Source organism: uncultured Flavobacterium sp. (genome assembly GCF_963974175.1).
Classification (GTDB): Bacteria; Bacteroidota; Bacteroidia; order Flavobacteriales; family Flavobacteriaceae; genus Flavobacterium.
Map to the genome: position 1 here is coordinate 461,372 of NZ_CAXBBR010000002.1, position 57,671 is coordinate 519,042.

Sequence of the window (57,671 nt, forward strand, 5' to 3'; positions counted from 1 at the left end):
TTCTGAAGTTAACTCAAACCTTTTTGACAAAGGATTTCCTTCGCAGCGCACGATACCATTCGGATCGAAGATAATACAATGAGGTATTCCGTCTATTTCTAATGATTTATATGATTTACTTCTAGTGCGAATTGCGCTATAGTATTCAATTTTAGGATCTGTGAATTTATCGATTTTTCTTTGAGTTTCAAAGCTTATTCCAATTATGATTAAGTCGTTTATAAACTGGTATAATTGTTTTGCAAGCAGGACACCAAGTAGCCCAAAAATCAATTAATATAAACTTTCGTTTTGTTTCGGGCTGTTCTGAAAGCCATTTTTCTACAACTAGGTTAGGGGCTTTTTAATTGATAAATGATTTCGCCCATATTTTTTTTCTTGAGGAAAAGTACTTACAACAAATAAAAAGCCAATCAATAACATTATTTTTCTCATTATTTATTTTTTAGTCTTTCAAATACATAATTTTTTTAAATTAATGTACTTTAAATCGGACTGCATTAAGTTGGTTAAAAAATTTTGCTAATTAGCGATGAAAAGTTTTTTACGTTATAAAAACGAAAAATGCAGTGGGAATTAGGTGCTGGATGTTCTAATAACTGCAATTGATGTGTTGCCTATGAAAAAATAATTTTCTTGTATAATTTATTGTTGTTATAATCGAGTTCTAAAATATAGATGCCAGAAGCAGCCTTATTTTGAAGTTGAAAGCTATAGTTAGTACCGTTAATTCTAGCAATAGTGTTATAGATTAAAGTGCCTTGAATGCTGTATATTTTAATATTTACAACCGTATTGGTAGCGTCTTTTAGCGTAATATTAATAGTGTTTTCTGTAATAGGGTTAGGATATACATTTAAAAAATCCTTAGGTCCTATTGGAGTAGTATCTAAAGATGAGTTTTTAAATATGGGTATTTTAGTAAAAGTGCCGCCTAAAACTTCTGTAGTTTGTGATTCGCTCATGCCTAGCCAATCCTGCATAATCGATAAGTAAATTTGTCTAAAATCGAACTGCATAGCTACTTGGTCTGAAACGGTGGGATTTAAAGGTAAGTTTGGCGAACTCCCTATCATTCCAGAAACAGGATTTTGGGTTGTTACGGCACTTGGACCGGTATTCAATGCCGCTCCAAAGAAAATTACTGGTGCAGCAGCTCCGTGGTCGGTTCCTAAGCTTCCGTTACTTTTTATTCTTCGGCCAAATTCACTAAAGGTCATTCCGGTGACTAAATTCGACTTCCCCATTAATTCTAAATCTTGCTGGAAGGCGTTTATTGCTTTAGATAAAATGCTTAAGTTATTGGCGTGGGCACCTTGGGTTTTGTCCGTAGTGTCTACTTGACCGCTGTGTAAGTCAGAAGAGTTGGGATGATTGACAATATATATTGGAGTTTGCAATCCGCCGTTGATCAGTTTGGCAACAATTTTTAATTGGTCACCAAGCTTATTCGAACTTGGGTAAGTAGCTGTTTGTGATTGTGTGCTGTTATATGCATTTTGAATCGCGCTTCGATATACATTGCTTTGATCTTTCATCAAACGTAAAAAAGTTAACTCGGTTCCATAATCAGAATTAGGTGCTGGATCTGTAATTTGGTTAATTACATTCAGTAGGGAAGTAGGATCAGGAGCATTATATCCCATATTGATATTTGGACCTTGCAAAGAAAATGGCAAAGTTGAGCCTATTTGAATCGCCAAAGGGTCAGGCATGGAACTATTAGGAAAACCAACAGGAAAACCTGGGTATATTTTATCAAGCGATCGACCTATCCAGCCGCTATTCAAATCTTGATTACTATTAGAAGCTGTAAACCAAATATCAGTCGCTCTAAAATGACTGTAACTAGGATTGGGGTATGAAACTCCTTGTATAATCATTAGTTTCCCATCGTCATGTAGATTTTTCATTTCTGACATGGCAGGGTGAAGGCCCGTTGTACTATTATTATCCAATGACAAAACAGCGTTTTGATTCATTAAAATGTTTGATCGTGCATTGTTTAAATTAGTCCATTTGTCCAAAGGAAAAACAGTGTTTAAGCCATCGTTTCCACCATTCATTTGAATAATTACCAATATTTTCCCACCATTCACGGCAGCGTTTGCAAGAATGTCTAAGGCATTACTGTCAATGGATGAGGACGCCATAACAGGAATTCCATTTAATGCTAAAGGGATTGTGGCTATTGCGCTAGTTTTTATAAAACTTCTTCTTTTCATTTCAATGGTTACATTAATTGGTATTCTGCAAGTTGAGTAAGGGTTACAAGCAATGATTTTAGCCTTGTTTTTACGCTGTTTTTGTTAGTAGTATTCGAAGTGTCATTAAGGTAAAGTGTCCAAGCGGAAGTCCAATAATTATTAGTTGTTTGATTAGAAAGCAAGGACTGCGTTTTTATCTGACCTTTTTGTGTTGTGCTGAGGTCGATTGGTAATAAAAACTTTATACATTCTGCGACTAATAAATCAGGGTCGGAACAAGTAGCAGGGTCAAATTGTTGAATGAAAGCAATGGAGTCAACTTCAATACGTGTTGTCAATAAGTTATAAGTAAGGTTGTATCCGTTAAATACTCTGTTTAAGAAATCGAATCTTTTTTGTGTCGTGCTTGAATTGATCCAGTATTCGTGAAAAGAAGGATTTTGATAAAAAGCAACCCAGCCAGAAACATTAGGAATTTTACCCATTGATTGTTCTAGTCCACCTAAAATAGTATTGTTGTAATAGTTCCAAACTTTATATTGTGCTTCAAAATTAGTTTGATCAGCAACAGTATAATTCAAGTTGAAAGTTCGTAAAGTACCGATGACCAAATCGAAAGGAGATTTGATGTAAACACCTCGATTGGCCATATCGTAAAAATGTTGACTTTTGAAAAGTTGGTCTAATACCGGTGCTATCTCCCAGTTGTTAGTAACAAATGTTTGTGCCATTGGCGTAATTATCGTTGATTCTATTGTAGCGTCGATGTCATAATATACAAAATAACGGTACAAACGGCGACAAATATATTCAGAAACCACCTGAGTTTTTGAGAAAATCATAGTGATAAAATCATCTAATTCTGATGCGCCCGCATTGTTGATTACTGTATTGTTAAAGAACGAAGAGAATTGTTTGTTGCTCGTTTCGTGATAGCTGTTGTCAAATTGTGTGATAGGTGTTGCAGTGTTCAAATTTATAACTCGCCATCCTGTTAAAACTTTGGCGGCTTGTTCAACATCTACTTCAGTATATTGGCTCAAAGGATCTTTTCCTAGTGTAAAAAGCTCCATTACTTCTCTAGCAAAGTTCTCATCTGGAGATGTTTTTGTATTAGCTTGATTATTCAGGTAATACATCATAGCAGGTTGAGTAGCCATGTTTCGAATGAGTGTTTTGTAGTTGCCCAGCGGGTTGTCTCGAAACATCTTCATGTAAGAATATAATATTCGGCAGGAGTTTGTTGATGCATTTGAGAATGGAGATACGCGAACAGTATCAAAATCTACTGGAATGAAATGGTACCAAAACCAAGTCATTTTCTCTTTAATACTAATGTCTTGGTTACACGCCAATCCAAAATTCCATTGAGACAACGAGTCAATCCTTCTAGAATTAGTTGTGCTAGTTCCTGAAGGCAATGGGTCATTAGTCCAATCAGCGCCGTAGGGCAAATTTTTTTCGTCCGGCGAATAGTTATTATATGAATTTACGGGAGCTGAAGGCGGAGTCTTATCTACATTTAATATTTTATCGACGGCATTAGTCATGCTCATGGCCTGTAGTACATCTACATCTGTTTTTTTGTAGCCAAATCCAGTTCTTCTTAGTAGATGTAGTATTTCTGCTTTTCCCCATGCTCCATTGTAGGAACTGAGTCCACTACTTACAGGGGCAACTCGATCTGCGAAATCTGATTTTTTTGAAGTTAAATTACTTTGATATCTCCTTCCAATGAAGCTTTTACGGGAATATTTGTTAAATAATGGATCTCCAGGATCTTGATTTATAGTAAATTTATTAAGTATCAACTTAAATAAATTTCGCCGATTTATAGTTTTATTCATATAAGAAATACTTAATTTACTAGTGTCAATTTGGTTCAGAGGTAGCGCTACATTTTTGTTATAATCTTTCTTTTTTTTATTAGAAATGACTTTGTATCATTTTTTGATAATTGAAATATATTTAGGTTATAAATGTATATAATATTTTTACAGTTTTTAATTTATTTTTAGGGTTGAAAATTTCGATAGTAAATCCACGAACAATTTTAATCCCTCGTTATTTTACCCGAAATTTGCAGTCAACCATTTAAATATTCTCACATGGAATTCGGAAAAATAATTATTTCAGAAACCGCTGCAACTAGCGAAAACCCTCAAGACGTTATCAACTCTAATATTTCGGTAATCAATTTAATGCGCGAAGAAAAAATTGACGACGACTTGATTCATGAAGATGCGTTGATGAGTTATTATTTAGATTATTATACTTCCCAATATACCGAAGGTAATTTTGCACAGTTTGTGTACAATTCACAATGGAATTTAGAACTAAACGAATTAATTGAAGAAGGTTTGCAATTGTTGGGAGCCGAAAAGCATTTAGAATTATTCCAACAACAATGCAAGAAAGTCAAATTGATGAGCTCTGTAAAACGTGATAAATTCTTCAAAGGAAAACTGGAAGGTGTCAACCCAGTTAGAGATTTAATGAACAGTGATACTTTTTTCGAAATAGAAGAAAATTTAGTTAACCTAAATGCTGAATTTTTAAAATCCCACCCTGATCTGGAAGTACTTTCTGTAGATGATATGTTTGCTACACTAGAGGAATTTGTAGGACACGAAATAAAGAGAGCTTAGTTATTTGAAGGCGATGTGCTATAAAAAACGGAACACCTTAGCGGTTTTTGGAACATCAATAGTCCTTTCAGTTAGGACTTATTTGTATCATATTAATCAAATAAAACAATTGGTTTTTTAATTTGGTTATCCACGATAATGTATATTTGTAGTATATATAATGTATTTAATTTTGAAACGCTTATGAATTTATTATCTGATGCAACAAGGGAAAAATTTAAAAAAGTTAGCACACCTACGATAGCGAGCTGTCTTTTTAAAAGAGGACTCAAAAATCAATTTATTCAAAATGTTAAACCATTAAGATTAGGAAAACCAACAATGGTTGGGGAAGCATTTACGTTGCGATACATTCCTGCAAGAGAAGATTTGAATCCTATGGAAGTATTTAGGGATCCAAAACATCCGCAAAGAGTAGCTATTGAAGAGTGCCCTAAAGGAGCAGTTTTAGTTATTGATAGTCGTAAAGATGCTAGAGCAGCTTCTGCTGGAGATATTCTGGTAACTAGATTGATGATGCGTGGTGGAGCGGGTATTGTAACTGATGGCGGATTTAGAGATTCTACAGGAATTGCTAATTTAGAGATGCCAGCTTATCATCAAAGGCCTTCAGCACCTACTAATCTTACGTTGCATCAAGCTATAGACATAAATGTTCCTATAGGATGTGGTGATGTAGCCGTTTTTCCTGGTGATGTAATTGTAGGTGATGATGACGGTGTGATGGTAATTCCAAGGGAGATTGCCGATGAAGTTGCTGATGAATGTATTAAAATGACACTCTATGAAGACTTTGTTTTGGAGCAAGTTGCTAATGGAAAGTCCATAATAGGTTTGTACCCTGCGACGGATGAAAGTAATCTAGTGCTATTTGAAGCTTGGAAAAAAGACAAAAAACACTCATAATCACTACGTTTTATAAAGAACTTGATATAATAGTAAAAGGCACAAGCTGTAAACGAACCGTTTAAAGCTTGTGCCTTTTTCAATTTAAGAGGTGCTCTATTTTGTGAACTCTCCGTTTAATAATCTCCAAATGGTTAATGGATTCCCTTTTTTTAATGCTTCTGGCAAAAGGAAATCAGGATAATCCTGAAAGCAAATAGGTCTTGCAAATCGTTTTATAGCATTTGTTCCAACAGAGGTTGATTGTGCAGCTGTAGTCGCCGGATATGGACCGCCATGTACCATAGAATGACAAACTTCTACACCCGTAGGATAGCCGTTTAGGATTAGACGCCCCACTTTTTTTTCTAAAATTTCGAAAAGTTCACTGTATTCGGCAAAATCTTTATCAGTGCCAAAAATGGTAGCTGTAAGATGTCCTTTGAGAGTTTTAGCTGCTTCAAGAACTTCGATTTTTGTTTGTGCTTCAACAATGATATTAGAAGGACCAAAATTTTCTTCTTCAAAACCGGAATTTTCTAAGAAAGCGCTTGCAGTTGTTTTTAATATTCGTGCAATAGCCGTAGTTGGTTCGGTGCTTGGTTGTCCTTTTCCTATTTCTAGAATTGTATTTGAGACAAGCGTGGTCTCTATTTTAGTATTGTAAGCTTGGCTGATTTCAGATGTCAACATAGTTGTTGCAGGAATACCACTTATTTTATCGATTAAGAATGAATTGAAAGCATTCGAATTTTCTGATTTCTCAATAAAAGTAAGCCCTGGTGCAGTACAAAATTGGCCGCCATTTAGTGTAATTGAACCCGCTAAACCGGTGGCTATCGTTTCAGATTTTTCTTCTAGAATTCGGGGTAATATAAAGACAGGATTTGTACTTCCCATTTCTGCAAAAACAGGTATGGGTTCTGGTCTTGTATTAGCAATATCAAACAAAGCTTTTCCTCCCTTGAAAGAGCCGGTAAAACCTACGGCCTTAATATCGGGATGTTTTACTAACAATTCTCCCACTTCATTTGTATTTCCTTGTACTAAGGAGAATATTCCTTCAGGCATTTTACAAACTTGAATTGCTTTTTCTATGGCAGTAGCCACCATTTGCGAAGTCCCTGGATGAGCGGGATGTGCCTTTACAACTACCGGACAACCACCAGCTAAAGCAGAAACAGTATCTCCTCCTGCCACCGAAAAGGCTAACGGAAAATTACTGGCTCCAAAAACAGCAACCGGCCCTAGCGGTATAAGCATGTGTCTAATGTCTGGTTTAGGTGCGGGGATTCGGTCTGGAATTGCCGTGTCGATTCTGGCATCAATCCATGATCCTTCGCGTACCACAGTAGCAAATAGTTTCAATTGATTTACTGTTCGCCCTCTTTCTCCTTGTAATCTGGCAAGTGGTAGAGCCGTTTCTGAATGACATTTTTCTAATAGTGCGTCTCCTAGATTTACGATTTCAATTGCAATCTGTTCTAAGAAATCAGCTATAGAATTTGAATCTTTTTTTCGATAATCATCAAATGCGTTTATTGCTTTTTGCACCGCTTGATTCACTTCTTCTACTGACGCATTGGTAAACACATCATCTATTGGTTCGTTACTTGCTGGATTGATTGCATAAAAGGTTTTACTGGTACTCATTATTTTGATGTTTTATTATTTTATATTTAGCACATGACTCTTTCCTTTTGCATTAACGTAAAAGAAAACAGGAATAAATTGTGGATTGTTTTTTATTATCTTAAAAAATAGATATATTTGGCAAACCAAATTGGTAAACCAAATATAGAATTAAAAATAACGAAAAGCAAACGTAAAATATTTCGGTTACTATTATGAGGTTGTGACATTACGAGTAATAGGAAGTTCAAACAAAAAAGCACAAGAGATTTTGAGCTGAAATAATACTCTTTTTTCAACGAAATAATACTTTGTCTTTAAAAGGAATAGCAACGGATGGTTCAGATTTGGGATTAATTTTAAAAAAATAGGGATGAATTGCATTAAAAATAATTGGTTAAAAGTAACCGCTTTAGGATTGCTGTTCTTGGTGTTTCAAAATGGAATAGCGCAAGGGCATCCAAGCTTAGTATTAACTAAAAAAGGAGTTCAGGAAATAAAATCTAAATTAGGAAAAGTACCTCTTTTTGACGCATCGGTTGCTGAGGTTAAAAAAGAAGTAGATGCTGAAATGGCTTTAGGAATTGATGTGCCGTTACCCAAAGATTTTTCTGGTGGATATACACATGAGCGCCATAAAAAGAACTGGTTGATGATGCAAAGAGCCGGTGTTTTATACCAAATTCTTGGCGACAAAAAATATGCAATTTATGTCAAAGATATGTTGATGGCTTATACCAAATTATATCCTACTTTACCATTACATCCTCAAGAGCGTTCTTATGCTCGTGGAAAACTATTTTGGCAGGCATTAAATGATTCTAACTGGTTAGTATATGCGAGTCAGGCTTATGACTGTGTGTATGATTTTATTGGCGCTAAAGATCGAGCGCTTATTGAGAAGGATTTATTCAAACCTTTTGCTGATTTTATTTCGACTGGTTCTCCTCAATTTTTTAATCGAGTGCACAATCACAGTACTTGGGGGAATGTTGCGGTTGGGATGATTGCTTTAGTTATGGATGACGCTGAATTACTCGATAGAGCCTTGCATGGATTGAAGGAGGATGGGTTGCCTCCTGGAATGAAAGACAATGATGGTGGATTGATTAAAAAAGAGGGTCAAAAAACAGGGTTTTTAGCAAATGTAGATGAGCCTTTTTCACCTGATGGATATTACAATGAAGGACCCTATTATCAACGTTATGCTATGTACCCTTTTATGGTTTTTGCAGAGGCATTACAAAATACTAAACCGAATTTAAAGATTTTTGAATTTAAGAATGGAATTCTGATTAAGTCTGTTTATGCATTGTTGAATTTGACTAATTCAGATGGAGAGTTTTTTCCTTTGAATGACGGTCAAAAAGGAATGTCTTATTATTCAAGAGAATTAGTCTCGGCGGTAGATATTGCTTATTTATATGGTGGTAGAGATGCTTCTTTGCTGTCTATTGCTGAAAAGCAAGGACGTGTACAGTTAGATAATTCAGGAATGGCAGTGGCTTTGGGAGTTAAAAATAAATTAGCGAAGCCGTTTGTAAAAAAATCAATTGACTTATCAGACGGTTCGGACGGGGAGCAAGGTGGTGTGGCTATTATTCGAAATAAAGCCAAAGATGATGAATTTACATTGGTAATGAAATATGCTGCTCAAGGATCGAGTCATGGACATTTTGATAAATTGTCATTTTCATATTACCAGAATAGTGATGAGGTATTACAAGATTATGGATTGGCACGATTTGTTAATATTGAACAAAAAGGCGGTGGAAACTATTTAAAGGAGAATTCTACTTGGGCAAAACAAACCGTTGCGCATAATACGATTATTCAAAATGAAACTTCCCATTTTGAGGGTGATTTTGAAAAAGGGAACTTGTTTTCATCTAAAAAATATTTATATGATGTAAGCAATCCAAAAGTTCAAATTATCAGTGCGACCGAAGATAATGCGTATCCTGGAACTGCAATGCATCGTACAATGGTGTTGCTGGAGACAGAAGGATATGAGAAGCCATTGCTGCTAGATATTTTTCAAGTCGATTCTAAAACTGCTAATCAGTACGATTTACCGTTTTATTATTTAGGGCAAATGATGTCATCTAATTTTAAATATGAAACACCAAAGACTTTAGAACCTTTAGGGAAATCATATGGATACGAACATTTATGGAAAGAAGTAGTAGGAAAAGCTGCTGCTGGAAATACTAAGTTCTCCTGGTTGCATGAAGGAAGTTTTTACACTTTGACTTCGGCAACTCGCCCTGACGATGAGTTGTTGTTAGTTCGGTTGGGAGCTAATGATCCAAGTTTTAATTTGCGAAGAGATGCAGGAATTATTATTCGTAAAAAAAACACTCAAAAAGCAACTTTTGTCAATGTTATAGAAGCACATGGAAGTTATAGTCCCGTAACAGAGAATGCATTAAATGCTTCTAGCTCGATTGCTAACGTTGAGCTAGTTTATGAAGATAAAAGTTATGTAGCAGTAACTATCGAAAATAAGAATGGAAATGTTTCTTTGTTTATTTTAGCAACAGCAAATAATTCTGCGGATAGAAAACACACATTAGAAATTAAAGGAAAAACCCATTCATGGGTTGGAGCACATTATAGTTTAACAATTAAATAAATTAGTATGCAAAGTTTTGGAGCAAGTTCAGCGTTTTTAATAGGAGAAGAGATAGAGTGGGAAGTAGTAGGTGAAGGAGTTAAGCGCAAGATCATGGGTTATGATGATAGCATCATGCTAGTGAATGTGGATTTTAAAAAAGGAAGTATTGGGCCTTTGCACGAGCATTACCATGCACAAGTAACCTATGTAGTTAGTGGTGAATTTGAAGTCACTATTGGCGATGATAAAAAATTGCTAAAAGGGGGTGATTGTTTTTACATTAAACCTCATGTATTGCATGGTGCTTTATGTTTGGCTGATGGTGTTTTGATTGATGTTTTCAGTCCAATACGCGAAGATTTTATGAAAAAAGAACATTATTAGTTTATAATAATTAATTATTTGGTTGAAGGTAAACCGCAAGGCATTCATTAGAATGTTTTGCGGTTATTTTTTTTGTAAATTTTTTTCGAAATTTAAAAAGTCACTATTCACGGGGTATTTAAAGCACAATTTAGTATTGACTTCAAGGTAGGTAGTACCTCTGGCATATGGTTCGTAACAATGCTATTAATTTTTAATATGCTGAAAATTAAAAAATTAACGCTATTTTAAAGGTTTATATAAATAAAAGAGACTTTTATTTTTTTTAATTGAAATTAGTTTCTATATTTGGTTCTCCAAATTGGTTTACCAAACTGGTAAATTGTTAAATGAGGGTTTCATGAACCAAGTAAATTTTAAATAAAATTATCAAAATGAATTTACAATTTTTAAAAATTACACTTTTTACATCCTTGGCTATAGCTACTGTTAGTTATGCACAGGATAAAAAGGAGAAGAAGACCAAGGCAAATATTGATTTGTCACATTGGACTGTGACAACACCGGCAGAAGATCCTAATAAACCTGGTAAAACCTTAGATTTAGATTATCCAGAAATATTAGACTTTGCCTCCAATGACGCCATTAAAAAATATATGTATGAAGATCCAAAAGATAAATCTATTGTTTTTTATGCTTATCCATCAGGGACTTCAACAGCCAACAGTCATTTTTCAAGATCAGAATTAAGGGAAACAATGGTAACTGGCGATAAAGATGTGAACTGGACTTTTGCTCAAGGAGGAAGAATGAAAGGGACTTATGCGATTGATAAAGTTTCTAAAGAGAATGATGGGAAGTACAGTCGTGTTATTATCGCTCAAATTCATGGTAGGCTAACAGATGAGCAACGGGATTTAATAGGTCAAAAAGACAATAATGCGGCCCCAATTTTGAAAATCTACTGGGACCAAGGAAAGATTAGAGTGAAAACTAAAGTCCTAAAGAACCGTAACGCATCTTTAAAAGAATTGCTTCCTGCTGATGCATGGGCTGATGATGAAGGGGTCAATTTTAAAGAAAAAGTAGATTTCAACAGGTTTACTTTAGAAATTAAAGTTTCTGACGGTAGATTAGAAGTGATTCTAAATGGTTCAGAATCCTTAGTTTATAATGATATTAACATTAAAAAATGGGGTGTTTTTGAGAACTATTTTAAGGCTGGAAACTATTTTCAATCGAAGAATGAAGGCTCATTTGCGAAAGTAAAGATTTATTCTTTAGAAGTATCTCATTAGGAATGTATTAACTCGGATTTTTAAAAAAGGTTCTTTTTGATTTGTATATTGTTTTTTTTTATAAATTTACCAACCAATCTGGTTAACCAGAGTTTTTAATTAAATTTAGAATGTATGAAGTTAGAAGTAATTGCCAGAAAAGATAATAAGGAATCCTTAAATGAGATTATTGCAAAGATTAGAGATTATATAAATTATAAAAATTTAGAACCACAGGATAAACTTCCATCTGAGCGCATGTTGTCAGAAAAGTTTGGAGCGAGTAGAAGTAGTGTTCGTGATGCTATCCAGAAATTGGAATTTTACGGTATACTAAAATCAATTCCTCAAAGTGGAACCTTTGTTGCTAACATTGGTAAAATAGCAATCAATGGTATAATAGATGACATTTTGAGATTAGGAACATCTGATTTTAAATCATTGGTAGAAACGAGGATTTTAATTGAATTAAAAACTGTACGCCTAGCGGCCACTAGGAGAACAGAGGAAGATTTAGTAAACATCAAAGCCGCTTTAGATGCTTATGCAGATAAAGTAGTTACTGGTGAAGATGCGGTGCAAGAAGATTTAATATTTCATTTAGCCATTGCCAAAGCGAGTGGAAACAGTACGATTAATAGTTTAATGTTAATCATTACTCCTGAAATTTTGACCAACTTCGAAAAATATCATGTTTGTGATAAAAATGAGAGTGATGGTATTGAAAGGATAAAGGAACATACCGAGGTTTATGATGCTATTGTTGCTCAGAACCCACAGTTAGCAAAACAAAAAATGAAGGAACATTTCAAAGCATTATATGAATATTGTTATAATGTAAAAGAATAATAAATGACATTAGTAGCGAAGAATGTACTCAGGAGCCACAGTACATTTAGAACTTAAAAACAACTCTTTTTTTAGATTTTAATACAAATTTTACCTTATTGAAAAATACAGGTACAGGTGAATTTTGGCTTTTTTTTAAAGCTAAAATAAGCTAAAATAAATGGTAATACTATGAAAGTAAAAGGATTAAGATGGTGGATTATAACATTGATATGTTTAGCTACAGTAATTAATTATATTGACAGAACAGCATTTGGAATCATGTGGCCAGAGATGGGTAAAGATTTAGGAATGGATGAAGCGGACTACGCCATTATGCTAAATATCTTTATGATAACGTATGCGGCCGGAAAGTTTTTATCTGGAAAATTGTACGATATGATTGGAACTCGTTTGGGTTTTACAGTATCAATTATATTGTGGTCTGTAGCGTCGATCTTTCATGCCTTCGCCAGAGGATTATTTTCATTAACTCTTTTTAGAGGGCTTTTAGGATTAGGTGAAGCGGGTAACTGGCCTGGTGCTGTAAAGAGTAATGGAGAGTGGTTTCCGGTTAAACAACGTGCCATTGCGCAAGGTATTTTTAATGCAGGAGCTTCATTAGGTAGTGTTATCGCTCCCGTTCTTATTGCCTTTTTATACGGGGCATATGGTTGGAGAATGACTTATATAATAATTGGAGCAATTGGAGTTCTATGGGTTATTCCATGGTTGTTTATTAATAAATCCACTCCAGAGAAACATCCTTGGATTACTGAAGAAGAATTAAATCTTATTGTGGATAGCAGTAAAGCGGATGGTGGTACTGCTTCAAATGTAAAAGGCTTAAGTGTAGTGAGTATTTTGCAACATAAAGAAGCTTGGGGGGTATTAGTAGCTAGTTTTTTCATAGAACCTATTTGGTGGTTATTTGTAGGCTGGATGCCATTGTACCTTCATTCTGCATATGGTTTTAGTATTGTTGAAATTGGTTCTACTATTTGGATATCTTACTTAGGAGGAATGGCAGGAAGTCTTTTAGGAGGTTGGTATTGCGGGAAATTAATTGAAACAAAATCAGTAGATGCCGCAAGAAAGATTACGATTGGGATTGGTTGTGCATTGATTTTAATGGGATTGTTGGGGATTATCTTTTTAGTAGATGGAGAAAGCGCTATGTCGTTTATATACATTGTGGCTTTGGTGCTTTTTGGATTTCAATTCGCTATTGGAAACTTGCAAACCTTATCAAGTGATTTGTTCAAAGGACCATCTGTAGGAACCTTAGCTGGTTTAGCCGGAAGTGTGGGAGCAGTATCAGTAATTATTATGAACTGGTTGATACCAAAAATCACAACAGTTTCTTATACGCCAGCATTTATTATCATCGCAGTATTAGCTCCGTTGACTATAGGGTCAATACTATTTTTAATAAAAAAGATACAACCGGTAGCATAGAAATAAGTAGCATAAAAAATAGAGTAAAAAATAAGGATTTTAAATAATTAAAATAGAGTAAAATGGGTAAAGTAGAAGGAAAAGTTGCAGTTATAACTGGTGCAACTGGAGGAATTGGTTTCACAGTAGCAAAAAGATTAGGTAAAGATGGATATACTGTGATTTTGAACGGTATAGAAGATAAAGTTGGTGCTGAGAAAGTTGCAGAACTTACTGCTGCTGGAATTAAAGCTGAATATTACGGATTTGACATGACAAATGACGAAGAAGTAACTGCTAATATCACTCAAATTGGTGAAAAATATGGGAAAATTGATGTTCTTGTAAATAACACTGGTGGTATTGGTGTTAGAGCTAGATTTGAAGAAATGACAACTAAAGAATACAAATTCGTTATGGCTTTGAATCTTGATTCTGTATTTTATGCTTCAAGAGCTGCTATTCCTTTCCTTAAAAAAGGTGAAAATGCTTCAATTATTAACTATACTTCAAATGCTGCATGGAATGGTGCAGGACCTGGAGCTGGTATTTATGCAGTTTCTAAAGGAGGAGTACAATCAATCACTAGAGCGTTAGCAAAAGATTTAGCTGAGTACGGAATTAGAGTAAATGCAGTATCTCCAGGTACAATTGATACTCCGTTTCACGCTCAAATTAAAGCGACTAAACCTGAAGTTTTTGCTTCTTGGAAAAGTAGTGTTTTATTAGGAAGACTTGGTGAGCCAGAAGAAGTAGCTAATGTAGTTGCTTTCTTAGCGAGTACTGATGCTTCTTTCATAACAGCAGAAACAATCCAAATTGGTGGAGGTCAAGCTTTAGGGATATAATTAAGTTTTTATAAAATAAGGAACTTTAGGGATTTGAGTAAATGCTTTGAATCTAGGTATGACGGCAAATCGTTTTCACGATAATTAACAAAAGATCATCGGATAAATAGTGCAGTTGGAATACCTTTAAGAAGAGAAGGAAATACCTCTGAAGTAGCAGATTTAGCTCTTGATGAATCGTCCTTCTTAACTAGAAAGGAATGATATCAATGGAGATTTGGGTTCTAGCTAAAAATAAATTAAGTTACAACCTAAAAACACGGTTATTTATAAACCGGTTTAAGATAAAAAGCAAAGTGTTACTTTGCTTTTTGTCTTTGTAATTAATTATTTTTTAATAAATTTTGAATTTAATAAAGATGAAAAAAGTTATCACTTTCGGTGAAATTTTACTCCGTTTATCGACCGATAGACATTTGAGATTCTCTCAAGCAGAATCTTTCAAGGCTACTTATGGTGGGGGTGAATTTAATGTGGCAGTTTCATTAGCCAATTATGGTATGACTGCAGATTATGTGACTAAGATACCTAATAATGAATTAGGAATTAGTGCCTTAAAAGAAATGCGTAAGCTTAATGTAGGCTGCGATAATGTTTTGTTTGGTGGAGACCGACTAGGAATTTATTTTTTAGAAACAGGAACTAGCACACGAGCCAGTAACGTGATCTACGATAGAGCAAATAGTTCTATGGCTGATTTGCAAAAAGGAGAAATTAACTGGAGAGAAATCCTGAAAGGAGCGACTTGGTTTCATTGGAGTGGTATTACACCAGCTTTGTCTCAAAATGCAGCCGAAGCTTGTTTAGAAGCAATCGAAATTGCTCACGAAATGGGCTTAACTATTTCTACCGATTTGAATTACCGCGCAAAACTGTGGACTTATGGCAAACAACCCAAAGACGTAATGCCAGAAATGTTGAAGTACAGTAATGTAATCCTTGGCGATATTGATACGGCTTATTTTATGTTAGGTTTAGATAAGGTGGATCCGGATTATACAAAAGGCGAGACATTACCAGCTTTGTATAATAAAATTTTCGAACTATGTCCTGAAATGAAATACGTAGCTACAACGTTGCGTTATTCTGTAAGTGCCTCTCACCAAAGAATTGGTGGTGTCATGTATGATGGTGAAAAAATCTATAATGCCGCTGTCCAGGAAGTAACGCCTGTGGTAGATAGAGTAGGAAGTGGTGATGCTTTTATGGGTGGTTTGATTTACGGATTAAACGAAGAGCCTTTAGATAAACAGAGAGCTTTGAATTTTGCTGTTGCGGCTTGCTGTTTGAAGCATACTATTTCAGGAGATTATAATTTAGTAACTAAAGGAGAAATTGAAAAATTGCTGTCAGGGGATTTTTCAGGTAAAGTTTCAAGATAAATATTTAAAAACTATGGCTCAATTTACAAGAATAGAAGTAGCACAAGTAATGAAACAAACAGGAATTGTTCCTTTGTTTTATCATAAAGATATAGAAGTAAGTAAACAAGTGTTGAAAGCATGTTATGACGGAGGTGCTCGTTTGCTAGAATTTACTAGTAGAGGAGATTTTGCTCATGAAATTTTCGCAGCTTTAAATAAATATGCCATTGCCGAATTGCCTGGAATGATTCTAGGAGTTGGTTCTGTAACAGATGCGGCTGCGGCTTCATTATACATGCAATTAGGAGCTAATTTCATCGTGACGCCAGTTTTAAGGGAAGATATCGCAATTGCTTGTAATCGTCGTAAAGTGTTATGGTCTCCGGGTTGTGGAACGCTTACAGAAATTGCAAGAGCAGAGGAATTAGGCTGCGAAATCGTGAAGTTATTCCCTGGGGATATCTATGGTCCACAATTTGTAAATGGTATCAAAGGGCCTCAGCCCTGGACTTCTATCATGCCTACAGGAGGAGTTTCTCCAACAGCTGAGAACTTGAAATCTTGGTTTGATGCAGGAGTTACTTGCGTAGGATTAGGTTCAAAATTGATCAAAGCAGATAATCAAGGAAACTTTGATTATGAAAAGATAGAATCTTTAACTAGAATGTGTATTGACATTATCAAAGGTTTTAGAAAATAAGACACACAATAACAATTAGCAGAGAAGTTAATTTATCAAGTATCCCAACATGCAATTATTTGTTTGTTGGGATTTTTTGTATCTGTTTTTATGCTAGTTAACTTTTGTTAAAGAAGTAGGCAGTAAATATGATGCATAAAAAAACACCCAATAACATCTTGTCGAGGAAACAAGGGTCATTGAGTGTTACAAAAAACAAAAATCTAATACTAACTTCTATTTTAATTTTAATAAAACTATATATTTTTAGTAGCCAGCATTCTGAGTAATTGTAGTTTTAGTATTTGTTACAATTTCAACATTTGGAATTGGTGATAAATCAAATTTTGGATCATCTACTTTGGCTTGTAATTGGGCGGTGGTCGATGGAGCATCAAACTGGTTGTAGTAAGGAGCCATAACTAAAAAGTGATTTTTCATCACTTCTTTTGCGTTAACAGTTGGCATTGTGGTTTTGAAACGCAACAAGTCAAACCATCTTTGGTTTTCCATTGCAAACTCCCATCTTCTTTCATTTGCAACAGCTTTCTCATACAATGCCTGTGTGCTAACATTTGCAACAGTTACAGCAGTTGTTATTGATCTAGTATGTACTTGGTTTAGATATCCTAAAGTGGTTGTATTATAGACTCCAGCAGCTTCACAATACATTAATAACACATCGCTATATCTTAGTACCGGCCAATCTAATTCAGAGTCATTTTGAACAGAAACTGCGATATTATGTTTTCCTGACCAAAATAATTGACTTGTAGCAGGAGTAGCTGATTTTGTTTTTATATTAAAATCTCTTCTTTTATCAGTAGTTGCATATGAGCTGTATAATTCTGGAGTTGGATTATTGTAACCTCCTCTTGTTCCTGTTGGATAAACCAATCCAGATATTTTTTGATCTGTGGTACTTGAAAATAAATTAGACAAAGAACTTCCGTAACCTAATGCTCCCGATTTAAAACGAATAGCAAAAAGAATTTCTTGATTTAATTCGTTTGTAGAAGAGAATACATCAGCATAAGGAGTTGTACCTGCTGTAACAAGTGAGTGTCCGCTAGCAGAAATAATATCTGTTAGTAAAGGTAAAGCATTCGCTTTTTGATTTAAAGTAAGATATACTTTAGCTAATAGAGCCTCTGCAGCCCATTTTGTTGCAGCTCCACCAGTTCCCGCTGTAGCTGAATATTTTGCAGTTGTACAATTATTCTTAGCATTTATTAAATCAGCAATGATGAATTTATAAATATCAGCAACACTTGATCTAGGAATTAGCAAAGCTTCATCTGGTGTAACGATTTTATCTATTAAAAATACTCCGCCATAGGTTCTTACTAAATTAAAATAATGATAGGCTCTCATAAATGAAGCTTCACCTGAAATTCTCTTTCTTTCAGAAGCTGACAACGGTAGAGGAGTAACTGGAGTATCGTAATCAATTGTTCCAGATGCAGCATTGTATGAGTTTCCTAAAGCTTTAGATAAAACATTTATACTGCGTATACTTGTATAGGTTGTTGCCCAATATTGTTCTATAAACAGATCAAAAGAAGGTGCCTCAAATTTATCATTACTAATAATTTGTAAGTTTTGTGGATTAGTAGTCCCATAGTTATTAAGGTATGTATTGTCTGAACGTACTTCAGACAACATCCATTCATAAGCAATTGGTGCTCTTAACGTACTATAACACCCATTTAATCCAACACTAAAATCAGTTGCGGATACATAAAAATCAGCCTGATTGGGTTTGTTTATATTTTCAATATCTAGGTTGTCTGAGCAACTTACTAAGGAAATTATAGAAAATAAAATAAACAGTGTATTTATTTTGATACAATTTTTCATATTTATATTTTTTTAAAAGTTTTAAAGACTGCCTCAAAAGGAATATTTAAATGAGGCAGTTTTCATCAATTGTTTTATTAAAAGCCAATTTCTATACCAAACAGAATTGTTTTTTGTATTGGAAATCCACCTCTTTGATAACCATCAATCAATGCACTTGTTTGTGATGTTCTAGCTTCAATATTTATACCTCTATACTCATTATTTGTTACGAATAACAAATTCTGACCAGTTAAAGAAAGTCTTAAATTCGATAATTTAAGGTCTTTTGCGTTAAAGTTGTATCCTAAAGAAACCTCTCTTAAAGTGAAATAGGTGGCGTCTTCGATTGCGTTATCAGTAAAAAGCGGATTAACTCCATTTGTAAGATAAGGCGTGTTACCATCACCTGGATTACTTGGACTTACCCATCTATCTCCCATGTAATTTGTAACTCTTTCTTTAATTTCGTTATAATTAATATCACCGTTTATTAAATCACCACCAATTACTCCTTGTAGAGTGAAATTTAAATCTAAATTTTTATATTTAAAATAATTAGTAAAGCCCCAAGTGAAATCTGGATATGGATTACCTAAAATAACACGATCTTTAGTATCAATTACTTTATCCCCGTTTACATCGACAATTCTTAATCCTCCTTCTACAAGGTCTCCTGTTAAAGTTGATGTTAAGCCATTTGCTTTAGCAGCGTTAATATCAGCAGTACTATTCCATACTCCGTCTGTTTTATACCCAAAATAACTGATTAATGGTTGTCCTACAATAGCGTAGTTGTTTAATCCATTTCTACCATCGATTGTTGGGGAAATTAGAGAAGTTTTATCTCCTAATTCAGTGATTTTATTTTTGGCTTGTGACAAATTAAAATCAGTAGTCCAAGTAAAATCTTTTGTTTTAATATTTACTGTAGATAGCTCAATTTCAAATCCTTTGTTTTCTAAACTACCTGCATTAGTAATTACTGAGCTTGATCCTGTTATTAATAGCGCAGAATTTTCAAGTAATAATTTTTCGGTATTCGATTGAAATACATCTATATTTAGGTTTACCCTACTTTTAAACATAGACAAATCAAATCCTAAATTAGTTTGAAAAGTTCTTTCCCATGTAATGTTTTTATTACTATAGACACTAGCTAGATTTGCTAGTCCTGTACTAACTGTACCATTACCTACACCACTCACATAATTTGAGCTATTCAAAGTTTCTTGGTATAAAAACGGTGTAATAGCATTGTTTCCTGTTGCTCCGTAACTAGCTCTAAAGGCTAATCTATTTATTACTTCTACGTCAGCCAAGAAGTTTTCTTTTGATACTACCCAACCTAAAGATACAGCTGGAAAACCTCCCCATTTGTTTCCTACATCAAATAACGAACTTCCATCCGTACGGTAACTAGCACTTAACAAATACTTGTTTTTATATGCATAATTCAATCTTCCTAGAAACGAAGTTAAACCTACTGTGATGTCAGATTGAACTGGTTGTAAAATAACCGTAGCATAATTTAAGTTTCTAATCGTTTCACTTGAAAAAGTAGTACCTGCAGTAACTAAGGACTTTGTATTTGTTGACTGGTAAGTAAATCCAGCTAAGGCTGTAAAATCGTGGTCACCAATCGTTTTATTGTAATTTAAAGTGTTTTCTGTTAAGAAGTCGAAGTAAGTTGAATTAGTATATGTTGCATAATTTGGATTCCCAAAACGTGCGGCATTTGTTTCACCTGTTTGTTTTCTTGCAGAATTTCTAAAATAGATACTTTGAGTCGTTTTGAAATCTAAACCTTTCATGATTTCAAAGTTCAAACCAGCATTTCCTTGAAAACGAAATTGATTTGTATTATCATCTTGTTCTGTTAAATTACGAATTGGATTTGTATTCGAAGTGTTGAAAGGCCTATTTGATGTACTGTTAGATACAGTATAAGGATTACCTTGAGGATCTATACTTGAATAGGATATCCCAGAAAAATCGTCATCTTCTGAATAATCTCCTACCTTTATATTTCTACTAGGATCTTGTGCATTAATATAATCCGCGGTAGCTTGAGTATGATATAGAGGCATGAAGCTAGGGAATCTAGCAAAGTCTATAAAATTGGCAGCAGGTTTTTCCGTTTTTGTATTTGAAGGATTCAAATTAACATTTAATTTAATTTTATCTGTTAGTTCGGTATCAAATTTAAACCTGAAATTTAATTTTTGGAAATTACTTTTTAACATTAAACCTTCGTCGTTTTGATATCCTGTTGAGATGTAAAATTTACTTTTTTTAGATCCTCCAGAGACATTAAACTGTATATCTTGGTAAAACGCATCTCTTAAGGCTGTGTCTTGCCAATCTGTACCTTTACCACCTAATAACTCTTTTTCGATTGCATATTGACTTTGAAATTTACCTAAAGAACCAATTGTACCTGCAAGAGTTTTAGAGCCTGTCCATAATGGATCTGCTACTCTTAAAGCCGATTCAGCATACAGTCTCTCTACATAGTCCATTGTACTCATAACATCGTATGTTTCGTAAGCGCTTTTAACACCGGACATGTTACTGAATTTAAACTTCGTTTTACCCTCTTTACCCTTTTTTGTGGTAATTAAGATAACACCACCTGCACCTCTAGAACCATAGATAGCAGCAGAAGCGGCATCTTTTAATACTTCAACTGATTCTACGTCGGCATTGTTTACGGACGACATACCATCTGGCATTGGTTGACCATCTACAACGATTAGTGGACCTGATCCTGCATTAACAGAGCTAATACCTCTTATGTTTATTTGTGTATCAGAACCTGCTTCTGATGATATGTTTTGTACTCTAACACCCGCAATTTTCCCTTGAATCGCTTGATCTAAGCGGGATACTGGAGCGTTCTCGATTTTATCACTCTTCAACTTAGCAACAGATCCTGTTACGCTTGAACGTTTTTGAGTTCCGTAACCAACAACTACTATCTCGTTAAGTTGATTATTTGCTTCCAATAGTGAAACATTAATTACTGTGCTCTTACCCACAACAACTGATTTTGTATCAAATCCTAAGTAAGTAAACTTTAGAGTTGACTTTGCACTATTTGCTACTACTGAATATTTCCCATCCAAATCAGTTACGATACTATTGCCATCAACAGAAACAGTGGCATTGGGAATAGCTTGACCAGTATTATCAACAACTTTTCCTGATATTTTAATTTTATCAGTCTGAGCGCTCATAATAGATGAGAAAACTAGGAGAAACATTAAAATCGTTTTTTTCATAATTTAATCCTTTTTGTTAGTTTTTTTTGTTTGAAATAGCCTTTCAATTTTTATTGCTACATCGATTAAGTCTGTTTAAAATATTGAGCCTTTTGTTAAATCAAAACTAAACAACCAAACTGGTTAACCAATCAACAAAGCAAACTTAACTTTTTTTTAACCAATAAAAAATAGGAAAGGATATAAAAATTAAAAAAAAGGGAATAAAAAACACAATTCTCTATTATTGTTGAATTTAAATAAATAAAATTAGTATAAATTAAGTTTTTGTTGTTTTTAATTCATGTTTTGCATGATTTATTTTATCGCTATCAGGTCTACAAAGTCATTTTATATAAGAAATAGACTATGAATAAAAATGATTTTCGAAAAAAAAGATAAAATATTAGAATCTGGTAAACCAGTTTAAAAAAATAATTTTAAATCAGCCTCAGCTTCGAACTAAAAAACATCGTTGAAACTTTTATAATGTTTAGCTGAACTACTGCCAATGCTTATATCATAGAATGTTATTTTTTTTACATATTAAATAATTTTTGATGAGTTTTTTTTATTTTTTTGGTGTTTTTAGAAGTTTTTATTGCATAAAATGCATAAAAGTTTTTTTTTACAAAAAAATAATACATATATTTGGTGAACCAGATTGGTAAACCAGATTGGCGCATCAGTTTTTTGCTGAAATACTATTTAATTACTAACCAATAAAACATTACATATAAATGAAATGCAAAATTTAATTTAAAAGGATTCTTTAATCCTTTAATTAACTAATTTAATCACTAACAAATTGACCATGAATTTAAAAATTAAACTAACATTAATGCTACTATTGATATTCAATATATCATTATATGCACAAGACGGATATAAGTTATCTGGTAAAGTATCAGATGAAGGAAAATTGCCCATTCCTGGAGCCAATGTAAGTATAGCCAAAACGACAAACGGTGTGGTAACGGATTTCGACGGAAATTTCCAATTGGAAGTTAAACGTGGAGATGTACTCCAGTTTTCGTATTTAGGTTATGTAAAGAAATCTATTACTATAACAAATCAAAAGACACTTAACGTAGTTATGGTTGAGAATGAAAGTCAACTTGACGAGGTTGTAGTTGTTGGTTATGGTTCTCGAAAAAAGAGTGACATCACTGGAGCTGTATCTTCGATTAAGGCCGAAGAAATAAATGCATTTCCTTTAGCAGACGCAGCTCAAGCCCTTCAAGGACGTGCGGCGGGTGTAGTGGTTCAGTCTAATAATGGTGGTGAACCAGGAGCGCCTATCGCTATAAAAATTAGAGGTAACACTTCTATTGGTGCTAGCAGTTCTCCTCTTATTGTGGTAGATGGTTTTGTAGGAGCGACTATGCCACAGGCTAGTGATATTCAATCTATCGAGGTTTTAAAAGATGCCTCAGCAACTGCTATTTATGGATCTAGAGGTTCTAATGGGGTAGTTATGGTTACTACTAAAAAAGGTAGAAATGGAAAATTAACTGTTGAAATGAATAGTACTTATGCTACTCAAAATACTGCAAACAGAATAGATTTATTAAATGCGGATGATTTTGCAACTTATCAAAACAGGATAATTACGAATGGTGGCGGTGGTACACCATATATTCAAGGGTCTGCAAATACAGATTGGCAAGACTTAATTTATAGATCTGGAAGTACAGCTAATCATCAACTTTCTTTTTCTGGAGGTTCTGATAAAATGAATTTTTATGCTTCGGGTAATTATTTTAAACAAGATGGGATTATTATTAATTCTGATTTTGAAAAAGCAACATTCTTAACAAACATAGATGCGCAAGTGACTGATAAATTAAAATTAGGGCTTAATCTTTTTGGAAGTAGATCAATTAAAAATGGAGTTGCTACCCAATCAAATGGGTCAGTTTCTGGAGGTGGAGATGATGTGATTACATTAGCAATGAGAATGGCGCCAGATCAGCCAATAAGAGTAGCCGATGGAAGTTTTTCAACAAATGATAAAATAGGGGATGAAGTTGATAACCCGTATGCTGTTGCAACTGAAAGGTTAGACAATACTAAAACGGATAACTTTAGAGCAAATTTTTATGCCAACTATGATATTATAGAAGGGCTAGCTTTTAAAACTACTTTTGGTTTAAGTAATGAAAATAGAACTAGAGGGATTTTTCTGCCGTCAACATTAATAAAATCTGGTTCAGGTGGAGGAAGGGCTACAATCGAAAATTATCGAAATTCAAATATATTGAGTGAAAATTATTTGACTTATAAAAAAGAAATAGGTAAAGGAGATTTAACTCTATTGGCCGGATATTCGTATCAAAAAAATGTTACAGAAAGATTCTCTGCTGGGGCTACTGGTTTTCTTTCCGATAGTTTTTCTTTTTATAATCTAGGAAATGGAGCAACTTATTTACAACCAAGTTCTTCTTTAAGTGAATGGGAAATCTTATCGCAATTTGGTAGAGCAAATTATGATTATGATGATAAATATTTAGTAACTGCTACGGTAAGAAGAGATGGAGCTTCAAATTTTGCAGCCAATAATAAATATGCTATTTTTCCGTCAGGTGCTATAGGCTGGAAAGTTTCAAAAGAAGACTTTTTGAAAGATAGTGAAACTATTTCGAACTTAAAATTAAGAGCAAGTTATGGTGTTACAGGTAATCCATCGATTGCTCCTTACCAATCATTAGCAAGTTATTCAAGTATTTATGCCTCTAGTAATGGGCAAACTGTAAATACTATTACGCCATACCAACCGGCCAACCCAGACTTGAAATGGGAATCTTCATACCAAACAAATTTTGGTGTAGATTTAGGATTGTTAAGTAACAAGGTAACGCTTTCGTTAGACTACTATAATATTGATACTAAGGACTTAATTTTAGAAAACACGGGTTTACCTCAAACATTAGGCTACCTTAATGATAAAATTTTAGCAAATCTAGGACAGATTAACAATAGAGGATTTGAAATTACTTTGAACACTAGAAATATTACTAATACTAATTTTAGTTGGACTACCGATTTTAATTTATCGACCAATAAAAATAAAGTAGTGAAGTTAGTAAAGGATATTGATTTGTTTGATAATGCCGCTCCCAGTTATATGTCCGGTACTATTAGCAACACTTCTATTTTAAGAGTAGGTGAAGAAGTTGGGCTTTTTTGGGGATATGAATATAAAGGGGTTTATCAAGGAGGTGCTTTACCTACAGGAACACTTACTTTGCCAGGTGGTGTAGCCGGGGATCCATTATTTGCAGATACTGACGGTAACACTAAACTTGAAGCAGCGGATAAAACAATAATTGGTAATCCTAATGCAGATTATACTTTTGGTATAACTAACAATTTTAGCTATAAAAATTTTGATTTGAACATCTTTTTCCAAGGCTCTCAAGGTGGAGATATTTTTAATATGACTAATGTACAGTTGTTTAATGGTGATTCAAATACGACTCAAGACTTTTTTAATAGTGCTTGGACCCCTACCAATACCGATACAAACACACCTCGTGTTGGAAATAATAGTAATAGAGAGATTTCTTCTCGTTTTGTAGAAGATGGTAGCTATATTAGATTGAAAAATATAGCAATAGGGTATAATTTTCCATCGAAAGTGATTGAAAGTTTAGGTGTAGAGAACCTTAGGTTGACCGTAAGTGCACAAAACTTATTGACTTTTACAAAGTATTCTGGTTTAGATCCTGAAGTGAACTATTTTGGAAGAAGCGGTGATAATAGCAGATCGGCCAATACTGTTCAAGGGTTTGATTTTGGAAATTATCCAACAGTTAGATCTGTAAACATCAGTCTTAATTTGAAATTTTAATCAAATAATTAAAAATACAAAATATGAAAACATATAAATATTTAATCCTAGCTTTAGTAGGTTTATCAATAGCTGGATGCTCAAATTTAGAAGAAGAGCCTGTAGGTTTGTTGTCCCCGGAAGGTTTTTTTAGCACTCCTAAAGATATACAAACAGCAGTGAACGCTACTTATGGACACATGATTAATGAACAGTTTTGGGGAAGAAAACAAACCATAGCATTAATGTTACGTTCTGATATGGTGGATCTTGCATCTACAGAAACAGAAAGAATGGAGATGAATAATCTTACTACTTTGACTGATAATAAAATGATTGACAACTTTTGGCCAAGATCATTTCAAGCAATTGCTGCGTGTAACGAGGCAATTGCAGGTGCTGAGCATGTAAATGTAGCTGATGCGGTTAAAAATCCAATTACGGCACAAGCTCACTTTATTAGAGCATTCATGTATTTTCATCTAGTAAGACAATTTGGAGCTGTTCCTTACATGGATAGTCCGGCAATACCAGCATCGGCAACTATCAGTAGAGCGCCAGCGGCACAAGTATATGATAAAATTATCGCTGATTTGGAATATGCAGTAACTTGGTTGCCTAATACAACGACATCAAGAGCAATACCTTCAAAAGCAGCAGCACATTCTTATTTGGCTTTAGTATATTTAACAATGTCTGGGAATACAGATAATGCTGTGCTTTTAGCAAAAGCATTTAGCGAAGCTAAACATGTTATTGATAATAAAGGACTTTATAATTTAGATTTAGATGGAGATTTTCAAAATTTATTTAATGCCAATAAAATTGATGCTTCTAAAGAGCCAATATTTGCATTAGATTATAATAATTTTGAAGGTGCTGACAATGGTTATGATCAATTAGCTCCAATGACGGGTATTAGAGGAGATGATAGAAATCAAGGTGGAGGTTGGTCTGTTGCCGTTCCAGCTCTTAAAGTATATACGACTTGGGATGCAAACGATTATAGAAGAGCAGTAAGTATGTCTGATGGAGCATCAATTAATGGGACATTAGTGCCTTATACTAATTTCACGATTAGTGGGCATAAGTTTGCTAAAAACCGACCTTATATCGCAAAGTATGATCGTTATCCAGGAGCTTTTGCTCGTATAAATGCTAGAGCAACAAGTCATAATTATTCTATGATTCGCTATGCAGAGGTGTTACTAATTGCTGCCGAAGCATCTATCACAACTAATAATGCATTAGCACGTACTTATATCAATGAAGTGAGAGCGAGAGCTAGAAAAGGTGGCGCAACTCAGAAAGGTGGTATTGCAGTTACAGTTGGTGCAAATGCTCTACCTGCAGACCTTACCGGAACAGTTACTGTTGCAGATGTACTAGAAGAGCGTAGATTAGAGCTTGCTTTTGAAGGTATAAGATGGTATGATATTGTTAGAAGAAAAATGGGCGGTGCTCCATATAATGTATTTGGTGCTTCTGGACTAGAAGGTGCGAAAGCAGGTTTTACCGCAGATGATTATTTATTACCAATACTTGCAAATGAGATAACAAGGAATCCTAACTTATTACCTCAGAATCCTGGTTACTAAGTGTAAAGTAAGTTTTTAATAAACAAATAGTTCTTCAAGAGGAACTAGGACAGATTAGCGGATTGTCAAAAATGATCCCTAAAAATAGAATTAGTTGATTAGTTTTGTTTTTATTAGATATACCGACATGAATTTCATGTCGGTATATTTTTTTAGAATCCATTAGGAGAAGGTTTGAGAAGGAGACTTCTAAGCAGTTAAAGTAGCCATGACGACTATCTAGTACTAGATTTTGTTAAATCAATACTGTAACTCATTTTAAGTTGAGTTCTATCGGCACTATGAAACTGGAGAAGCTTGAAATTATATAACTCCGTAAAATTAAGTCTACAAGCACGAACATTTGGGCCTAATATTGGCAAATTCCTTTTTGAATGGGATTGTTGAAAAATGCTAAAATTAAAAGAACAGAGTTTATAAATTGTATGTTATAAAATTAGAAAAATAATAGCCACTAATTGTCTCGGATGTGAGGTCATTAGTGGCTATTTTATAGTAAACCGTCAAAGGAGCTAAAATGGTTTGTTGCTATTTAACATCATATTCTATTGAATCTCCTGGCTTAAGCAACGCTTTTTTAGTTGTTTTTTTATTTGTAAAAGCCATTTGCAATTCGTTTTTACTTAACGATTGAATTGTCAATTTGTTTTTGTCAAGCTTTATAAAGACATCTCCTTCTTCAGAAAAACTAATTTGAATACCGTTCAATTGTAGTTTTTTAACTGAGAAAAACACCGTTAGATTTTCTTTAGACAATGAATTTACTGGAGCTCCTTCAACAGTCCATTTCGAACTATTTACTTTCCATCCTTTTAATTGTGGATTCGTTTTGTCTTCATCTATTCGGTCTTCAAATTTCTTAAAAGGAACAATTGCTGTAATAAAACTGTAAGCCGAGTTCTTGTTCTTAGAAACCACAGCCCATTCTTTACCTCTCGTTCCTGAAGTTACCACTGAATCTGTGGCTGTCAATTGGTAAATATCGCTGCCGGAACCATCGCTAAAAGAGGAGCGAAGTAATTTAGGTGCTAATTCTGTGCTATAATGACCTTGCCAAACTTGTTTGTATGTATGTGGTTTGTCTGCTTTGAAATTGTCCTTAACAATCCAAAAATCATCTTTTAAATAAATAACTTGTCTCGAATAATTGACTCCAATGTTTTCAAAACCATCATGACTTCCTATAAAAAGATCTAAATCTTTGTTGGTTTTCCAAGCAATCGTTTTGGGGTGTGGTAAGGTTTTAAATTTGCCAAAACCACTTCCTCCTTGATTGCCTCCATAATCTTTTCCTTGTAGTTCATTATCAACCAAAGCCACGTTTTTAACCATTGAATTTTTGAAAAACTCATAATCTTTAAGGGAATAGCGTACTTGATAGTTGGGTAAAATAACCTGACCATTTGCCATAGCTTGAATTCCTAGCATATCACCATGTTGATGATCTGGTTTATCAGGGTCTAATCCGTTAGAAATAGCCATCATTTTATCGTCTTTATTCCAGCCTTGGCGCATAATGTAATAGCCAGTTTCGGGAAAATCTACAGAGGTAAATTGAGGGGTTTTCTTTTCGAGATTGCTTAGCATTTTTAATTGCGCATCATTCAAAAACCAAAACATATCCGATTCGACATAATTATTAGCAAAATAACCCATTTCAGGATCTGAGAAGAGTAAATAACCCAATGTTAATGCTCCTGATATGTCATTTTTTTCTGCCCAAGGTTCGTTTGTGTCATCAGAAAATACGGGTGCTGATTTATCAGGAAATCCAATTTTAGTTAAGGTGGTAAACAGCGATTTTAGTTTGTTTTCCCAAACTTCGCCTACTTTTATATTGCTGTTTTTTGCTAATTGGTACACATAATAATAGGTGTCAATATCGCTAATGTGATAATGGACCGTGCGCTCAAACTGAAATCCGTCTGCATTGATTTCTTTAGATAAGTGCTGTTCTAGAATAGTCATAGCACGTTCATTCCATTTATCAGAATCTTTAAAGTCTCTAAATAAAATGGAAAGCATTGCTAAGGCAGACATACCTCGTGTTTGATGATTTCCTGGAACAAAGTCGGCATTGCTTTCATAAAGATTTGAAGCATGCTGTAATAATGTTGCAATGGTCGTTAATTGATCTTCGTCAGAATACTCTTTTTCTCCCAAAAACATATTGTGAATCTCTAACCAGTTTAGTATTCGATAACCAGATCGAAAGGCTTCATAGGTTCCATTACCATCTTCTATGGTTTCATATTTATGGACTTCTAAAGCGGTATTCAGCGATTTTAACTGGTTTTTAAAGTAGTTTAAATACTCCGGGTTTTTATTTTGATAATTGTAGTACAATGCAACATCAACCATTTTATGTTGGCGTGCTAAGTGGCGCATTGCATAGGCATTTACTGCCTCGCCATTCTGGTAAGTATAGGGCAATTTCCATTGGGCAACTGCAGGATACTTAACCATATGGTCTAAGGCGCGTTCTGTATGACCGTCTTTTGCGTCAGGATAAGAAGCTTCGTAGGTTTTGAAACGGGCATCATTATTTTTCCAATTATAAAAATAACGTTCCGAAAATTGGTCTCTAAAATACTGTGCTAATTTAGCATTAGTTATCGCATTTACGCCACCAAGTACTTGTTCTACTTCGGGTTTTAAATAGTCAGCTAATTTGTTGTTTACAATGACTTTTTCGGCAGCGATATCCTGAGCATAAGCGTTTATAGAAATAGCACAGCTCAAGGCTATGAGACTAAATTTTAAGTATTTCATAGCTAGAATTATTAGTACATCAACTTCATTTCTAGGTTTTGAACAATCTCAAATTTCCCTGAATTGGTAATCGTATTGTTTAGCGGTTCTTGTCCTTTTTCTCCCCATAAAACAGCAATTGTTTTTACTGGGTTATTTGTAAATGTATTGTTTGAAATTTCCACAAATACAATCCCTCTATTTTTAATTAAAATATGTTCTGGTTGTGATTTTCCGCAATTTGTAAAGGTGTTTCCTTGAAGTTTTAGGTTTCCACCAATGGTTGACTCGTCATAACCACCACGGTAATAATCCAAAACTAATCCTTGAATATTGTCAAATTTAGAGTTGATAAAAGTTACAAATTCGGCATTGTAATCTCCACCGTCATTGGTTTCTTTATTTAATAGAAAACCATTTTCGCAGTCTTTAATTACTGAGTTTTTAACCAAAATAGTATCTGAAAACGATCCTTTTGATATTTCTAAAACATTTTTAAAGTTAGAAATGGCTGTGTTTTCGATATGTAAATCATACCCTTTACTCATGTTTTTGTCTAAAGTTGTAAAGGCATTTTGCGCCTTATTCCCCATAAGGATAATGTCTTTTAAGATTAAATTTCCTTTAGGAAGCATTTCAAAAGCTGTTTTAGCAGAAGTAAATACTAGTTTAGATCTCTTTTTAGCATCGCTAGAAGTAATGGTAATTTCTTTGTCAATAAGTAGCGCTTCGTTAACTTTAAAAGTGCCGCTTTTCAATACAATAATATCTCCAGAAACTGCTTTTTTAAGTTGGTTTACAAGTTCTGTTGAACTAGAAACGGTTATCTTGTTTGCTGCTGCTTTAGGTTTTTCAACCAAAAACCAGTTGGTACCAAATCTGCTTTTGTCTACTAAAATAGGGTTTGCTTTAATTGGATTTACAATTGCACCAACACTATTGTTAGCTGCAGTTCTATCATTTCCAAAGAAATCTTTAGTAATGGTTTCAAAGTCAAATCCAGCATATACATTAACATTGTTTTCTTTCAATACAAATAAATCGGTTGCTGCTTTAGTAACTGAAAAAGCGGTAGTGATTAATCCTTCTGGTTTAACTTCACTTTTATTTTCGTTGTTAATAAAGTTATTTTTAAAATTAACACCATCAACTTTATCGTAATTTACAATAGGGTTTGTATCTGGAATTTCATTGTAAATTAAATTATTTGCTATGACTACGCGCTCAGGACGTGCAGAACGAATTTCAGACTTAGGCAATACTTCTTTTTGACTTACATTAGAACCTACGCTAAACTGCCAAGGTGATTTGCAATCAATAAATGAATTGTAAGCAACGACAACATCGGTAACTTGGTTGTAGCGATTTAAGGATGATTTTGGAATACCATTCATAACTGCAATAGCACTTCTGAAAGAATTTCCATTTATTTTGTAGAAATAGTTATTTGTTATCCAATGTCCCGTATTTACGACGCGAATACCTCCCATTTGTTCAGAAATATCATTTCCTATGAAAACGTTTCCGTCAATTTTAGCGTAATTTCCGTGTCTTAAAACTAAAGACCCTTCACTTTCAAAAAATACATTATTTTTGAATTCGTTAAAGTTAGATTTGCTCGAAATAATTTCTACTTCACCATTGCAACGGTCAAATAAGTTGTTGTAAACATTCGTGTATGACGGTGTCATTGAAGTTTCACTATCGCCTATTTGAATCGTTTCTCCATGTGGTCCTCCTTTACGGGGTCTTGGCCCAAAGTGGTTGTTTATTATTTGATGGTAATTATTAACATGTTCGTTACCATCAAGGAATACTCTTACAGTTGGTCCAAAATTAGATTTCCCAGTAATATAATTATTGCTTAGCTCATTATGTCTACCCCAGAATTCCACCCAATGGTCGCTTACATCTCTGTCTGGCTGCGTGAATTCTTCAATAACACATTGTGTAATTTTGCAATTGTTAGCAATAGAGTCATTGTTGATTTTAAATTGAATCACGGCATTAGAAGGCGTATATCCATTTTTGAAATATAAATCTCTTACTTCTAAATAGCTACCTGCTAATTTTAAGTTAGAAACTCCTTCGATGAAAACTTTTCCTGCAGTTTCGGCTCTCAAAACAATTGGGTTTTCTTTAGTTCCTTTTCCGTAAAATTTAATTTCTGCATCTTTCCATATACCATTAGCTAAAATGATATTATCGCCTGGAGTGCTGTTTTTTATAGCATTCCGAAGCTCGGTTAGGGTCGTTACTTTGATATTGTTTTTCGGTTTCAAGTTATTTGCTAGAGCTATTTCTTTGCAGGAAATAAGTATAATTAGCATACTTAAAATGGATACGATTCTTTTCATTATCAATTAATTTGTAAAATTAGTTTTAGTTTTTATTTTAACTTTTAGTCTTCTTTCCATAGTTTTTGTACGCTCTTTAAATCTCTTTTCATCGCATCAAAAACTACTTTTTTATCTACTGTAATGGTTTGTTTCCCTTGTTCTGCAACTCCCAAGTCATATTCAATATGCAAGGACACTGGCGGTTTGTTCTAAAAATGACTACTAAAGTTGCTTAACTATTGTAAAAATTAAAATAATGCAAAAAGCCTATTAATGCAGATAATCGCAACGGCTTTTTGCAAAATAAAAATAAAACTAAAACCAAAACCAACTATTCAACTTTTATTTTTCATAGCATTCGCTTTTTAAGTGCTGGAATATTTAAAGAGTTCTATGTTAATCTCTTTGCAATTAAACCTTCGTCCGTATAAACCACAAACATATATGATGTTTACGCATGCGCGATGCTCTTTTTTTTATTTTTCTCGCCTGAGCAAGGGCGACAACTTCTCATTTCATTGAGAGTTTGTCTAAACAAGTCAACTTAAATTTTACTGCTAGAGCAAAATCAAACAATCTTATTTTTAGTAGCGCAACATTTGTAATGCCCTACTGGCTTAAACATCAATTACTTCAATTTGATTAAAACTGGTGAACCAATTTGGTTTTCCAAATATATGTATATATTTTAATTAAACAAATCAATTATAGAGAAATTATAAAAAAAGCCTTTATTAAGACATAAAAAGCTAAAGTTCGATTTAGATTCAGTTGAAAGCATTAGAATGCAAAACGTAAAAGATAGGTTGGGTTTAAGAATTAAATTAGAAATTTAAGGCTTTGCTAAATAATTATTATTAGAATATTCCACAGAGTTCCGCAAATAAAAAAAAGCAGAGCTACGAAAAAGAGGTTTAAAACTTTACGAATCTTCAAGTACCCTTTGTGTTTCTTTGCGAAACAACTATTTTTTAAACCATATAAATAGTTATTTCCCCAAAACTTTGTCTGATAAGTCTCAAACATTTCCTTAAATTTGCTTTCTTTATAGATATAAAAACCCAAGAGTTATAAAATTCAAGCTATGTTACAAATTGCATTTATTAGAGAGAATCAAGAGAAAGTAATCCAGGCTTTGGCAAAAAGAAATATGGATGCCAAAAGTGTTGTGGAAGATGTCGTGAAACTAGACGAACAACGTCGTGCTACACAAGTAGAGTTAGACGGAATTTTAGCTGAATCTAATAAATTGTCCAAAGACATTGGCGAATTGATGAAAAACGGCGAGAAATCGAAAGCCGCTATCCTAAAAGAAAAAACGGTTTTAAATAAGGAGAAAAGCAAGAAGTTAGCCGAAACAGCGGACGCACTTGCTGCTGAACTTACCGAGAAACTATATACATTACCCAACCTTCCGGCAGATATTGTACCGGTAGGGAAAACGCCAGAGGAAAATCTAAACGTTTTTGAAGCGGGTGAAGTTCCTGTTTTGCACGAAGGCGCGCAACCACATTGGGAATTAGTAAAAAAATACGACATTATTGATTTCGAGCTAGGAAATAAAATAGCCGGAGCAGGATTTCCGGTTTATAAAGGAAAAGGAGCGCGATTACAACGTGCTTTAATCAATTATTTCTTAGATAAAAATACAGCCGCGGGTTATAATGAAGTGCAAGTGCCTCATATGGTAAATGAAGCTTCTGCATACGGAACGGGACAATTGCCAGACAAAGAAGGTCAAATGTACCATGACGCTACAGATAATTTATATTTAATTCCTACGGCTGAAGTTCCCGTAACAAATATGTTTAGAGATGTAATCTTAAACGAAAATGAGTTACCCGTTCTTACTACAGCCTACACGCCATGTTTCCGTCGTGAAGCAGGTTCTTATGGAGCGCATGTACGTGGATTAAATCGTTTGCATCAATTTGATAAAGTAGAAATCGTACGTGTTGAACATCCTGATAAATCATACGAAGCTTTAGACGGAATGGTCGAACATATAAAAGACATCCTTAACGAATTGAAATTACCATATAGAATCTTACGCCTTTGTGGTGGAGATATGGGATTCACATCGGCATTGACTTATGATTTTGAAGTGTTCTCTACTGCGCAAGACCGTTGGTTAGAAATAAGTTCAGTTTCTAATTTTGAAACTTTTCAGGCCAATCGTTTGAAATTGCGTTTCAAAGATAAAGACGGAAAAAACCAATTAGCACACACACTTAATGGAAGTTCATTGGCTCTGCCAAGAGTTCTTGCAGGAATCCTTGAAAATTACCAAACAGCAGAAGGAATCGTAATACCTGAAGTTTTACGTCCGTACTGCGGGTTTGATATTATAGACTAATTATTTTAGTCATCAGTCTCCGTTTTCAGTCTGCAAAGTTGCGAATGAAAACGGAGAACTGAGACTGAAAACCTGAAAATTGCGATTCATGAAAAAGCTCTTTCTATTTATCACTTTGTCATTCTCGCTGTTTGCATTTGCTCAAAACGAGCAATTAGCGCAGTACTACTATGATAAAGGAGATTTTGAAAAAGCTAAAATGGGGTATGAGGAATTATTGCTCAGCGTCCCACAAAACATGCAGTATTTTTTAAGGACTGTTGATTGTTACCAACAATTACAGCAATTTGACATTGCGGAGAAAGCAATCCAAATGCGACTAGACAAATACAATCAGGGAAACCTTTTAGTAGAACTGGGTTATAATACTCAGCTACAAAAGAATCAGGCTAAAGCCAAAAGTTACTACGACCAAGCGATAGACCGAATCAAGAAAAATCCGAATGAAGTCTATGGTATAGCCAATTCATTCGAGAAAAAAGTGTTGTTAGAATATGCTCTAAAAGCGTATCAAACTGCTTCAGAAGTAGAACCCAAATATAATTTCAATTATCAGAAAGGATTGCTTTACGGGCAATTAGGTAATACAGAAATGATGATTTCTACTTTTTTGGATGAATCGTATGCGACTCCGCAAAATTCGATAATGATTCAAAATCAATTGTCTCGTTTCATGACAGATGACAGTGATGCTAACTTTAGTGAAATGCTCAGAAAAGGATTGATTGTGCGGGGACAAAAAAGCCAAGATTTGTTTTGGAACCGTTATTTAAGCTGGTTTTACGTGCAACAAAAAGAATTTTCTAAAGCCTTTATTCAAGAAAAAGCCATCTATAAACGCAATCCGGAATCCCTGTCTAATATAGTCAATTTAGCGCATCTTGCCGTTGAAGAAGACGATCAGGAAATGGCAGTTGAAATTTTAGGATTTGTATTGGAAAACACTAAGGATCTTGAATTACTTGTTCAGGCAAATACCTATTTGATCAGCATAAAAATAGAAAAGGCAAAGGAAAAAGATTTTGCAAATATCAATGCAGAAATAGAAGCTTTGTTGACAGAATATGAAATCAGCCCTTTTACCTTATCTTTGCAATTAATTCAGGCGCATTTTGTGGCGTTTAATTTAAAAAATCCGGAGCAAGGAAGAGCAATTATTAAAAAAGCGCTTGATTTACGATTGGATGATTATAAAGTCGCGCAGGCCAAAATGGAATTAGCGGATATTTTACTTTTTGAAGAAAAATTCAATCAGGCATTAATCTATTATTCTCAGATTGAGATGGATTTGAAAAATGATGTGGTAGCGCATGAAGCCAGTTTGAAAGCAGCTAAAACGAGTTATTTTAAAACTGATTTTGTGTGGGCATTGAAACAGTTCAAGGAACTAAAATCAGCCAATACCCAACTCATAGCAAATGATGCACTAGAATATTTTCTATTGATAAATGATAATACGGCGGCTGATTCGACACAAACAGCCTTAAAGGAATTTGCAAAAGGAGACTATCTTTTATATCAGAATAGAAATCAGGAAGCGATAGCTCAGTTTCAATCGATCTTGAAAAATTACAAGGGACAGGAAATAGAATCGGTTACCTTATTGCGTTTAGGAAAGATTTATGAGAAAACAGCCGACTATAATTTGGCTTTAAGCCAATATCAAGAAATTATTGACCATCATAGCGACGGTATTTACATTGATGAGGCTTTGTTTTTTTCGGCTGAGATTTATAATAAAAAGTTGAAAGAAGTAGAAAAGGCCAGGCCGTTATATGAAAAGATAATTTTTAATCACGAAGACAGTATTTATTTTGTAGAAGCCAGAAAAAATTTCAGGCAATTACGGGGAGATACTAATTTATAGTTTAATGGCTTAGCCGATCAAACAAATCAACATTTAAAAAGTAAGAAATGATTATATACAACGTTACCACAAACATACATGAAAGCGTTCATGACCAATGGATGATATGGATGCAGCATAAACACATTCCTGAAATTTTGGCTACGGGAAAATTTACTGCCGCCAGATTAGTTCGCGTATTAATAGAAGAAGAAATGGGCGGTGTGACGTATTCGGCGCAGTACACAACAGATAGTAAGGAGACACTGGAAAAATATTATCAGGAAGATGCACCAAGATTTCGTGAAGAAGGAACAAAGTTGTTTGGAGAAAAAATGCTTGCATTTAGAACAGAATTGGAAGTGATTTCTGAACACTAAATTCAGTATTCAGTTTTAAGCGTTCTGGCAATAGTCGGGAACCTGCTTTTGCATAGTTGCTAAAAGTAAGTTACAATCAAAATTACACTTAGTGCATTTGTGCCTTTGTGGAAAAACAAAAGAAAATGGAAAAAGTAAAAGCCAAAAAACACCTCGGACAACACTTCTTAAAGGATGAAAGCATCGCTAAGGATATTGCCGACACGTTGAACTTGGAAGGGTATGATGATATATTGGAAATAGGGCCTGGGATGGGTGTTTTAACTAAGTATTTGTTAGAAAAACCGGTTACTACTTATGTAATTGAAATCGATACGGAATCCGTAACCTACTTGGATGAGAATTATCCAAAATTGAAAGATAAGATTATCTCAAAAGATTTTTTGAGATATAATATAAATGAAATCTTTGAAGGGAAGCAGTTCGCTATTATCGGGAATTTCCCCTATAATATTTCGACGCAAATTGTCTTTCGAACATTAGAATACCGCGATCAGATTCCTGAATTTGCAGGAATGTTCCAAAAAGAAGTGGCACAACGTATTTGTGAAAAGAAAGGAACTAAAGCATACGGGATTCTGTCTGTTTTAGTGCAAGCTTTTTATGATGCAGAATATTTGTTTACAGTCGATGAAAATGTTTTTATTCCGCCACCAAAAGTAAAATCGGGTGTTTTACGTTTGCGAAGAAAGAAAGATTATAGTTTGCCTTGCGGGGAGAAGTTGTTTTTCACCGTAGTTAAAACGGCTTTTCAACAACGTCGTAAAACCATGCGAAACAGTTTGAAAACAATGAATCTATCTGATAGCTTAAGAGAAGACCCAATCTTTGACCTTCGTCCAGAACAGTTAGACGTTGCGCAATTTATTGAACTTACCCAAAAAATAGAAGCGGATGGAATTTAAAATCAGCAAAAACTTAATACTCGAATTAGAGCAACACATTGTCAATAAAAACGATAGGGAACTTGAAGCCTTATTGAATGACATGCACCATGCCGATATTGCTGAGATTTTGGATGAGCTTGATTTTGATGAGGCAACCTATATTTTTAAAGTATTAGACAGTGATAAAACCGCAGAAATTCTTCTTGAACTAGAAGATGATTTGCGTGAAAATATATTAAGTCGCCTGTCGGCAAAAGAGATCGCGGAAGAATTAGATGAGCTGGATACGAATGATGCGGCCGATATTATCGCCGAGCTTTCTCAGGATCTAAAGGCTGAAGTAATCTCTGAATTGAATGATGTTGAGCATGCAAAAGACATTGTTGATTTATTGCGTTATGACGAGAACTCCGCAGGGGGATTGATGGGGAAAGAGTTAGTGAAAGTAAATGAAAACTGGAACGTGTTGACTTGCGTCAAAGAAATGCGCATCCAGGCTGAAAACGTTTCTCGTGTACATTCTATCTATGTGGTTGATGATGAAAACAGATTGAAAGGAAGACTTTCATTAAAAGACTTGTTAACTACATCAACAAAAACAAATATCACTGATATTTATATTCGGAAATTAAACTCCGTTAACGTAGATACTGAAGATGTTGAGGTGGCCCGAATCATGCAGAAATATGATTTGGAAGCTATTCCTGTCATTGATGAGATGGGTCGTTTAGTAGGGAGAATTACCATTGATGACATTATTGATGTCATCAGGGACGAAGCAGATCAGGATTACCAGTTAGCTGCGGGTATCTCGAAGGATGTAGAAGCGGATGATAGTATTTTAGAGCATACAAAAGCACGATTACCTTGGTTAGTTTTAGCGCTACTAGGAGGTTTTATCTCCGTAAAAGTGTTGGGTTTATTTGAAGGCGCTATGTTAAAACATGGAGAATTGTTCTTTTTTACCCCTCTAATTGCTGCAATGGCAGGAAATGTAGGAGTACAATCATCGGCAATTATTGTGCAAGGTTTGGCAAACAATACCTTGACAGGATCTTTGTTTAGTCGATTGATGAAAGAAGTATCTCTTAGTTTGCTTAATGGGTTAATTCTCGCAGTAATACTATTCGTAGGAAGTCATTTTCTTTTGGATGTCGAAATTGTTATCGGTTTAATTGTTACTACGGCATTAATGTCAGTAATTATAATTGCGTCGCTTATAGGAACGTTTGTGCCGTTATTGTTGGATAAATTTGGTATTGACCCTGCACTAGCAACAGGACCGTTTATCACGACCAGTAATGATATCTGTGGGATTCTTATTTACTTCTCAATTGCAAGAATTATTTTAGGCTTTTAATTTCAGAGTTCTGATTTTTAGTATAATCACAACTTGTTACTGATTGCTAACTTATTGATTAAAAAAACAAAAAAAGTAGAAATGAAAGTACATATAATAGGAGGGGGAAACCTTGGAACTTCAATCGCAATAGGAATATCTAAATTTTCGAAAAATAATCAAGTTACTGTAACTAGAAGAAATACGGCCAGTATTGCTTATCTAGAAAAGGCAGGAATAACTGTTTCGTCAGACAATACACATAATATTGAAGATGCGGACGTAATTATCCTTACTATAAAGCCATATCAAGTGGATGTCGTTTTGGCTGATATACTTCCAAAAATAACAAACAAAACAATTGCTTCTGCAGTAAGTGGCTTGTCAATCGAAGCGCTTCAAAGTAAGATAGGAGACAAAAACCAGGCTATGAGGATCATGCCTAATATTGCAGCACAATTTGGAGAGTCTGCAACTTGTATTTCATTCAACGAAAATAATCAATCGCAAGCTCAGGCTGTTATTGCTTTGTTTCAGGACTTAGGTACTGCTCCTGTTATAGATGAAAAATTAATGGATGCCGCTACTGTTTTGGCTGCGAGTGGAACTGCTTTTGCCTTGCGTTACATTAGAGCATCAATGCAGGCGGGTATCGAAATAGGATTTGATTGGAAGACGGCGTTGGCCATTTCGGCACAAACTGTGAAAGGGGCAGCTGAAATGCTCATGGAAGAACAAGTGCATCCAGAACAATTAATTGATAGAGTGACGACTCCTAAAGGCTGTACGATTGCGGGACTTAACGAAATGGAAATGCATGGATTTAGTTCCTCATTGATTAGAGGAATCAAGACTTCTTTAAATCAAATAAAAGGTTAATTTTAAAAGGTTGTAGTGTGAGATTTAAATAAATAATTTTTGAAAGTGCTTATTGTTAAGTTGTTATGTCTGCTGTGCTTTGTAAGACAAAAGTGTAATAACATGTAGTTCGTCGGATTATATTACCATACATCGAAAAACAGTCTAAGTGTTTTATTTAAATTGTATTTTAATGTAAATTTGTAATAGCCCTATTAATCTACTCTTACTTTTCTATCTAGTGGTATAATTGAAAACTAACAATTAATATACATTATGATGAAAAATTTACTTTACAGTTTTTACGAAAGAATTTCTAATTTTTTATTTGGAGGAGAAAAAGTTTCGCCATTTTAAAGAATTGAACCAGGTGTTTTAATAGAACTTACTGATAATAGTATTCAATATGAATAGTATTAGGTGGAAAACCATTTCTAAATTTAAATAATTTGGAAATGGTTTTTTTGTTTTTCAGCTTGTCGCAATTCGAATGTATTTAGCTCTTAAAACTATAAACCGTGTTTTTTTTCATTAATTTTGATTTCTAACTTAGAAATCATTTTCATGGATATTAAAATTCTTCATATTGATAGCAACAATGCCATTTTAATGAGGCAATTGCAAGAACTGGGTTTTGAAAATCACGAAGATTTTACTTCTTCGAAAGAGGAAATCGAGGCCAAAATACAATCATACCAAGGAATAGTAATTCGGAGTCGTTTCAAAATCGACAAAATATTTTTGGATAAAGCCACTAATTTACAGTTTATTGCCCGTGTAGGCGCCGGCCTTGAAAGTATTGATTGCGACTATGCGATTGCAAAAAATATAACGCTGATTGCTGCTCCCGAAGGGAATAGAAATGCGGTTGCTGAACATACTTTAGGAATGATTCTGTCACTTTTCAATAATTTGAATAAAGCAGATAGGGAAATTCGATCAGGACATTGGAACAGAGAAAGCAATAGAGGTCATGAGTTAGACGGCAAAACCGTTGGTATTATAGGTTATGGTAATATGGGAAAATCCTTTGCTAAAAAACTTCGCGGTTTTGAAGTGGACGTATTGTGCTATGATATTCTGGAGAATGTTGGTGATGCCAATGCAAAACAGGTTTCTCTAGAAGAATTACAGCAGAAGGCAGATGTGTTGAGTTTGCATATTCCATGGACACCTGAAACCAATAAAATGGTCGATGCTGGTTTTATCAATGCTTTTGCGAAGTCTTTCTGGATTTTTAATACTTCTAGGGGCAAGAATATCGTAACAGCAGACTTAGTGGCTGCAATGGCCGCAGGGCAAGTTCTGGGAGCGGGACTGGACGTATTGGAGTATGAAAAATTGTCTTTTGAAACCCTTTTCCAAGAAGATAAAACTCCTGAAGCATTCCAATATTTATTAGAGGCTAAAAATGTGATATTATCACCGCATGTCGCTGGATGGACTTTCGAGAGTCACGAACGTCTAGCGCAAGTTATTGTAGATAAGATTAAAGTAAAGTATTTCGGTGAAGATAAAATTGCGGTCGATGAAAAACGAGTTACTGGAATAGGTGGATTGTTTTTTAAGTCAAAAAATTCTAAAGAATTGGTTGCTTGGTATTGCAAACACTTAGGATTAAAAACAGACGACTATGGTTCTACCTTTTGGTGGAAAGATAATAAGGGTAATAATTGTTCTACGCAATGGTCTCCATTTGCAGAGGACACGACTTATTTTGCACCTAGTGAAAAACAATTTATGCAGAATTTTAGAGTACATAACTTAGAAGAGTTGCTGCTGCAATTGAAAGAGGAAGGTGTCACTATTGTTGGAGAAATGGAGAGCTATGATTACGGTAAATTTGGTTGGATAATGGACCCTGAAGGAAACAAAATTGAACTTTGGGAGCCAATTGATTACATTTTTAAATAAATTTTAATATATTTATTCTTCAAATGTTGATCAACTAATCAATTACTATGGAAAACTCAAAACATGAAGCGTGGAATAGCCCACAACCAGTTCATGAAGACAATAAAAAAATAGCTGCCGGTTTATTGGCGATTCTTCTGGCGCCATTCGGGATTCATAAATTCCTTTTAGGATATACGACAGAAGGAATAATCTGGCTAGCCATTAGCCTTTGTACTTGTGGTACAGTTACTGCCTTGCTTGGGCTTATAGAAGGAATAGTCTACTTGACAAAGTCAGACCAGGAATTTTATCAAACCTATCAGGTTAATAAAAAAGGATGGTTTTAAACATAAAAAAGTCTCGACATTGTCGAGACTTTTTGGTTTTATTATCGAAAGAAAACTTTAATCCTCTTTTTCGGCTAATTTTCTTTCCAGTTCTGCCTGAAATTCTTCCATAACAGGTTTCATTGTGCTTTCTGGAATATCTGCAATCCTTATGTACATCAATCCATCAACAGCATTGTTGAACAATGGATCAACATTAAAGGCAACCACTTTTGCATTTTGTTTGATGTATTTTTTGATTAAAACCGGTAAACGTAAAACACCTGGTTCCAACTCATCGATAATTTTGTCGAATTTATTTAAATCAGCTTCTGTTTCATTAAAGATAAAATCTTTATCAGCATCTTTCAGTTTTACCTTATAGGCTTTCTTAGGGTGGATATACTGCGCTATGTAGGGATCGTAATAATTTGATTTCATGAACTCAATCATCAACGATTTTGAAAAATCAGAGAATTGATTACTGATACTTACACCGCCAAGAAGAAATTTGTGTTCCGGAAAACGCAAAGTCGTATGAATGATTCCTTTCCATAGTAAGAAAAGGGGCATTGGTTTTTGCTGGTATTCCTTGATGATGAATGCTCTACCCATTTCGATAGACTTGTACATCATGTCATGTAATTCTGGTTCAAAACGAAAAAGCTCATTCAAGTAGAAACCTTCGATGCCATATTTAGGGTAGATTTCTGAGCCTAAACCCATTCTATAAGCTCCCGCGATTTTTTTTGCATCCTCATCCCATAAAAAAAGATGGTGGTAGTATTGGTCAAATTTGTCCAAATCAATAGACTCATTCGTTCCTTCGCCCACTTCCCTAAATGTGATTTCACGCAAGCGACCTATTTCATGTAGAATATTTGGAATTTTATTGGCTTCAGCAAAAAAGACTTCATAGTTTTTGCTGTGTAAAAGTCTGCAATCTGTGTTTCTTAAAGCATCGACTTCTGCAATCATTTTTTCGCCATTGGCGGGAGTTGCGATTTCTTTGGGGCTTTTAGGAATTTTTAAAGTTGGAGGAATCAGTAATTTACTTTCTTTCTCATATGGATTAGCGAGCATATAGGTTTTCTTTCTCAAGAATTCCGAATAGGCGTCGATAGTTTTGTATTCGTTTTGTTCAGCGACAGATATAGGTTTTCCAATTCTCACTTTTATAACACGATGCTTCTGGCTAAAAACTTCTGAGGGTAATTTTGCAGTACGAAAGGTCCCGCTAATTTTAGAAAGGAAGTAAAATAACCAACTGTTTTTAGCGTGAAAGTAAATAGGAACAACGGGAACTTGCGCTTTACGGATTACTTTAATTGCTCCTTCTTCCCATGGTTTGTCAACCATAAGTTTTCCGTCTTTGTAACTAGAAACTTCTCCTGCTGGAAACATTCCAAGCGGTTTTCCATCACTCAAGTGACGTAAAGTTTCCTTGATCCCTATTACGCTTGATTTAGCATCCTTATGATTTTCAAAAGGATTGACAGGCATGATGTATTTTTTGAGAGGCTCAATTCTATGCAATAAGAAGTTTGCAATTATTTTGAAATTTGGTTCTCTCTCGAGCATTAATTTCAATAACAAAACACCATCTATACCACCTAAAGGATGATTAGAAATGGTTATGTAAGCACCTTCTTTTGGTAGTCTTTTAAAATCCTCTTCGGGGATTTCAAATTTTATTTGTAAGTCGTCTAATATGGCATTTAAGAAATCAACATCTTTTAAATGTTTATTACCGTCATAAAATTCATTAAGCTTAGATATTTTTAATGCTTTCATTAAAAGCCAGCCGGAAAAAGTTCCCAGAATTCCATATTTTTCAGCATTTATTGCTTTTGCAACCTCTTTTGCGGTAACTAAACCCATTTACGTATTGTTTTTTGAGCGAAAAACAAAGATAAACAAAAAGTCTATTATTAGGTTATTTCAGGATTGTATTTTCTGGTTTTTTCTACTGTTTCATGTGTATTTTCATTACTTTTGAAATTCAAAATTATATCAAAATGAAGATTATATCTTATAATGTTAACGGAATTCGTTCTGCAATTTCTAAAGGATTCATTGACTGGTTACAACAGGCAAATCCTGATGTGGTTTGTCTTCAAGAAATTAAGGCGTCGCCGGAACAACTTCCATTATTGGATTTTGAATTAGCGGGATATCCTTATCATTATTGGTTTCCAGCTACAAAAAAAGGATATAGCGGAGTTGCTATTTTATCAAAAATAAAGCCGAACAATGTCGTTTTTGGGACGGGAATTGAGCATATGGATTTCGAAGGAAGGAATATCAGAGTGGACTTTGATGAGTTGTCAGTGATGAGTTTGTATCTGCCCTCAGGGACAAATAGTGAAAGATTAGATCATAAATTTATGTTTATGGATGATTTCCAGAATTACATTACAGATTTAAAGAAAGAGATTCCTAATCTTGTGATTTGCGGTGATTATAACATATGTCACGAAGCCATAGACATACATGATCCCATTCGAAATAAAAAAGTATCTGGTTTTTTACCGGAAGAAAGAGCTTGGCTTGATGCATTTTTGAATAATGGGTTTATCGATAGTTTTCGTTTTTTAAACAAAGAACCAGACAATTATACCTGGTGGACGATGAGAGTTCCTACTGCTAGACTCAATAACAAAGGATGGCGAATCGACTATTGTTTAGTAAGTGAACCTTTAAAAGAAAGAATAAAAAGAGCTCTTATTTTACCCGAAGCAAAACATTCTGACCATTGTCCCGTTTTAGTAGAGATAGAGTAGACTTATAATAAAATGCAACATAATTTTAAAGTATAAAAAATGATAAAAAGAATTTCACTAGGATTGTTAATTGTAGCGCTTTCAACTTCTTGCGTTTCCAAGAAAATCTACAATGATTTAGAGAATAAGTTCACCGATTTAAAGAAAGAAAACAGAACTTTATCTGATGAAAACTCAGCTCTTTTACAAGGAAAAAATCAACTAGAGCTGGATCGAGATGCTTTGAACACAGAGCTAAGCAAAGTGAAATCAGAACGCGACAAATGGCTGGCTGATTATGGTGCTTTGAGCAATAAAATGGAAGTGATGCAAGAGTCTTACAAAGCATTGGAGAAAAATAGCAACGAGGCATTGCAAAGTAATATGAGCAAGAATCGTGATTTACTTTCTCAATTAGACGCTAAAGGAAAAGCTTTGGCAATTGAACAAGAGCGATTAAGTAAAAGTGCTCAAAGGTTGCAAGAATTGGAATCATTGATTGCTGCTAAAGAGGCAACCATGAAAAAATTAAAAGAAACACTTTCAAATGCATTGAATAGCTTTGAAGGGAAAGGCTTGACCGTGGAACAAAAAAACGGTAAAGTATACGTTTCTATGGAAAATAAATTATTATTCAATTCTGGTAGTTGGGCTGTAGGTTCGGAAGGAAAGAAAGCAGTTGTAGAACTAGGGAAAGTATTGGGAGACAACCCTGATATTTCAGTTTTAATCGAAGGACATACGGATGATGATCGTTTTAGTGCATCAGGTCCTATAGCTGATAACTGGGATTTATCTACTAAAAGAGCCACTGCTATAGTTGCAATTTTAAGCGAAAACAAAAATATTAATAAGCAAAACTTAACGGCTGCAGGACGCGGAGAATTTTCGCCATTAGCTAGTAATGCATCAGCAGAAGGAAAAGCAAAAAACAGAAGAATTGAGATTATCTTAACGCCAAGATTAGATGAAATCGCAGAAATGTTGAATGAAATAAACTAAATAGTATAGTTTTAAATTTAAAAGGTTCAGCCGTAAGAAGCTGAACCTTTTTGTGTTTAATATAGTGAACGTTTCTAAAAAATCTGTTAACGGTCTACTATGAACTGTCAATAAAAGGTACATTTGTAGCTACACGCTTTTGATTTTTTTAAAACTTTTAATGTAATATATGAAATATACAACCCTACCCAATACTGAAATAAAAGTTAGCAAAATATGCCTAGGTACCATGACTTTTGGTGAGCAAAATACAGAAGCAGAGGGACATGAGCAAATGGACTATGCGCTTGAACACGGAGTTAACTTTTTTGATACAGCTGAGATGTATTCTGTTCCGGCGCGTGAGGAAACCTATGGTAGTACGGAAAGAATTCTTGGAACCTGGTTTAAAAAAACAGGAAGAAGGGAAGAAGTTGTTTTGGCATCAAAAATTGGAGGTCCTAACCCTAATTTTGCTTATATGCGCGATACCACTGACTTCTCACCTGCAAGTATAAAATATGCGTTAGACAACAGTTTACAGCGTCTTCAAACAGACTATATTGATTTGTATCAATTGCATTGGCCAGAACGTAAAACAAATTTTTTCGGTCAAAGAGGGTTTAAGGTGCAAGAAGATGATGCTTGGGAAGAAAATATTCACGCCGTTTTAGATACATTAGGAGACTTTATAAAGGAAGGTAAAATTAAGCACATCGGACTATCTAACGAAACGCCATGGGGAATCATGCGTTTTCTGGAAGAAAGTAAACACCATAATTTGCCGAGGATAAAAACAGTTCAAAATCCTTATTCATTATTGAATAGGCTTTATGAAACTGGGTCAGCCGAAATTGGCTATCGAGAGAACGTGGGATTGCTAGCTTATTCTCCTATGGCTTTTGGAGTGCTGTCTGGAAAATTCCTAACGGGAGAAAAACATCCTAAAGCAAGGATTAATTTGTTTCCTCAATATTCAAGGTACAATAGCGTCCAATGTACCGAAGCAACAAAGCTCTATCAGGAGATTGCTCGAAAAAATGGGCTAAGCTTAACGGAATTGTCACTGGCTTTTATCGAACAGCAGCCTTTTGTAACTAGTACGATTATTGGAGCTACAACAATGGAGCAATTGAAAGAAAATATAGATACTATTCAAGTCTCATTGTCTGATGAAATATTGAAAGCAATTGATGAAGTACAGGCTATAATTCCTGATCCGGCTCCGTAGTGAGGCGTAATGAAGTAATCATTATAAAAACCCAATAGGTGACAACACTTATTGGGTTTTTGCTTTTAAAGTTTTTTGAATTTTAAAATTCAAACTCTTCATTAACTGACAGCGAGTCAATCGGTATGGAATCTTGTACTTTTAATTGAAGATAAGATTTTGCTGCTCCTGAGATAAGTAGGGGCTGCGATTTGTAAATCGTATCGTCAATGCTCAGTAGCCCTCTTCTAGTCATTATGTTCGTTAAAAAGGATTCCTGTTTAGTAGCAAAATCTCTTAGTTTGCCTTGATCATTAAACTGATACATAAATTTTTTGGGGCTTGGTATGATTCGAGCCAGAAATAAGCATTCGTTGAAGGTTAATTCGGAAGGATTTTTCTGGAAGTAGAAACGACTTGCTTCACCTATTCCATATACATTGGGTCCCCATTCAATAATATTAAAATATACTTCAAGCATGCGTTCTTTGCTGACGATGCGGTTGTTTTCCAAAATGTAAACCAACAAGATTTCCTCCAGTTTTCGAGACACCGTTTTTTCGCGGGTAAGGAAAACATTTTTTATCAATTGCATGCTAATCGTGCTAGCACCACGAGAGAATTTTTTGGTTTTTATGTTTTTGACAATAGACTGTTTGAACGCTTCATTTATAAATCCATGATGGGAGAAAAAAGAAGGGTCTTCGGTTGTTAAAACACATTTTCTTAAGTAAGATGATATTTGGTCTGTCGGTGTGTAATTTGGATTAGATGCGCCTACTAAAATCGGTCGTTGCAGTACATCTTTTATAATTGCTCTGTAGACGAACTCCCCGTTCAGTTTGGTGAGATTTGCTTCTCCGTATTTCGTTATTTTTAATTTTTCCTTTTTCAAATTGCTGTCAAAAACTAGTTGGTCTGGTTTGTTTTGATTGAATTTAAAATCCAGTTTGTAATCAAAGGTTCCCTCGGCCTGCATCCCTTGAAAATTAGTAAACAAGCCATCAGGGAGAGAGGATATAAAATCCTGGGCTTTCATTTTAGGAATAACCACTTTGAGTTTGTAAATGGTGTCGGCTTCCGTATTATAAGACATGTATGGGCGGAATTTAACCTGATTGAATTGCACCGTGGAACTGCTGTCGACTGATATAAAATTAGAGCCCAGCAAGAAACGATAGTCAAACCGTGCATTTTTGATTACAACATCTTTACTGGCTATTTTAGGGTGGTTTATCCTAAAGTTGGTGATCGAAGTGAAACCATCAATATGCAATTCGCCGCCACTTTTATCGATATTTTGGATGTTTAACCGAATCGAATCAAAACTAGACTTTAGGTTATACCTTTCGTCAAAATACGGAACTTTTATAGCACCGGTGTCTTTGTTGAAGATTCTAATATCTGCTTTTTTATTTCTTGGGTCGGCAAAACCGCTAATTTTCCAACGCTGAGCAAAGGTATTAGTTTGGACATCTATGGAAGTTTCGAGCTCCTTATCAAAAAGGACCAATTTTTTAATATCGATAGTTGCTTTTTTACCATTATCATCTAGTTTAAATTTCAGGTTTTCGACGCTCATATCCGTTGGGACTAAGTTTAACGCTTTCGAAATAATTCGGTAAGCAAAAGCTGCATAATCTCTTTTTTCGTTGGTATTTGATTCTGCATTGTCTTTTTTGAGAAATGCGGCGAAATTTTTCACAGTTCCTTTCTGTACAAGTTGTACCATTCCATTTTTAATTTCCAAAGTGCCCAGTTGCACATCTCCTAATAGCAAATGCCAGAAATTAATACTGGTTTTCATTTTTTGGATGCTAAATAGTGTATCTACGTTTTTAGGGACTAAGGTAATTTCAGTAAGGCTAATACCTGAAAATCCGTCAAATGAGGCTTTTTTTATAGATAAATTGCTATTGTACTTTTGCTCGATTTTAGTCGAAGTTTTTTCAATTGCTTGCTGTAAAATAGAATCTCTAAAAACAAAAAAACCGATAGCGATTAGGAATAGGAATACCACAAACACTTTCAGGAGTAAAATTATCTTCTGTTTTCCGGTTTTCATAAATTGTAGGCTATTTTAAGAATCGATTGAGAAACAAATTTAAAAGAATATATGCTAATCTCTTTTTTAAAGTGGAATAATTATGGGATAGGAGATAATTTTTTATTTCGGTCATAAAAAAAACTACAATAATTGTGTATTGTAGTTTTATAGTAGGATGTTTTATGATTTAAATAATGCCAAATCTAAGGGGTAAATGACGTTATTTTTGATTGTAGAATTTTTTTACTTTGGCAATGATCTGGTTAGAGGTCATACTATCCGCCGTTTCAACTGACTTTAGCTTACTAGCAATAGTCGATTTTTCACCGTTGATTTTTTGTTGAAGTTTTGTTTTTGTTTCTGCAGGTCCAAAAATGTAAAGTTCATCAGATTCATTAACAGTGGATATAATGTCTTTGAAATAGCTGTTAATTTGATGCTTCTTTCTTTCATCAAAGGATTTTTGAGAGTCAATATGTTGACCGCCAAAAAAGCTTCCTTTGTCACCTTCTTTATCATGATATACTCTATTCTCAAGATCAGATTGAATTTCACTAACTGCTTCTTTTCCATCTTCGAGAGTTACAATGATTGCTTTTGTTGAGTCAATCCAAATACCTGTTTGCTTTTTCATCTTTTATACGTTTAATAATGTTATTAATTATAGTAGACAGTTCTAATTTTAATAGGAAAGTGATATTAAATGCGTAGTCTAAAATTGCTTTTAGATTGATAGTTTCGAATCAATGATTTATCAAAAGTCAACACCATAGTAGCCTTTAAAAGGGAAAAAAGATTCGTTTTATAAAAATACGAAATAAATTAGCGATAGCATAAAAATTAACATGTAAATAACTAAAGATCAATATGAATAATGTGCGATGATGTAGCTTTGTTTTATTTCTGGTTTGAAATTTTAATTGATTTTTATCCAAAAAGCATACTGGCTACATCTTCTATTTTTGCTACAAGTTGAATTTTTATTCCGGTATTTTTTAATGTAATTTTATTGTATTTGGATACGAAAATAGTGGAGAATCCCAGTTTTTCGGCTTCTTGAATGCGTTGATCAACGCGGTTCACAGGACGAATTTCTCCTGATAGACCAACTTCTCCAGCAAAACAAAAATCTTTGTTCACCGGAATGTCTTCATTAGAGGATAAAATGGCCGCTACGACCGCTAAATCAATAGCTGGGTCATCTACGCTAATTCCGCCGGTGATGTTTAGAAAAACGTCTTTGGCTCCTAAGCGGAAACCAGCTCTTTTTTCCAGAACGGCCAAAATCATATTCAGTCTCTTGGCATTGTAGCCCGTTGTGCTTCGCTGCGGTGTCCCATAAACTGCAGTGCTAACTAATGATTGTATTTCAATCATCAATGGTCGCATGCCTTCTAAGGTAGAGGCAATCGCTGTACCGGAGAGTTCTTCGTCTTTATGCGAAATTAATATTTCGGATGGATTTGAGACTTCGCGTAGTCCGCTTCCCAGCATTTCATAAATTCCAATTTCAGCAGTCGAACCAAAACGATTTTTTAGTGATCGTAAAATACGGTAGACGTGGTTGCGATCTCCTTCAAATTGCAAAACAGTATCAACCATGTGCTCCAATATTTTTGGTCCAGCAATGTTTCCGTCTTTGGTAATATGGCCAATCAATATAACGGGAATGTTGGTTTCTTTGGCAAACTTGATTAGTTCAGCTGTTGTTTCGCGTATTTGAGAAATACTTCCGGCCGTAGATTCAATGTAGTCGGTGTGCAATGTTTGAATCGAATCAATGATTACGATTTCGGGGGCAATAGCTTCAATTTGCTTAAAGATATTTTGCGTTTTTGTTTCGGTAAGGATATAACAGTTGTCACTCGATGTAGTAATTCTTTCGGCTCTCATTTTTATTTGCTTTTGGCTTTCTTCGCCAGAAACATATAAAGTTTTGTAGGGTAATTTTAGTGAAATTTGAAGCAACAATGTACTTTTTCCTATTCCGGGTTCACCGCCTAATAATATTAGGGATCCAGGAACGATACCGCCTCCAAGTACTCTGTTTAATTCCGAGTCAGTAGTGTCCATGCGGATTTCCTGTGTAGAATTGATTTCATTTATTTTTAAAGGCTTGGGTGCTTTACTTGTTACGGTTGTTTCACTTTTCCAGGCTACTTTTTCTTGTTTTTGGATAATTTCCTCGGCTATGGTATTCCATTCTTTGCAGGAGTTACACTGCCCTTGCCATTTTGCGTATTGGGCGCCACAATTCTGACAGAAAAAAGAAGTTTTTACTTTTGACATTATTTTTTTTGTGTTAAACTTTTCATGCTGTCATATTTATCAAACATCATGTCTTTTGTTAAGTTGCCAATCTCTTCTAGTTGAGATGCTTGTTGGTATTTATTAGCTGCTCTTTTTGCATCACCCATTTTCTCATACATTAAGCCCAATTGATAGGAGGCTAACATTGATTTTGGGTAGTTTTTATCGGCAATTTCAGCTAATTTATCTAGTTCATTATAAGCGTTGTTTTTTAAAATAGCAGCTTCAATTGCTTTAAAGTCATTTAGTCTGACCGGAATCTTTAGTCCTAATTTATTTGAGATTAAATCATATTTATTTGTCAGATAATCAACATATCCACTTTGAAGGGTCACTATTTTTTCTGTAAATTCAGATGAAGAAATGGGTTTGTAGGAGTCGAAAATTTGATACAAGGCGCTGGGAATCGAGTAAAGAACCAAAGAGTAATGAGAAGCATTTTGAAACTCATCATATTTATAATCAATATTTGAATTAGCAATGGTTTTTAGGTTTGCATCTAAATTTTTTATCGGCTCGCGAAGTTGTCTAATATCGCCATCAGCTGATGATTGATAGTAGAATATGGCTTTTTTTGCTTGCGCAATTTTTTCCGGAATTCGAGATTCCATTTCTGGGGCAAACTCGGGACTTAATGAGATATAGGCATCAAAAAGAGGATTGTCTTTGTAAAGGAAAAAATTCAAAAAACCGGCGGTAGTATCGTGACCTGCAATTATTTTAAACGGAGCAATGCGGTATTTTTTTTCAATATAGGGTAGTAATTCTCCGCCAATAAATTCAAAAAAGTCAGCTCCTTTTCCAGAAGGTAAGCCGTTGTCATTGTTAAAGCGGCAGTCCTCCATTCGGCTATTTCTTTGATTTATTCCAATAACAATAGTTTCTGGTAAGTCATCCCAATAGGTTCCATAATCTAAAGCTCCATAAAAAGGGTCGAATAAGTATTCGCCATCGAGTAAAATTAGTAGAGGGTACTTTTTAGTTGGATTTAGCTCATAGGTAGAAGGTAATCCCACGGTTATTTCTCTAGTTGTTCCTAACTTTTTTGAGGTAAATGATTCTGTGGTTTTTTGAGAAAACATAGAAAAAGTAAAGAATAGCAATACGAATAGCTGTTTCATGATTTAGAGGTGTTTAAAAAAATTAATTTTATTCTAAATGGAGTAGCAATATAAGACTTTAATTACTTTAATAAAAAAATAGAATCTGTAAAATAGTTTCATGCTGAAAGGGTATTTTCAGCATGAATATACAATAGTAATGGTCTTCAAAATACAGCGGTAAATTGAAGAGAGGAATTGATTTTAAATGGCTTAAGTCAAAGAGTTGTCGTTTTCATTTGGAAAAATAATCCAAGGCTTGAACGTTTTTGCTTCTTCAAACTCTAAGGTAGCGTAGGAGATAATAATGATAATATCATCTTTTTGGACTTTTCTTGCGGCTGGACCATTTAGAGTTATTTCACCTGAATTACGCTCTCCTTTTATGGCGTAGGTTTCAAAACGTTCTCCGTTGTTGATGTTTACAATAGAAACTTTTTCACCTTCAATAATATTTGAGGCGTCTAACAGGTTTTCATCTATAGTAATACTACCGATATAGTTTAAATCGGCTCCGGTTACTTTTACCCGATGAATTTTTGATTTTAATACTTGAATTTGCATGCTACAAAAGTAAATTAATTTAATGAAATGGTGTCAATCAATCTTATGTTATTGATGGTAACTGCTATGAAAGCGCGGTAGTTTTTACTGTCGCTTTTTCTTAAACAAGGTGTAAGTGTTGTTTCATCTGCGATTTGAAAATACTCTAGGTCAAAAGAAGGGTGTTGGTCGAATGATTTTTCTACCCATTTTGTTACGTCCGTGGCGCTATTTGTTTTGAATTTTTCTTTTGCGAGATTTAAAGTTGTAAAAATTAAAGATGCGTCTGATCGCTCTTGCTCTGTCAATCGCTCATTTCTAGAGCTCATGGCGAGACCATTGGATTCTCTGTAAATATCGCATCCAATTACATTGACCTTCAGCTTACTTTTCGATACCATTTTTTTTACAATTTGCAATTGTTGGAAATCTTTTTCTCCAAAATAAGCATTTGTAGGGGTTACAATTTCGAAAAGACGTTTTACGATCGTTCCTACTCCGTCAAAGTGACCTGGTCTGAATTTTCCTTCCATTTGATTTTCTAATCCATCAAAATCGAAAGCCTGGGACAGTACTTTTCCTTCGTAAATATCATCTACTGCTGGAGCATATAAAATGATATCAGTGCTTAATCCGCTTATTTTTTCTATATCTGCTTCTAATGTTCTTGGGTATTTTGATAAGTCCTCAGGATTGTTAAACTGCGTTGGATTTACAAAAATACTAACCACAGTAGTGTCGTTTTCTGCTAGTGACTGTTGCATTAAGGAAAGGTGTCCTTGATGTAATGCACCCATTGTGGGAACGAAACCAATTGTAGAATTTTGAGTCTTAATAGATTTCAAATAGTCTATCAAAGCTGCTTTTCCATAGAAAATAGGCATGGGTATTTTGTTTAAATTTAGTGCAAACATAATATATTAGTTAATAACTGCATAAATTTTTGTAATTTTGCATGGTTTTTATTACCAATAAATTTAGCAAATTACAATATGAAAGATAAGAGGATATTATATGTATCATCTGAAGTGGTGCCTTACCTGGCTGAGAATGAGGTGTCTTTAATGTCATATGACGTACCAAAGATGATTAATGATCAAGGTGGGCAAATCAGAATTTTTATGCCGAGATATGGGAATATTAATGAGAGAAGACACCAGTTACATGAGGTAATTAGGCTTTCAGGGATGAATTTAGTTGTGAATGACTTGGATATGCCTTTGATAATTAAGGTGGCTAGCATACCTAAAGAGAGGATACAAGTGTATTTTATTGACAATGATGAATACTTTAAAAGGAAAGCGACATTTGCTGATGAAGAAGGAGTAATGTATGCTGACAATGATGAGCGTGCTATTTTCTTTGCAAAAGGAGTAGTTGAGACAGTTAAAAAACTGAATTGGGTTCCAGATATCATTCATGTTCATGGCTGGATGGCGGCAATGTTGCCAATCTACATGAAGCATTATTATAAAAATGAAGCGTTGTTTTCCGATACGAAAATTGTTACATCGGTGTACAGTCAGTCGTTTGAAGGAATTTTAGATGCTGAAATGATTAATAAAATAAAGCTTGACGGGGTTCCTTTAGATGCGATTGCTGATTTAGAAAATCCAGATTATGAGAGTATTATCAAAGCAACAATTAAGCATTCTGATGCTGTTATTATTGCTTCGGAGGGTCTGTCTCCAAGTTTAACAAAATTTATAGAATCTTCAGGAAAACCTTTTTTACCTTTCGTCCCTAAAGATGAATTCGCGGAAGCGTATACCAATTTTTATAAAGACGAGGTTCTATCAATTTAAACTTTTATTATCGAATATGTACAATAATTCTTTTTTTAAGAAAATTCTATTAGTTGCGTGTGTTGTTTTTCTTTATTCTTGTGATAAAGACTATAATTCAATTGGAGATGGTCTGATAGGGGACAATCATTTTGATTTTGTAAAATACACATCAAGTGTCGTGTCTTATAATCAAAAAGTAGGGCCCATACAATCAAATAATCTTAGCGTAAATTCATTAGGAATTTATGACAATTCTGCTTTTGGGACAACCACAGCAAATTTTGCAACACAAATAGTTTTAGAGTCTGCTAATCCAACGATCGGTATTAATCCGGTAATTGAAAGTGTTGTTTTAACGGTTCCATATTTCAGTACCTTAGTATCTACGGATGCTAATGGAGATGGGACGTATAAGTTGGATTCAATTCAAGGTCCTTCAGATGCTAAAATTATGTTGAGTGTTTATGAGTCTGGGTATTTTATGAGGGATCTTGATCCTGCTGCCAGTTTTCAGGAAGCTCAAAAATATTATACAAATCAAAATTCAGATTTTAATAATGCTAAGATTGGTAGTCGTTTGAATAATTCTTCGGATGCAACTCAGAATGATGCTTTTTTCTTTAGTAATGCGCAATATAAAACTACAGTAACTACAGATGGAAAAGATGTAATTACTCGTGTTGCTCCTGGAATGCGTTTGGATTTGAATATGAGTTATTTTAAAACTAAAATAATTGATGCTTCAGCTTCAGGTAAGTTGGCTACTAATGATATTTTTAAAGATTACTTTAGAGGATTGTACTTTAAAGTTGAAAAATCTGGAAGTAGTGCTTCTAATATGGCTTCTTTAGACTTTAAAAAGGGTAAGATCACTATTAAGTACAAAGAAAACACATCTGATACTGATGCTACGAGAATTGATAAGTCGATTGTGCTTAACCTTACGGGAAACACGGTTAGTTTATTAGATCAAAGTAATACCAATACTTCTTATGCTAATGCGACAAATGCAGCAAACATCAATACAACTGTTGGAGATTCAAAATTATATCTAAAAGGTGGTGAAGGTTCTATGGCAATTTTAGAGCTTTTTAATACAACTGAATTAAAGACAATTAGAGAAAGCGGATGGTTGATAAATGAAGCTAGTCTTGTTTTTCATGTGGATGCAACTGCTTTAGGAACTGCATCTAAGCCTAACCGTATTTATCTTTATGATTTAAATAATAATCGTCCAATTGTAGATTATTATAATGATGGAAGTGCTGGAACAAATGAAAAAAACGGAAAAATTGTTTTTGGGGGTCTTTTAAATACTGTTAAAACAGAAGACAACACCTATAAAGTAAGAATTACAAATCATATTAGGAACTTAATTAAAAATGCTGATTCTACTAATGTAAAATTAGGCGTAGTAATCACAGAAGATATAAATACCATAACTTCATCTAAGTTAAGAAGTACAAGCGGTGTTATTTCACAATTCCCCAAAGCTTCTGTTATGAGTCCGTTAGGTACGGTTTTTTACGGTAGTACTGCAGCGGTTGCTGATGACAAAAGATTGAAACTTGAAATTTATTATACAAAACCTAATTAAATAAAGTATGTGTGGAATTGTTGGATATATTGGTCATAGAGAAGCTTATCCTATAGTAATAAAAGGGTTAAAAAGACTTGAGTACAGAGGGTATGATAGTGCCGGTGTTATGATATATGATGGTGATGCCATTAAATTATGTAAGACAAAAGGAAAGGTTGTGGATCTTGAAGAACGAGCTTCAAAAGAAATCACGACTAATGGAACAATAGGTATTGGACATACGCGTTGGGCAACACATGGTGTTCCTAATGATGTAAATTCACATCCTCACCTTTCTAATTCTGGGGATTTAGTAATAATTCACAATGGAATTATTGAAAATTACGCTCCTTTAAAAGTAGAGTTAATTAAGAGGGGTTATGTTTTTCATTCTGATACAGATACTGAAGTACTTGTGAATCTTATTGAAGAAGTTCAAAAGAATGAAAATATTAAGTTAGGAAAAGCAGTTCAAATTGCTCTTAACCAAGTGGTGGGTGCTTACGCGATTGCTGTTTTTGATAAAAAAAACCCAAATGAAATTGTAGCGGCGCGCTTAGGTAGTCCGTTGGCAATTGGTATTGGAGAAGGAGAATATTTTATTGCTTCAGATGCTTCTCCGTTTATAGAATACACTTCAAATGCGGTGTATTTAGAAGACGGTGAAATGGCTGTTATTAGATTAGAGAAAAAGATGAAAGTAAGAAAAATCAAAGATGATTCTTTGGTTGATCCTTATATTCAAGAACTTCAAATGAATTTGGAGCAAATTGAAAAAGGAGGTTATGATCATTTTATGTTAAAAGAGATATACGAGCAACCTGACGTAATAAAGGATACCTATAGAGGAAGACTTCATGCTAATGAAGGGATAATTCAAATGGCTGGAGTAGAGGACAATTTAGAAAAGTTCTTAAACGCAGATAGAATTATTATTGTTGCTTGTGGTACATCGTGGCACGCAGGATTAGTTGCTGAGTATATTTTTGAAGAATTTGCAAGAATATCTGTAGAAGTGGAATACGCTTCAGAATTTAGATACAGAAACCCAATAATAAACAGTAATGATGTAGTAATTGCTATATCTCAATCTGGA

The 57,671-nt window shown here is 34.4% G+C and carries 41 protein-coding genes and 1 pseudogene (1 of these 42 cut by a window edge); 27 read left to right on the forward strand and 15 right to left on the reverse strand.

The genetic code is table 11. The annotated features are described in order from the left end of the window. Positions 1-617: 617 nt before the first annotated feature. Together AAC069_RS04980 and AAC069_RS04985 are read right to left on the reverse strand one after the other, a co-directional pair. On the reverse strand, positions 618-2,225 hold the full coding sequence (locus AAC069_RS04980; protein ID WP_339919381.1) for a DUF1501 domain-containing protein: 1,608 nt from the start codon (positions 2,223-2,225) through the stop codon (positions 618-620). A gap of 8 nt (positions 2,226-2,233) precedes the next feature. Continuing rightward, positions 2,234-4,018: a DUF1800 family protein gene (locus tag AAC069_RS04985; RefSeq protein ID WP_339919382.1), complete on the reverse strand. Its 1,785-nt coding sequence runs from the start codon at positions 4,016-4,018 to the stop codon at positions 2,234-2,236. 297 nt (positions 4,019-4,315) lie between these two features. Here AAC069_RS04985 and AAC069_RS04990 point away from each other — a divergent pair, with 297 nt between their 5' ends. Both AAC069_RS04990 and AAC069_RS04995 read left to right on the forward strand, forming a co-directional pair. Continuing rightward, positions 4,316-4,855, forward strand: coding sequence for a hypothetical protein (locus AAC069_RS04990; RefSeq protein WP_339919383.1), 540 nt, complete (start codon positions 4,316-4,318; stop codon positions 4,853-4,855). A gap of 183 nt (positions 4,856-5,038) precedes the next feature. Further along, positions 5,039-5,761: a ribonuclease activity regulator RraA gene (locus AAC069_RS04995; protein WP_339919384.1), complete on the forward strand. Its 723-nt coding sequence runs from the start codon at positions 5,039-5,041 to the stop codon at positions 5,759-5,761. A 96-nt stretch (positions 5,762-5,857) separates the two neighbouring features. Here AAC069_RS04995 and AAC069_RS05000 read toward each other — a convergent pair whose 3' ends face one another. Beyond that, complete coding sequence (locus tag AAC069_RS05000) at positions 5,858-7,393, reverse strand: aldehyde dehydrogenase (NADP(+)) (RefSeq protein ID WP_339919385.1); 1,536 nt, start codon at positions 7,391-7,393, stop codon at positions 5,858-5,860. 352 nt (positions 7,394-7,745) lie between these two features. On the opposite strand from AAC069_RS05000, the gene AAC069_RS05005 reads away from it, so the two are divergent. The 8 genes from AAC069_RS05005 to AAC069_RS05040 all read left to right on the forward strand — a co-directional run bounded on the left by AAC069_RS05005 (position 7,746) and on the right by AAC069_RS05040 (position 16,767). Further along, the gene (locus AAC069_RS05005; protein ID WP_339919386.1) at positions 7,746-10,007 is read left to right on the forward strand and encodes an alginate lyase family protein; all 2,262 of its coding nucleotides are present in this window, start codon (positions 7,746-7,748) and stop codon (positions 10,005-10,007) included. A 6-nt stretch (positions 10,008-10,013) separates the two neighbouring features. Further along, positions 10,014-10,373 carry a cupin domain-containing protein gene (locus AAC069_RS05010; RefSeq protein ID WP_339919387.1) on the forward strand — a complete coding sequence of 120 codons (360 nt, stop codon included), beginning with the start codon at positions 10,014-10,016 and terminating at the stop codon, positions 10,371-10,373. A gap of 374 nt (positions 10,374-10,747) precedes the next feature. Next, the gene (locus tag AAC069_RS05015; RefSeq protein ID WP_339919388.1) at positions 10,748-11,611 is read left to right on the forward strand and encodes a polysaccharide lyase family 7 protein; all 864 of its coding nucleotides are present in this window, start codon (positions 10,748-10,750) and stop codon (positions 11,609-11,611) included. Positions 11,612-11,725: 114 nt separating this feature from the next. After that, positions 11,726-12,439: a FadR/GntR family transcriptional regulator gene (locus AAC069_RS05020; RefSeq protein WP_339919389.1), complete on the forward strand. Its 714-nt coding sequence runs from the start codon at positions 11,726-11,728 to the stop codon at positions 12,437-12,439. A gap of 171 nt (positions 12,440-12,610) precedes the next feature. Further along, on the forward strand, positions 12,611-13,876 hold the full coding sequence (locus tag AAC069_RS05025; protein ID WP_339919390.1) for an MFS transporter: 1,266 nt from the start codon (positions 12,611-12,613) through the stop codon (positions 13,874-13,876). A 62-nt stretch (positions 13,877-13,938) separates the two neighbouring features. Beyond that, entirely contained in the window at positions 13,939-14,703 is a 765-nt protein-coding gene (locus tag AAC069_RS05030) for an SDR family NAD(P)-dependent oxidoreductase (protein ID WP_339919391.1), read from the forward strand. A 359-nt stretch (positions 14,704-15,062) separates the two neighbouring features. Then, on the forward strand, positions 15,063-16,085 hold the full coding sequence (locus AAC069_RS05035; protein ID WP_339919392.1) for a sugar kinase: 1,023 nt from the start codon (positions 15,063-15,065) through the stop codon (positions 16,083-16,085). Positions 16,086-16,098: 13 nt separating this feature from the next. Further along, on the forward strand, positions 16,099-16,767 hold the full coding sequence (locus AAC069_RS05040) for a bifunctional 4-hydroxy-2-oxoglutarate aldolase/2-dehydro-3-deoxy-phosphogluconate aldolase (protein ID WP_339919393.1): 669 nt from the start codon (positions 16,099-16,101) through the stop codon (positions 16,765-16,767). A 246-nt stretch (positions 16,768-17,013) separates the two neighbouring features. Here the strand turns inward: AAC069_RS05040 and AAC069_RS05045 are convergent, their stop codons facing one another. Together AAC069_RS05045 and AAC069_RS05050 are read right to left on the reverse strand one after the other, a co-directional pair. Beyond that, positions 17,014-18,606 carry a RagB/SusD family nutrient uptake outer membrane protein gene (locus AAC069_RS05045; RefSeq protein WP_339919394.1) on the reverse strand — a complete coding sequence of 531 codons (1,593 nt, stop codon included), beginning with the start codon at positions 18,604-18,606 and terminating at the stop codon, positions 17,014-17,016. Between the two features lie 77 nt (positions 18,607-18,683). Beyond that, positions 18,684-21,869, reverse strand: coding sequence for a TonB-dependent receptor (locus AAC069_RS05050; RefSeq protein ID WP_339919395.1), 3,186 nt, complete (start codon positions 21,867-21,869; stop codon positions 18,684-18,686). Between the two features lie 793 nt (positions 21,870-22,662). On the opposite strand from AAC069_RS05050, the gene AAC069_RS05055 reads away from it, so the two are divergent. Next, complete coding sequence (locus AAC069_RS05055) at positions 22,663-25,701, forward strand: TonB-dependent receptor (protein WP_339919396.1); 3,039 nt, start codon at positions 22,663-22,665, stop codon at positions 25,699-25,701. 23 nt (positions 25,702-25,724) lie between these two features. Continuing rightward, entirely contained in the window at positions 25,725-27,278 is a 1,554-nt protein-coding gene (locus AAC069_RS05060; RefSeq protein WP_339919397.1) for a RagB/SusD family nutrient uptake outer membrane protein, read from the forward strand. A gap of 528 nt (positions 27,279-27,806) precedes the next feature. On the opposite strand, the gene AAC069_RS05065 is transcribed toward AAC069_RS05060, so the two are convergent. From AAC069_RS05065 to AAC069_RS05075, 3 genes are read right to left on the reverse strand one after another with little or no spacing between them, the layout of a single operon-like run. Further along, positions 27,807-30,050 (reverse strand): heparinase II/III family protein, encoded by a 2,244-nt coding sequence (locus tag AAC069_RS05065; protein WP_339919398.1) that lies wholly within the window; start codon positions 30,048-30,050, stop codon positions 27,807-27,809. Positions 30,051-30,061: 11 nt separating this feature from the next. After that, positions 30,062-32,386, reverse strand: a complete 2,325-nt coding sequence (locus AAC069_RS05070) for a chondroitinase-B domain-containing protein (protein WP_339919399.1) — start codon at positions 32,384-32,386, stop codon at positions 30,062-30,064. A 44-nt stretch (positions 32,387-32,430) separates the two neighbouring features. Then, positions 32,431-32,565, reverse strand: a complete 135-nt coding sequence (locus AAC069_RS05075; RefSeq protein ID WP_339919400.1) for a hypothetical protein — start codon at positions 32,563-32,565, stop codon at positions 32,431-32,433. Positions 32,566-33,452: 887 nt separating this feature from the next. Here AAC069_RS05075 and serS point away from each other — a divergent pair. From serS to AAC069_RS05120, 9 genes and pseudogenes are all read left to right on the forward strand, one after another. After that, positions 33,453-34,724 carry a serine--tRNA ligase gene (gene serS, locus AAC069_RS05080; RefSeq protein WP_339919401.1) on the forward strand — a complete coding sequence of 424 codons (1,272 nt, stop codon included), beginning with the start codon at positions 33,453-33,455 and terminating at the stop codon, positions 34,722-34,724. An 88-nt stretch (positions 34,725-34,812) separates the two neighbouring features. Next, positions 34,813-36,591, forward strand: a complete 1,779-nt coding sequence (locus AAC069_RS05085; protein ID WP_339919402.1) for a tetratricopeptide repeat protein — start codon at positions 34,813-34,815, stop codon at positions 36,589-36,591. A 47-nt stretch (positions 36,592-36,638) separates the two neighbouring features. Then, positions 36,639-36,950, forward strand: coding sequence for a DUF4286 family protein (locus tag AAC069_RS05090; RefSeq protein ID WP_339919403.1), 312 nt, complete (start codon positions 36,639-36,641; stop codon positions 36,948-36,950). A gap of 125 nt (positions 36,951-37,075) precedes the next feature. Then, a complete protein-coding gene (rsmA, locus tag AAC069_RS05095; RefSeq protein ID WP_074720062.1) occupies positions 37,076-37,855 on the forward strand; it encodes a 16S rRNA (adenine(1518)-N(6)/adenine(1519)-N(6))-dimethyltransferase RsmA in 780 nt (259 codons plus the stop codon). Further along, on the forward strand, positions 37,845-39,197 hold the full coding sequence (gene mgtE / locus AAC069_RS05100) for a magnesium transporter (RefSeq protein ID WP_339919404.1): 1,353 nt from the start codon (positions 37,845-37,847) through the stop codon (positions 39,195-39,197). Before rsmA ends, mgtE begins: the two co-directional genes overlap by 11 nt. An 81-nt stretch (positions 39,198-39,278) precedes the next feature. Then, positions 39,279-40,055 (forward strand): pyrroline-5-carboxylate reductase, encoded by a 777-nt coding sequence (proC, locus tag AAC069_RS05105; RefSeq protein ID WP_339919405.1) that lies wholly within the window; start codon positions 39,279-39,281, stop codon positions 40,053-40,055. Positions 40,056-40,598: 543 nt separating this feature from the next. Further along, positions 40,599-41,528 (forward strand): annotated as a pseudogene (locus tag AAC069_RS05110) (2-hydroxyacid dehydrogenase); the annotation flags it as partial. Between the two features lie 93 nt (positions 41,529-41,621). Next, on the forward strand, positions 41,622-41,948 hold the full coding sequence (locus AAC069_RS05115; protein WP_339919442.1) for a VOC family protein: 327 nt from the start codon (positions 41,622-41,624) through the stop codon (positions 41,946-41,948). Between the two features lie 47 nt (positions 41,949-41,995). Next, positions 41,996-42,277, forward strand: a complete 282-nt coding sequence (locus AAC069_RS05120; RefSeq protein ID WP_339919406.1) for an NINE protein — start codon at positions 41,996-41,998, stop codon at positions 42,275-42,277. A 57-nt stretch (positions 42,278-42,334) separates the two neighbouring features. Here AAC069_RS05120 and AAC069_RS05125 read toward each other — a convergent pair whose 3' ends face one another. Then, entirely contained in the window at positions 42,335-44,137 is a 1,803-nt protein-coding gene (locus AAC069_RS05125) for a lysophospholipid acyltransferase family protein (protein ID WP_339919407.1), read from the reverse strand. Between the two features lie 137 nt (positions 44,138-44,274). Between AAC069_RS05125 and AAC069_RS05130 the strand changes: the two genes are divergently transcribed. From AAC069_RS05130 to AAC069_RS05140, 3 genes are all read left to right on the forward strand, one after another. Then, positions 44,275-45,039 (forward strand): exodeoxyribonuclease III, encoded by a 765-nt coding sequence (locus AAC069_RS05130; protein WP_339919408.1) that lies wholly within the window; start codon positions 44,275-44,277, stop codon positions 45,037-45,039. 39 nt (positions 45,040-45,078) lie between these two features. After that, complete coding sequence (locus AAC069_RS05135) at positions 45,079-46,020, forward strand: OmpA family protein (RefSeq protein ID WP_339919409.1); 942 nt, start codon at positions 45,079-45,081, stop codon at positions 46,018-46,020. Positions 46,021-46,189: 169 nt separating this feature from the next. After that, complete coding sequence (locus tag AAC069_RS05140) at positions 46,190-47,230, forward strand: aldo/keto reductase (RefSeq protein ID WP_339919410.1); 1,041 nt, start codon at positions 46,190-46,192, stop codon at positions 47,228-47,230. A gap of 82 nt (positions 47,231-47,312) precedes the next feature. Here AAC069_RS05140 and AAC069_RS05145 read toward each other — a convergent pair whose 3' ends face one another. The 6 genes from AAC069_RS05145 to panC form a co-directional block, all read right to left on the reverse strand. Continuing rightward, positions 47,313-49,274, reverse strand: a complete 1,962-nt coding sequence (locus tag AAC069_RS05145) for a biosynthetic peptidoglycan transglycosylase (RefSeq protein ID WP_339919411.1) — start codon at positions 49,272-49,274, stop codon at positions 47,313-47,315. A gap of 202 nt (positions 49,275-49,476) precedes the next feature. After that, positions 49,477-49,890: a hypothetical protein gene (locus tag AAC069_RS05150; RefSeq protein ID WP_091085223.1), complete on the reverse strand. Its 414-nt coding sequence runs from the start codon at positions 49,888-49,890 to the stop codon at positions 49,477-49,479. Between the two features lie 293 nt (positions 49,891-50,183). Beyond that, entirely contained in the window at positions 50,184-51,545 is a 1,362-nt protein-coding gene (gene radA / locus AAC069_RS05155; RefSeq protein ID WP_339919412.1) for a DNA repair protein RadA, read from the reverse strand. Next, positions 51,545-52,687 carry an alpha/beta hydrolase-fold protein gene (locus AAC069_RS05160; RefSeq protein WP_339919413.1) on the reverse strand — a complete coding sequence of 381 codons (1,143 nt, stop codon included), beginning with the start codon at positions 52,685-52,687 and terminating at the stop codon, positions 51,545-51,547. The genes radA and AAC069_RS05160 overlap by 1 nt, the downstream gene beginning before the upstream one ends. 192 nt (positions 52,688-52,879) lie before the next feature. Next, positions 52,880-53,230, reverse strand: a complete 351-nt coding sequence (panD, locus tag AAC069_RS05165; RefSeq protein ID WP_091085215.1) for an aspartate 1-decarboxylase — start codon at positions 53,228-53,230, stop codon at positions 52,880-52,882. Positions 53,231-53,244: 14 nt separating this feature from the next. Further along, positions 53,245-54,123 carry a pantoate--beta-alanine ligase gene (gene panC / locus AAC069_RS05170; RefSeq protein WP_339919414.1) on the reverse strand — a complete coding sequence of 293 codons (879 nt, stop codon included), beginning with the start codon at positions 54,121-54,123 and terminating at the stop codon, positions 53,245-53,247. A gap of 78 nt (positions 54,124-54,201) precedes the next feature. Here panC and AAC069_RS05175 point away from each other — a divergent pair, with 78 nt between their 5' ends. The 3 genes in view from AAC069_RS05175 to glmS are tightly spaced (at most 16 nt apart) and all read left to right on the forward strand, a layout consistent with a single transcriptional unit that may run on beyond the window. Continuing rightward, positions 54,202-55,014 carry a glycogen/starch synthase gene (locus AAC069_RS05175; protein WP_339919415.1) on the forward strand — a complete coding sequence of 271 codons (813 nt, stop codon included), beginning with the start codon at positions 54,202-54,204 and terminating at the stop codon, positions 55,012-55,014. Positions 55,015-55,030: 16 nt separating this feature from the next. Continuing rightward, positions 55,031-56,593 carry a DUF4270 domain-containing protein gene (locus AAC069_RS05180; RefSeq protein ID WP_339919416.1) on the forward strand — a complete coding sequence of 521 codons (1,563 nt, stop codon included), beginning with the start codon at positions 55,031-55,033 and terminating at the stop codon, positions 56,591-56,593. Between the two features lie 7 nt (positions 56,594-56,600). Next, positions 56,601-57,671, forward strand: partial view of a glutamine--fructose-6-phosphate transaminase (isomerizing) gene (gene glmS / locus AAC069_RS05185; RefSeq protein WP_339919417.1) — the 5' portion only. The gene runs 777 nt beyond the window's last position; only the first 1,071 of its 1,848 coding nucleotides appear in the window; it begins with the start codon at positions 56,601-56,603; the stop codon falls past the right edge of the window.

Coding starts and splice junctions, on each gene's coding strand:
- AAC069_RS04980 (WP_339919381.1), bottom strand. CDS start 2,225: ATGAAAAGAAGAAGTTTTATAAAAACTAGCGCAATAGCCACAATCCCT.
- AAC069_RS04990 (WP_339919383.1), top strand. CDS start 4,316: ATGGAATTCGGAAAAATAATTATTTCAGAAACCGCTGCAACTAGCGAA.
- AAC069_RS04995 (WP_339919384.1), top strand. CDS start 5,039: ATGAATTTATTATCTGATGCAACAAGGGAAAAATTTAAAAAAGTTAGC.
- AAC069_RS05000 (WP_339919385.1), bottom strand. CDS start 7,393: ATGAGTACCAGTAAAACCTTTTATGCAATCAATCCAGCAAGTAACGAA.
- AAC069_RS05005 (WP_339919386.1), top strand. CDS start 7,746: ATGAATTGCATTAAAAATAATTGGTTAAAAGTAACCGCTTTAGGATTG.
- AAC069_RS05010 (WP_339919387.1), top strand. CDS start 10,014: ATGCAAAGTTTTGGAGCAAGTTCAGCGTTTTTAATAGGAGAAGAGATA.
- AAC069_RS05015 (WP_339919388.1), top strand. CDS start 10,748: ATGAATTTACAATTTTTAAAAATTACACTTTTTACATCCTTGGCTATA.
- AAC069_RS05020 (WP_339919389.1), top strand. CDS start 11,726: ATGAAGTTAGAAGTAATTGCCAGAAAAGATAATAAGGAATCCTTAAAT.
- AAC069_RS05025 (WP_339919390.1), top strand. CDS start 12,611: ATGAAAGTAAAAGGATTAAGATGGTGGATTATAACATTGATATGTTTA.
- AAC069_RS05030 (WP_339919391.1), top strand. CDS start 13,939: ATGGGTAAAGTAGAAGGAAAAGTTGCAGTTATAACTGGTGCAACTGGA.
- AAC069_RS05035 (WP_339919392.1), top strand. CDS start 15,063: ATGAAAAAAGTTATCACTTTCGGTGAAATTTTACTCCGTTTATCGACC.
- AAC069_RS05040 (WP_339919393.1), top strand. CDS start 16,099: ATGGCTCAATTTACAAGAATAGAAGTAGCACAAGTAATGAAACAAACA.
- AAC069_RS05045 (WP_339919394.1), bottom strand. CDS start 18,606: ATGAAAAATTGTATCAAAATAAATACACTGTTTATTTTATTTTCTATA.
- AAC069_RS05050 (WP_339919395.1), bottom strand. CDS start 21,869: ATGAAAAAAACGATTTTAATGTTTCTCCTAGTTTTCTCATCTATTATG.
- AAC069_RS05055 (WP_339919396.1), top strand. CDS start 22,663: ATGAATTTAAAAATTAAACTAACATTAATGCTACTATTGATATTCAAT.
- AAC069_RS05060 (WP_339919397.1), top strand. CDS start 25,725: ATGAAAACATATAAATATTTAATCCTAGCTTTAGTAGGTTTATCAATA.
- AAC069_RS05065 (WP_339919398.1), bottom strand. CDS start 30,050: ATGAAATACTTAAAATTTAGTCTCATAGCCTTGAGCTGTGCTATTTCT.
- AAC069_RS05070 (WP_339919399.1), bottom strand. CDS start 32,386: ATGAAAAGAATCGTATCCATTTTAAGTATGCTAATTATACTTATTTCC.
- serS (WP_339919401.1), top strand. CDS start 33,453: ATGTTACAAATTGCATTTATTAGAGAGAATCAAGAGAAAGTAATCCAG.
- AAC069_RS05085 (WP_339919402.1), top strand. CDS start 34,813: ATGAAAAAGCTCTTTCTATTTATCACTTTGTCATTCTCGCTGTTTGCA.
- AAC069_RS05090 (WP_339919403.1), top strand. CDS start 36,639: ATGATTATATACAACGTTACCACAAACATACATGAAAGCGTTCATGAC.
- rsmA (WP_074720062.1), top strand. CDS start 37,076: ATGGAAAAAGTAAAAGCCAAAAAACACCTCGGACAACACTTCTTAAAG.
- mgtE (WP_339919404.1), top strand. CDS start 37,845: ATGGAATTTAAAATCAGCAAAAACTTAATACTCGAATTAGAGCAACAC.
- proC (WP_339919405.1), top strand. CDS start 39,279: ATGAAAGTACATATAATAGGAGGGGGAAACCTTGGAACTTCAATCGCA.
- AAC069_RS05120 (WP_339919406.1), top strand. CDS start 41,996: ATGGAAAACTCAAAACATGAAGCGTGGAATAGCCCACAACCAGTTCAT.
- AAC069_RS05125 (WP_339919407.1), bottom strand. CDS start 44,137: ATGGGTTTAGTTACCGCAAAAGAGGTTGCAAAAGCAATAAATGCTGAA.
- AAC069_RS05130 (WP_339919408.1), top strand. CDS start 44,275: ATGAAGATTATATCTTATAATGTTAACGGAATTCGTTCTGCAATTTCT.
- AAC069_RS05135 (WP_339919409.1), top strand. CDS start 45,079: ATGATAAAAAGAATTTCACTAGGATTGTTAATTGTAGCGCTTTCAACT.
- AAC069_RS05140 (WP_339919410.1), top strand. CDS start 46,190: ATGAAATATACAACCCTACCCAATACTGAAATAAAAGTTAGCAAAATA.
- AAC069_RS05145 (WP_339919411.1), bottom strand. CDS start 49,274: ATGAAAACCGGAAAACAGAAGATAATTTTACTCCTGAAAGTGTTTGTG.
- AAC069_RS05150 (WP_091085223.1), bottom strand. CDS start 49,890: ATGAAAAAGCAAACAGGTATTTGGATTGACTCAACAAAAGCAATCATT.
- radA (WP_339919412.1), bottom strand. CDS start 51,545: ATGTCAAAAGTAAAAACTTCTTTTTTCTGTCAGAATTGTGGCGCCCAA.
- AAC069_RS05160 (WP_339919413.1), bottom strand. CDS start 52,687: ATGAAACAGCTATTCGTATTGCTATTCTTTACTTTTTCTATGTTTTCT.
- panD (WP_091085215.1), bottom strand. CDS start 53,230: ATGCAAATTCAAGTATTAAAATCAAAAATTCATCGGGTAAAAGTAACC.
- panC (WP_339919414.1), bottom strand. CDS start 54,123: ATGTTTGCACTAAATTTAAACAAAATACCCATGCCTATTTTCTATGGA.
- AAC069_RS05175 (WP_339919415.1), top strand. CDS start 54,202: ATGAAAGATAAGAGGATATTATATGTATCATCTGAAGTGGTGCCTTAC.
- AAC069_RS05180 (WP_339919416.1), top strand. CDS start 55,031: ATGTACAATAATTCTTTTTTTAAGAAAATTCTATTAGTTGCGTGTGTT.